Source organism: Cohnella yongneupensis (genome assembly GCF_042655785.1).
GTDB lineage: Bacteria > Bacillota > Bacilli > Paenibacillales > Paenibacillaceae > Cohnella > Cohnella yongneupensis.
The window spans coordinates 57,672-115,342 of record NZ_JBHSNC010000043.1 but is presented as its reverse complement, the minus strand read 5'-3'; the positions used below and the strand labels follow the sequence as shown (position 1 = coordinate 115,342).

General features: G+C 55.4%; 46 protein-coding genes (2 of these 46 cut by a window edge). 8 read left to right on the top strand and 38 right to left on the bottom strand.

Translation table 11 applies throughout. The features are described from left to right. From ACFPQ4_RS14320 to ACFPQ4_RS14300, 5 genes are all read right to left on the bottom strand, one after another. Positions 1–388: the 5' end (the start) of a GH116 family glycosyl-hydrolase gene (locus ACFPQ4_RS14320; RefSeq protein ID WP_378112554.1), read on the bottom strand. The gene continues 2,222 nt to the left of window position 1, outside the view; the window shows 388 of its 2,610 coding nt (coding positions 1–388); its start codon is at positions 386–388; its stop codon lies beyond the left edge, outside the window. 254 nt (positions 389–642) lie between these two features. Then, positions 643–840, bottom strand: coding sequence for a Rossmann-fold NAD(P)-binding domain-containing protein (locus tag ACFPQ4_RS14315; RefSeq protein WP_378112553.1), 198 nt, complete (start codon positions 838–840; stop codon positions 643–645). Beyond that, the gene (locus tag ACFPQ4_RS14310; protein WP_378112552.1) at positions 837–1,010 is read right to left on the bottom strand and encodes an SDR family NAD(P)-dependent oxidoreductase; all 174 of its coding nucleotides are present in this window, start codon (positions 1,008–1,010) and stop codon (positions 837–839) included. The genes ACFPQ4_RS14315 and ACFPQ4_RS14310 overlap by 4 nt, the downstream gene beginning before the upstream one ends. 183 nt (positions 1,011–1,193) lie before the next feature. Then, positions 1,194–2,093 (bottom strand): alpha/beta hydrolase, encoded by a 900-nt coding sequence (locus ACFPQ4_RS14305; RefSeq protein ID WP_378112551.1) that lies wholly within the window; start codon positions 2,091–2,093, stop codon positions 1,194–1,196. A gap of 100 nt (positions 2,094–2,193) precedes the next feature. After that, the gene (locus ACFPQ4_RS14300; RefSeq protein ID WP_378112550.1) at positions 2,194–2,667 is read right to left on the bottom strand and encodes a hypothetical protein; all 474 of its coding nucleotides are present in this window, start codon (positions 2,665–2,667) and stop codon (positions 2,194–2,196) included. 204 nt (positions 2,668–2,871) lie between these two features. Here ACFPQ4_RS14300 and ACFPQ4_RS14295 point away from each other — a divergent pair, with 204 nt between their 5' ends. Beyond that, positions 2,872–3,495 carry a hypothetical protein gene (locus ACFPQ4_RS14295; protein WP_378112549.1) on the top strand — a complete coding sequence of 208 codons (624 nt, stop codon included), beginning with the start codon at positions 2,872–2,874 and terminating at the stop codon, positions 3,493–3,495. Here ACFPQ4_RS14295 and ACFPQ4_RS14290 read toward each other — a convergent pair. Beyond that, complete coding sequence (locus ACFPQ4_RS14290) at positions 3,466–4,179, bottom strand: TVP38/TMEM64 family protein (RefSeq protein WP_378112548.1); 714 nt, start codon at positions 4,177–4,179, stop codon at positions 3,466–3,468. The two genes, ACFPQ4_RS14295 and ACFPQ4_RS14290, sit on opposite strands and share 30 nt — an antisense overlap. 161 nt (positions 4,180–4,340) lie before the next feature. Between ACFPQ4_RS14290 and ACFPQ4_RS14285 the strand changes: the two genes are divergently transcribed. Together ACFPQ4_RS14285 and ACFPQ4_RS14280 are read left to right on the top strand one after the other, a co-directional pair. Then, complete coding sequence (locus ACFPQ4_RS14285) at positions 4,341–4,919, top strand: RNA polymerase sigma factor (RefSeq protein ID WP_378112547.1); 579 nt, start codon at positions 4,341–4,343, stop codon at positions 4,917–4,919. Next, complete coding sequence (locus ACFPQ4_RS14280) at positions 4,912–5,703, top strand: DUF4367 domain-containing protein (RefSeq protein ID WP_378112546.1); 792 nt, start codon at positions 4,912–4,914, stop codon at positions 5,701–5,703. The genes ACFPQ4_RS14285 and ACFPQ4_RS14280 overlap by 8 nt, the downstream gene beginning before the upstream one ends. A gap of 65 nt (positions 5,704–5,768) precedes the next feature. On the opposite strand, the gene ACFPQ4_RS14275 is transcribed toward ACFPQ4_RS14280, so the two are convergent. The 11 genes from ACFPQ4_RS14275 to ACFPQ4_RS14225 all read right to left on the bottom strand — a co-directional run bounded on the left by ACFPQ4_RS14275 (position 5,769) and on the right by ACFPQ4_RS14225 (position 16,799). After that, the gene (locus tag ACFPQ4_RS14275; RefSeq protein ID WP_378112545.1) at positions 5,769–6,116 is read right to left on the bottom strand and encodes an Ig-like domain-containing protein; all 348 of its coding nucleotides are present in this window, start codon (positions 6,114–6,116) and stop codon (positions 5,769–5,771) included. Continuing rightward, on the bottom strand, positions 6,113–6,589 hold the full coding sequence (locus ACFPQ4_RS14270) for a hypothetical protein (protein ID WP_378112544.1): 477 nt from the start codon (positions 6,587–6,589) through the stop codon (positions 6,113–6,115). The genes ACFPQ4_RS14275 and ACFPQ4_RS14270 overlap by 4 nt, the downstream gene beginning before the upstream one ends. Before the next feature lie 160 nt (positions 6,590–6,749). After that, complete coding sequence (locus tag ACFPQ4_RS14265) at positions 6,750–7,475, bottom strand: ThuA domain-containing protein (RefSeq protein ID WP_378112543.1); 726 nt, start codon at positions 7,473–7,475, stop codon at positions 6,750–6,752. Then, the gene (locus ACFPQ4_RS14260) at positions 7,472–8,569 is read right to left on the bottom strand and encodes a Gfo/Idh/MocA family protein (protein ID WP_378112542.1); all 1,098 of its coding nucleotides are present in this window, start codon (positions 8,567–8,569) and stop codon (positions 7,472–7,474) included. The genes ACFPQ4_RS14265 and ACFPQ4_RS14260 overlap by 4 nt, the downstream gene beginning before the upstream one ends. Positions 8,570–8,608: 39 nt before the next feature. Next, positions 8,609–9,439, bottom strand: coding sequence for a carbohydrate ABC transporter permease (locus ACFPQ4_RS14255; protein ID WP_378112541.1), 831 nt, complete (start codon positions 9,437–9,439; stop codon positions 8,609–8,611). Beyond that, positions 9,429–10,328, bottom strand: a complete 900-nt coding sequence (locus tag ACFPQ4_RS14250; protein ID WP_378112540.1) for a carbohydrate ABC transporter permease — start codon at positions 10,326–10,328, stop codon at positions 9,429–9,431. The genes ACFPQ4_RS14255 and ACFPQ4_RS14250 overlap by 11 nt, the downstream gene beginning before the upstream one ends. A gap of 140 nt (positions 10,329–10,468) precedes the next feature. Continuing rightward, complete coding sequence (locus ACFPQ4_RS14245; RefSeq protein ID WP_378112539.1) at positions 10,469–11,818, bottom strand: ABC transporter substrate-binding protein; 1,350 nt, start codon at positions 11,816–11,818, stop codon at positions 10,469–10,471. Between the two features lie 129 nt (positions 11,819–11,947). Next, positions 11,948–12,973: a LacI family DNA-binding transcriptional regulator gene (locus tag ACFPQ4_RS14240; protein ID WP_378112538.1), complete on the bottom strand. Its 1,026-nt coding sequence runs from the start codon at positions 12,971–12,973 to the stop codon at positions 11,948–11,950. A gap of 259 nt (positions 12,974–13,232) precedes the next feature. Next, entirely contained in the window at positions 13,233–14,831 is a 1,599-nt protein-coding gene (locus tag ACFPQ4_RS14235) for a xylulokinase (protein ID WP_378112537.1), read from the bottom strand. Between the two features lie 60 nt (positions 14,832–14,891). Beyond that, positions 14,892–15,599, bottom strand: coding sequence for an L-ribulose-5-phosphate 4-epimerase (gene araD / locus ACFPQ4_RS14230; protein ID WP_378112536.1), 708 nt, complete (start codon positions 15,597–15,599; stop codon positions 14,892–14,894). 96 nt (positions 15,600–15,695) lie between these two features. Beyond that, the gene (locus tag ACFPQ4_RS14225; RefSeq protein WP_378112535.1) at positions 15,696–16,799 is read right to left on the bottom strand and encodes a GntR family transcriptional regulator; all 1,104 of its coding nucleotides are present in this window, start codon (positions 16,797–16,799) and stop codon (positions 15,696–15,698) included. Between the two features lie 157 nt (positions 16,800–16,956). On the opposite strand from ACFPQ4_RS14225, the gene ACFPQ4_RS14220 reads away from it, so the two are divergent. Next, positions 16,957–17,154, top strand: coding sequence for a hypothetical protein (locus ACFPQ4_RS14220; RefSeq protein WP_378112534.1), 198 nt, complete (start codon positions 16,957–16,959; stop codon positions 17,152–17,154). Here the strand turns inward: ACFPQ4_RS14220 and ACFPQ4_RS14215 are convergent. The 3 genes from ACFPQ4_RS14215 to corA form a co-directional block, all read right to left on the bottom strand. Beyond that, positions 17,133–17,798 (bottom strand): HAD family hydrolase, encoded by a 666-nt coding sequence (locus tag ACFPQ4_RS14215; protein WP_378112533.1) that lies wholly within the window; start codon positions 17,796–17,798, stop codon positions 17,133–17,135. The genes ACFPQ4_RS14220 and ACFPQ4_RS14215 overlap by 22 nt on opposite strands. Before the next feature lie 878 nt (positions 17,799–18,676). Next, positions 18,677–20,089: an allantoinase AllB gene (gene allB / locus ACFPQ4_RS14210; RefSeq protein ID WP_378112532.1), complete on the bottom strand. Its 1,413-nt coding sequence runs from the start codon at positions 20,087–20,089 to the stop codon at positions 18,677–18,679. 157 nt (positions 20,090–20,246) lie between these two features. Next, entirely contained in the window at positions 20,247–21,203 is a 957-nt protein-coding gene (corA, locus tag ACFPQ4_RS14205; protein WP_378112582.1) for a magnesium/cobalt transporter CorA, read from the bottom strand. Positions 21,204–21,409: 206 nt separating this feature from the next. On the opposite strand from corA, the gene ACFPQ4_RS14200 reads away from it, so the two are divergent. After that, positions 21,410–22,168: a winged helix-turn-helix domain-containing protein gene (locus ACFPQ4_RS14200; RefSeq protein ID WP_378112531.1), complete on the top strand. Its 759-nt coding sequence runs from the start codon at positions 21,410–21,412 to the stop codon at positions 22,166–22,168. Positions 22,169–22,259: 91 nt separating this feature from the next. Beyond that, positions 22,260–22,421: a hypothetical protein gene (locus ACFPQ4_RS14195; protein WP_378112530.1), complete on the top strand. Its 162-nt coding sequence runs from the start codon at positions 22,260–22,262 to the stop codon at positions 22,419–22,421. 86 nt (positions 22,422–22,507) lie between these two features. Here the strand turns inward: ACFPQ4_RS14195 and trxB are convergent, their stop codons facing one another. The 17 genes from trxB to ACFPQ4_RS14110 all read right to left on the bottom strand — a co-directional run bounded on the left by trxB (position 22,508) and on the right by ACFPQ4_RS14110 (position 51,213). After that, positions 22,508–23,431, bottom strand: a complete 924-nt coding sequence (gene trxB, locus ACFPQ4_RS14190; protein ID WP_378112529.1) for a thioredoxin-disulfide reductase — start codon at positions 23,429–23,431, stop codon at positions 22,508–22,510. A gap of 940 nt (positions 23,432–24,371) precedes the next feature. Further along, complete coding sequence (locus ACFPQ4_RS14185; RefSeq protein ID WP_378112528.1) at positions 24,372–25,622, bottom strand: hypothetical protein; 1,251 nt, start codon at positions 25,620–25,622, stop codon at positions 24,372–24,374. Positions 25,623–25,732: 110 nt separating this feature from the next. Then, positions 25,733–26,956, bottom strand: coding sequence for an enolase C-terminal domain-like protein (locus ACFPQ4_RS14180; RefSeq protein WP_378112527.1), 1,224 nt, complete (start codon positions 26,954–26,956; stop codon positions 25,733–25,735). A gap of 78 nt (positions 26,957–27,034) precedes the next feature. Beyond that, a complete protein-coding gene (locus ACFPQ4_RS14175; RefSeq protein WP_378112526.1) occupies positions 27,035–30,253 on the bottom strand; it encodes a glycosyl hydrolase family 28-related protein in 3,219 nt (1,072 codons plus the stop codon). A gap of 65 nt (positions 30,254–30,318) precedes the next feature. Beyond that, on the bottom strand, positions 30,319–31,884 hold the full coding sequence (locus ACFPQ4_RS14170) for a DUF3502 domain-containing protein (RefSeq protein ID WP_378112525.1): 1,566 nt from the start codon (positions 31,882–31,884) through the stop codon (positions 30,319–30,321). 54 nt (positions 31,885–31,938) lie between these two features. Further along, entirely contained in the window at positions 31,939–33,636 is a 1,698-nt protein-coding gene (locus ACFPQ4_RS14165) for a CocE/NonD family hydrolase (protein WP_378112524.1), read from the bottom strand. Continuing rightward, positions 33,620–35,947: a glycoside hydrolase family 95 protein gene (locus tag ACFPQ4_RS14160; RefSeq protein ID WP_378112523.1), complete on the bottom strand. Its 2,328-nt coding sequence runs from the start codon at positions 35,945–35,947 to the stop codon at positions 33,620–33,622. The genes ACFPQ4_RS14165 and ACFPQ4_RS14160 overlap by 17 nt, the downstream gene beginning before the upstream one ends. An 89-nt stretch (positions 35,948–36,036) precedes the next feature. After that, positions 36,037–37,425 carry an ABC transporter substrate-binding protein gene (locus tag ACFPQ4_RS14155; protein WP_378112522.1) on the bottom strand — a complete coding sequence of 463 codons (1,389 nt, stop codon included), beginning with the start codon at positions 37,423–37,425 and terminating at the stop codon, positions 36,037–36,039. 143 nt (positions 37,426–37,568) lie between these two features. Continuing rightward, positions 37,569–38,558, bottom strand: coding sequence for a carbohydrate ABC transporter permease (locus ACFPQ4_RS14150; protein ID WP_378112521.1), 990 nt, complete (start codon positions 38,556–38,558; stop codon positions 37,569–37,571). Further along, entirely contained in the window at positions 38,555–39,451 is an 897-nt protein-coding gene (locus ACFPQ4_RS14145; RefSeq protein ID WP_378112520.1) for a carbohydrate ABC transporter permease, read from the bottom strand. The genes ACFPQ4_RS14150 and ACFPQ4_RS14145 overlap by 4 nt, the downstream gene beginning before the upstream one ends. After that, complete coding sequence (locus ACFPQ4_RS14140) at positions 39,448–41,619, bottom strand: DUF5696 domain-containing protein (protein WP_378112519.1); 2,172 nt, start codon at positions 41,617–41,619, stop codon at positions 39,448–39,450. The genes ACFPQ4_RS14145 and ACFPQ4_RS14140 overlap by 4 nt, the downstream gene beginning before the upstream one ends. Positions 41,620–41,668: 49 nt before the next feature. Then, a complete protein-coding gene (locus tag ACFPQ4_RS14135) occupies positions 41,669–43,684 on the bottom strand; it encodes a YIP1 family protein (protein WP_378112518.1) in 2,016 nt (671 codons plus the stop codon). 28 nt (positions 43,685–43,712) lie between these two features. After that, positions 43,713–44,582, bottom strand: a complete 870-nt coding sequence (locus ACFPQ4_RS14130) for a carbohydrate ABC transporter permease (protein ID WP_378112517.1) — start codon at positions 44,580–44,582, stop codon at positions 43,713–43,715. A 4-nt stretch (positions 44,583–44,586) separates the two neighbouring features. Continuing rightward, positions 44,587–45,561 (bottom strand): carbohydrate ABC transporter permease, encoded by a 975-nt coding sequence (locus ACFPQ4_RS14125; protein WP_378112516.1) that lies wholly within the window; start codon positions 45,559–45,561, stop codon positions 44,587–44,589. Further along, on the bottom strand, positions 45,558–48,500 hold the full coding sequence (locus ACFPQ4_RS14120) for an extracellular solute-binding protein (RefSeq protein WP_378112515.1): 2,943 nt from the start codon (positions 48,498–48,500) through the stop codon (positions 45,558–45,560). Before ACFPQ4_RS14120 ends, ACFPQ4_RS14125 begins: the two co-directional genes overlap by 4 nt. Beyond that, positions 48,497–49,627: an ABC transporter ATP-binding protein gene (locus ACFPQ4_RS14115; protein WP_378112514.1), complete on the bottom strand. Its 1,131-nt coding sequence runs from the start codon at positions 49,625–49,627 to the stop codon at positions 48,497–48,499. Before ACFPQ4_RS14115 ends, ACFPQ4_RS14120 begins: the two co-directional genes overlap by 4 nt. A gap of 182 nt (positions 49,628–49,809) precedes the next feature. Continuing rightward, complete coding sequence (locus ACFPQ4_RS14110; RefSeq protein ID WP_378112513.1) at positions 49,810–51,213, bottom strand: extracellular solute-binding protein; 1,404 nt, start codon at positions 51,211–51,213, stop codon at positions 49,810–49,812. Positions 51,214–51,492: 279 nt separating this feature from the next. On the opposite strand from ACFPQ4_RS14110, the gene ACFPQ4_RS14105 reads away from it, so the two are divergent. Both ACFPQ4_RS14105 and ACFPQ4_RS14100 read left to right on the top strand, forming a co-directional pair. Next, positions 51,493–52,344 carry a helix-turn-helix domain-containing protein gene (locus tag ACFPQ4_RS14105; protein WP_378112512.1) on the top strand — a complete coding sequence of 284 codons (852 nt, stop codon included), beginning with the start codon at positions 51,493–51,495 and terminating at the stop codon, positions 52,342–52,344. A gap of 100 nt (positions 52,345–52,444) precedes the next feature. Further along, positions 52,445–55,090 carry a glycoside hydrolase family 3 N-terminal domain-containing protein gene (locus tag ACFPQ4_RS14100; protein ID WP_378112511.1) on the top strand — a complete coding sequence of 882 codons (2,646 nt, stop codon included), beginning with the start codon at positions 52,445–52,447 and terminating at the stop codon, positions 55,088–55,090. A gap of 788 nt (positions 55,091–55,878) precedes the next feature. Here ACFPQ4_RS14100 and ACFPQ4_RS14095 read toward each other — a convergent pair. Beyond that, positions 55,879–57,671, bottom strand: partial view of a methyl-accepting chemotaxis protein gene (locus ACFPQ4_RS14095; protein WP_378112510.1) — the 3' portion only. Its footprint extends 268 nt past the window's final position; only the last 1,793 of its 2,061 coding nucleotides appear in the window; its start codon lies off the right edge, out of view; its stop codon occupies positions 55,879–55,881.

The window sequence follows — 57,671 nt, the reverse complement described above, 5'->3', positions numbered from 1 at the left end:
GGCCCGGAAACTTGTCGTCTTCGAACGCCATATTCGCTAGCGGAAACGCGCCATCGAACGAATGCCGGCGGAAATGCGGCATGCCCGCCATCGTATTGTTCTCGGGTCCGTAGCCGTAACCGCTGTGCAAAGGACCTCCCCTTACGGGCTCTCCCATGTACGGCGAAGGAAAGTCGCCGTTTAACACCCTAGCGTCGATCAGTTGCCCGTTCGCCTCTGCTTTGACGGCGAAATGACTATATCCGTTAAAGCTCCGTTTGTTAGGCGCATTGAAAATTTCCCAATCGATGAGGCGGCCGTTACCCGCAAGACCGACGCTGCCCGTGCCGATGCCGCCGAGCGGGAACGAGATCGCCCTCGTCTTGTTGCTTAAGTAGACTTTGCTCAAGCCTATTCCTCCTTAGCGATACTCAAAAGTGAGATTTTAGTCGAATGTCATAGTATTACGCTTTCGCTCTAGCCGACTCCTGCTTGCTTTCGTTTTTTCTATCCCGGGGCGAGCGCCTTGATCGCACGGAAGTGTATGACTGAAAGTGTAACCAGTTCGGCGAGCAAGGCTTGCGGGGATAGGATTTTGCCTAAAAAATCGAAAGGGTTGTCCGACTATGAAAGTCAGACAACCCTTTGGTTCATACTAAACGCTTATTTTTTAAAGTCAGCGTTAATTGTGGTTTCTTTCCACTCTTCTATACTTGCAAGCAAGTTCTTTACCACTTTAATAACCGCTTCTGCAGCCTTGGCTGGATCGCCAGCCTCTTGCCCGCTTCCTTGCTGGACAGCATTTAACATGTGGCCCACAACCGATTCCTTCAATTCAGAAATGGCTGTGTCCGTTTTCACTGAAGAACGACCGCCCCAGTCTTTGTCGCGTGATAATAACCAAGTGTAGGGAATGAGGTCAAGCCGCCAATTGATGAGAAGTTAATGTTATGGCCGTTTTTCTGGCTTCTCATATGCGGCAGTACAGCGTTGGTCACATGCATGAGACCCCAAAAGTTAATTTCAAACATTTTACGAGTTTCTTCTTCGACGCTTTCTTCAACCGAACCGAAATAACCGATACGCTTCCGCTTTTGTAATCGAACCGTAATATAGCGTTCATGTTCTCTTCATCTTCGGGGGGTATGATACATACATGACCCCCCTTTTCAATAATATATATCTTGAGGCTTGCGACAATCGTTGTCGCAAGCCTACTTTTTTAGTTGCTCCTTAAAAAACCGTTTCACCGCCGGCCAAAATGCCGGATCGCTTTCGGATGCGCTATGACCTTCGACATCGACGAACAAATGCGGCAGGCTAGGCGTTCCGGTCAGCACGTAGTTAAGTTCCGAAGCCGGGATGAACAAGTCCTTGCGGGAATGGACGAGCAGCACCGGAGTGCCATGTTTGTCCGCGTTGTCCTTTAAAATCTTCACCGGATTCGCGCGGCGCATCATCGCGCGCGGTATCCGGCTGCGCCACATCATGAAGAGGGGGATCAGATGCGCGAGCGGGAATTGCGGCAGCCTTCTGCGACGCAGCTCCGCGCCGATCATCGTCGCGAAACGGACCGGCATCGAATCGGTGACGAGCGCCGCGATCTTGGCCCCCGCATCCAGCGCCAGTACCGCGCCGAACGCTCCGAGCGAGTGGCCGATTACCCCGATGCGCTTCGAATCGATGTCGGGCCGCTTCTCGAGCCAAGCCAGCGCCGCGAGCAGATCGTCCCGGAACTGCAAGCCTGACGGGGCGCGATAATCGTCGCTGTCCCCGTGGCTTCGCGCGTCGTACATAACGATCGCGAAGCCTTCTTCGTGAAGCGGCAACGCATAACGAAGTACGCGGGAGCGGTTCGAATTCCAGCCGTGCGCGACGACGATGACGGCGGGCTTGGCGCCCAGTCCGCGCTGCGTATCGATCGGAGGTAAAAACCAGCCTTTCACCGACTTGCCTTGGCTTTGCCACGAAACGTCTTCGTAAGGAACGGGCGGCACGATCGTATTCGGAATATGCCGGGGCTTCTGCGCTTTGACCGTCAAGCCGTAAATCGCCGCGGCCAAACTTCCTGTAACCGCTCCTAAGCCGCCAAGCATCCAGCCGAGCATCGACATATCCCGATCCCCTTCCTTCATACCCCTTTTCTTTAATATGAGCCGACGCAAAAACTCCAATCCGGCGAAGCGGACTGGAGTCGCGAAAGCATGCATGTAATTATTGCATATCCGTCGCGAATCGCTTGACGATCGTGACGGCTTCATTCGGCGTCATATAGTGCTTCGGCTTGATCTCTTGCTTCGGACAACCCATCCACGCCTGACGAACCGCCGTCGCGAGCGCGGGCATCGCCCATGCGGCTACAAGCTTCGCATCCTTGAACCTCGAGATCGTCTGCACCGCCTCCAGGCTGCTAAGCTTCGGCGCTTGATCGCCGATCAGCTCCGACGCGATAGCCATTAAGGCCGCAGCCTCCTCGCGACTGATTTCCCGCCTATTACGGAAAGCATCGTCCATATAATATGCATAAGTAGCCGATGGCACCTTCCAGTGAATATCCGCATTGAATATCGCTTCAGCGCGGCCGGCGAACTCCACCTGCTCTTCCCAGGTGAAATCCAGCTCCTCCGCGACAAGCTTGGCAAATTCGCTTACGGTTATGGCTTGCGATTGCGAGTCCTTATCGGTCATCTCGGTTCACGCTCCGGCATCTCGTCGGCTTATGTCATTCCCTGTCGGAATAAGCCCCATATTAAAACCTATTATAGGCCCCGGTTCTGAACAATATCTGATCAAAGTTGAGCGCCCAGCCCATGCGGTAGCTCGCACCTCGTGCTCTTTAGGCGCATATCCTGCATGTATCGACATTCGCCTATAGGCAAAGGAGGAACAACGATGCCGAAAAACCGATCGTCAGGCGTTCAGCCGCTCGTACGCAAGCCCGCGGGCGATCCGAAAGCCAAGCTATCGGCCCGTCAGCCCCAATTGCGCGCGGCCGCGGCTCCGCCGAAAAATAAAAAAAAGCCGGCTAGAGCCGACGTCGTATATCTGCACCAAAACGGATCGGCGCCTTCCTACTTGACCCGTCCGATCCCTTGGTGGGTCGCTCCCGATGAGCGCGGTATGTTCCCGGGAGGAATGCTACCCGGACCGGGACCTGGACCATTCCCACCCGGACCTGGACCGTTCCCTATCCCGATTCCCGGCCCTAGCTTCATTACCGTTACTATTCTCGGCGGCACTTCGTTCCCGCGCGTGAATTACAGAAATTTCATTCCGTGGTACCCGGGCATTACGATTCGGCAAGCGCTGCAATCGACCGGCCTTGTCGGCTTCGGCCCGGCCGGATTCATCAGAACCGTTGCCGGCATCCCGATCTCGGGCGGCGTGAACGTCCGTCTGCGCTACAACGGCCGCGTAATTCCGCAAACTTTGCTGTCATTCCCTGCCGAATTCGGAAGCACGATCAGTCTCGAGCTGTACTACTCTTCAACTGACGCGATTCCCATTCCGCTTTGATTCCGACGTCTTGTATACCCTTTCGGTTTGCGGCGCCTGCGACTCCTCGACTTCCCGTTCCACTTTGCGCTTGAACAGAAGAGGTACGACTAACGCGACCGCGAAGACGATGCCCGAAATGACAAAGTCGCGCCAGCTTCCCGACGTAAAGCTAGCCCCGAGGAAGTTATAGGCGAACGTGCCCGGAAGCGTTCCGATAATCGTCGCGATCAAATACGCCCGCAATGGCACCCGCGCAACGCCAGCGGAGTAACTGACCAGGTCGAACGGAATGAACGGCGCGATTCTAAGCATAAGCACCATCATAAATCCCCGTTTTTCCATGGCTCGTTCGAGCTTGGCGAAGCGGGGATCTTCTTTGCCTCCGAACAATCCCATTCCTACTTTGCGTGCAAGCAAGAACGATAACACCGCGCCGATCACTTCGCCGATTAACGTATATAGCATGCCGTACCACGTGCCGAACGCGAGCCCTCCCGCCATCGCAAGCACGGAAGCCGGGAATAGAACGAACGGGCGCACGATGTACATCACCATATAGATAACCGGAGCGATCCAACCGAAAGACAATATCCACGTGCGGATCGATTCCGGATTCACTTTCAAATAGTTGAAGTCGAACCAAAGCAGCGCGGCGACGATCGCCACCACGATCGCGATTTTCACTAACGTAGAACGACGCAAGAACAAGCCCCTTCCTTTGTTGCCATTCTCATTCTGTAATCATACAGGAATAGACAAAAGATCACAAAACGATTTATTAATCTGTTCGATTGGCACGTTTTCCCTTAGAATAGAAGGACAAGCCTTGTTTTCATCCGAAACGAAATTAGGTGACCCTCCTCATGCAGACGAGCCTGCTTCTATTGCTCGGTTCTAACTTCCATCGTCTGTCCAGCACGGCGCAGGAGCAAATCTACAGGGAGTTTTACCATTTTCTCTACGCCCCTATTATGTACATGATCAACGATCATTCCGCGACGGAAGACATTATTCACGACACGTTCCTCATGACGCTGCGCAAAACGCCGACCGTCGAGAGCGAGGAGCATCTGAAAGCGTGGATCAGAGTCGTCAGCCGCAACTTTACGTTCACCTACATGCGCAAACGCAAACGCACCCGTAGTGACGTGAGTTTGGACGACGAGCAATCCGGAATGCACGGCTATCATGCTCAAGTCGCGACCTCGGTAGAGCAGGAAGTCGAGGTTAAATCGTTAGAGGAACAAATCGGCGAGCATCTCAAGGCGCTCAAGGACGATCAACGGGCAGTCATAGAACTCAAGTGGAAAAAAGGACTGTCCTACAAAGAAATCGCTACGGAAATACAAGATACGGAAAATGGAGTGCGACGTAAATTGCATCGCGCGCGCGTTTTTTTGAAAAAGAAGCTTCGCATGGATTGGGGGGAGCGTCATGAATAGCGCGGAATTCAACCAACGCTTCGACGCCGCGTTCGAGGCGGCAACCGGGGACCGGGCTCCCGCGTATCCAAGCGCAGATCATCGCCCGTCGTGGGAACGGCTCCAGAAAAAATTGTCCGCGCAGCGGCGGGCAAAGCTCACACGCTCCAGGCTGAGTAAGCTTGCCGTGCTCGCCGCGGCGTTAATGCTCGGCGCGTTTATTTTCGGTAACACGATGAAAGTTCGGGCAATCGAACCCTTTTACTCGACGTTAGTCGAAACTTCTTCGGGGATGCTCACTTACTTTTTCGGACGCGCGGAAGACCAAGATCCGTCCAAAGCCAAAACCGCGCCTCCTCCGGACTTCGGACAAAGCGACTCGTACGGTTTACCGATGTCCCGCACGGTACAGACGAACGCGAAAGAAGTCGGCAAGCTCGTAGCCTTCGCTCCTCCCGATTTCCGTTATGTGCCGGAAGGATATTCGCTCGACCAAGTCCAGGTGTCGTATTACGGCGATCATGAACGCGCAAATTCCGCCACCTATATATACGCCAACGATACGGGCAACACGATTATATTCGACTTCTTCAAGCTATTCGGGAATACCGGCTTGGCGGAGAACCAAGGCTCGGAAGGCATTAAAGTAGAACGGATAGCGTTGAAGGACGGCTCGGGCATTTTATATACGGCCAGCAACGGATCGACTCGGCTCGAGACCGTCGTGGACGGCGTTCGAATTTCGTTGTCCGGCATCTTGCCGAAGGAGCAATTCCTGGAAGTTTATGAAGAGATGAAGCGTTAAACGCGAACGGAGCAGCCTTGCCTAGTCGGCATGGACTGCTCCGTTGTTCGTTGTAGCCGTTATCGTTAAATCGTAGTGAATCTTATATGATAAGGTACGTCCATTCTTTCGTTGCGGTGATTCGCGATTCGACCCGTCAGTATGACTTCGACGCGATTGCGGGGGCCAAGCCTCTCCGCGTCTTCCTTTAAGTATATGAACAACGTGCGCCGATCGCTATCGTAATTAAACAGGAATCTTTCCGAAATCAGCTTACCGCCTTGGTTGCCGTCCAAAATCAAGATGTTCCGGGCGTTCAACGTATAGCGGTTGATTTCTTGGTTGAACGAAATCGAGATTAGCGTATCCTCAGGGACCCCAGCGGCGTCAGGATGAGGGTGGGTGTCCTTGATCCAGTACCCGATATCGATCATGATACGAGCACGGATGCTGAGAATTTCTCGCCCTCTTCATAGACGCCGTTTTCTATGACCCAATGAATCGACCTGGTGCGATAATAATAGCCTGGCGTTACGGATTTCAGGACGGAATTGGAGTAATAGGCCAAGTTATTGCCGCCAAGCGTGCTGCCGGAACCGTATGTTTCCCATGCGGAGCCGTTCCACTTTTGCACGTACACTGTTATTCCGATCGAGTCTACCACGGTGTTCGCGCTAGTACTAGCCGACAAGATTACGCTACCGCTTTGGGCTGCAATCCCACATGTTCCGCTGTCCAAGTAAAGATGAGCAGGGTTGAAAATGCTGTTAGGCGCAACGTCTTCCGGCACCGCGACGCTGACCGACTCCGCCCGCGCGTCGCGCGGCGTTACCCCGACGACTCCTCCTATCAAAAAAGCAGGTACGATCAAACCTACGGTCATTCTGTACATCCAACGACGTTTCATGCTGATCAACCTTCCTCTTCTCGAAGTTTTACACTTATATAAAACATTCGAGAACGGAAAACGTTCCAACAGTTTTCGACAAATTTCAAAATTATTTTGAGACGCAACAAAACCGCGGCACAATACCGCGGTTTCATGTCCAAACCTCTTGGTTGAAGCATTATCGTTTAACGCCAATCGCCTCGAGCGGTCTCGCATTGCCATACGTCGGTGCCGCACCGCGCTCCTCGGCCGCCCAACGGACGGCATTGGCGATGACCCGCAGCACGTGAGGCCGGTAATAGGTCGGATACGTTTCATGGCCAGGCCTGAAGTAGAAGATGCGTCCGTTGCCGCGTGAATAGGTCACACCGCTTCGAAACACTTCTCCGCCCTCGAACCAGCTGACAAGGATTAGCTCCTCCGGGTCAGGGATATCGAAATGCTCTCCGTACATCTCTTCCTGCTCGAGCTCGAAATGCTCGGGCAGCCCCGCCGCGATCGGATGCGATGGCTTCACGATCCACAGGCGCTCCTTCTCGTCCGCTTCGCGCCATTTGAGCGCGCAGCTCGTACCCATAAGCTTGCGGAATATTTTCGAATAATGCCCTGAGTGCAGCACGATAAGGCCCATGCCCTGCAGGACGCGCTCCTGCACCTTGGCTACGATGGAGTCGTCGACTTCGTCGTGCGCCATATGCCCCCACCAAATGAGAACGTCGGTGCTAGCCAACACGTCGTCGGTCAAGCCGTGCTCGGGTTCATCCAGCGTTGCGGTTCCGACGTCGAATCCGTACGCCGACAGTCCGGTTTGCAGCGCGCGATGGATGCCTTCCGGGTAAATCTCCTTCACCTCAGTCATTCTTTTCTCGTGGCGAAACTCGTTCCATACCGTGACCTTGATCATGCGCGAGCCTCCCCGTTCCCGGTTCCGATGTCGGACACGTTAACCGTTCCACCAGTCGCGTGAGACAGAACGACCGCTTCGAGCACGCGCTGATTCAAATAACCGTCGATGAGCATCCCCGTTTCCTCGCGGACCGTTCCGCGCAGCAAGTCGACGAAGTCCTGCATTTGCTTCAGCTTGTACCGGTCAGGAACGGCAATCTGCTCCTTGACCTGCTCGCCTTTCTCGTTCGGATGAATCCAGTGAAGCGTATCCCCGAATTCCCAGCCCATATGAAGCGTTCCCGAATCCCCGAACACCGTAATTTCGAATTGATTCTGCGAGCCGTAGGCGTTGCGCGACGTCTGGAACGTCGACGGCACGGCATGCCCGCCTTGGTCGAGAACGGCCAAGAACGCCGCGAAATCGTCGATGTCTACCGGAACGGGCTTGCCCGTCGCCGGATCCTCCCGCTCGGAAATCAAATTGCTCATGAGCGAGGAAATTCGCGTCGGTTCGCCGACCAGGAACCTCGCGGCGTCGATCATATGCGAGCCGAGGTCGCCGAGCGTTCCCGTTCCCGTAATCGCTGGATCGAGACGCCAGTTCATTTTCGTATCGAACAACGGGCCGCCCCATTGCTGCAAATATTGGATCGACACGTGGCGGACGGTACCGATTTTACCGGATCGAATCATTTCCCTCGCCATCCGGTAAGAAGGCGTGTACCGGTAAGAAAACCCGACCATGACCGGCGTAGGATGCTCCTTCTCGAGCGCCAGCAGCGCTTCGGCTTCCTCGAACGTCCGCGTGAAAGGCTTCTCCGTCATGATCGGTTTCCCGTGAACCATGCAAAGTCGGATAATGTCGTAATGAACATGATTCGGCGTAATGGAGAGCACTCCATCGATTGCGGCATCGCGGATCAACGTTTCCGGATCTACATATCGCGCGGATGCCGGAAGTCCGAGCCGGTCTCCCCACTCCGCAACGCGCGCGGCGTCGCTATCGCACACCGCGGCGATGGCCGCGCCTTCGATGAGAGCCAATGTCTTGTAATGCTCGTTCGCCATCCCGCCTAACCCGATCAAACCTAAACGTAACTGTTTTAGCATGATTTCCTCCTCCGGGGCGACCCCGTCCTGCGTGATCTGTTACTTAATGCCCGTCATCGTCATCCCTTTGATGAAGTAGCGTTGCGCGAACAAATAGACGGCGAATATCGGGATAAAGCTGACGACGTTGCCTGCCATCAGAACGTTCCATTCCGTCGACCATTTGCCTTGTAGCTTGCTGAGACCGAGCGGCAGCGTCATCAGTTCTTTACTGTTGACCGCGATCAGCGGCCACAAGAAGTTGTTCCACGAGCTCATGAAGGCGAATATCGTCAGCGCGGCGAGCGTCGGTTTGACGAGCGGCATGATCACGCTGCCGAATACCCGGTAATACGAGGCCCCGTCCATGAAAGCCGCTTCCAGCAAATCGTTCGGAATCGTCATGATGTTCTGCCGCATAAGGAACGTCCCGTAAGCGCTGAATATACCCGGCAAAATCAATCCCGCGTACGTGTCGATCAAGTCCGTCTTCGAGAACAGGATGAACAACGGCACGAGCGTTACTTGCGCGGGAATCATCATCGTCGCGAGGAACAGCATGAAGATCGCTCCGCGGCCTCTGAACGGGATTTTGGCGAACACGTAAGCCGACATCGTGCATACGAGCAGCTGCAGCACGGTCGTCGCGGCGGCTACGGCGATGCTATTGAAGAGAAACCGATCGAGCGGAAAAAACTTCTCGATCTTCTCGAAGTTATCGAAATTCCAGTGGGACGGCAGCAGCTGCGGCGGCATCTTCACGACCTCGAGCGGGCCCTTGAACGCGCCGGACAGCATCCAAACGAACGGAAATACAAGAACGATCGAAGCCGCAAGCAGGACGACGTGCGTCATAACGTTGACAGCCTTGTGCATTTTCTTATCTGTCATAGACGACCCACCTCCGCTGCAGCACTTGCATCAACATCGTAACCGCGAAAATAATGACGAACAGCACCCAGGATTGCGCGGCGGCGAATCCCATTTTGTTGAACTGGAACGCGTTCTTGTACACTTGCTCGACGATCGTGCTCGTGGCCCCCGCCGGGCCGCCGTTCGTCATGATCAACACTTGGTCGAACAACTGGAACGAATTGATGAGCGAGATGGAAACGACGAAGAACAGCGTAGGGGACAACATCGGAACGGTAATCCCCGTCAGCTTGCGCCAAGCCGACGCTCCGTCCAGATCAGCAGCCTCATAATAGTCGTCCGCGATATCTTGCAAGCCCGCGAGAAGGATGATCGAGACGAAGCCGATATCTTTCCAGATCGTAACCGCTATGATCGCGACCATCGCCCAGAAGTCGTCCTGCAACCAGATCGGGCCATGAATGCCTACTTTCGAGAGCAGGAAGTTGATTAGGCCGCTCTGGCCGTTGAGCAGCCAGCGCCAGACGATCGATACCGCAACCCAGGACGTGATGACCGGCACGAAGAGCGCTGCCCGGTAAAAACGGATGCCGCGAAGCTTCCGGTTAAGCAGCACCGCGAACAACGTACCAAGCACCGCAATCAGAGGCATATATCCGATTAGGAACAGAAAGACGTTTTTGAACGACGTGTACGATTTATCGTCCTTGAACACTTCCGAATAATTGTCCCAACCGATAAAGTTGATATCGGTCCATTTGCTCAGAAGATCCCAATCGGAGAAGCTTATGACGACGGACGCCGCCATCGGGAGCAATTGAAAAACGAGCAATCCGATCAGCGCCGGCAGCAAAAAGACGAGGGCGGCCTTTCGGCGATTCCACTTGCGCTGTCCAACCATTTCCATGTTCCTTTCGGCTTTCGGCATTTAAAGAGGCTTAAGCGATTAACTCGCGTCTAGTCGAAATTTCGCCACTGTTATACAATGATAGGGATGGGAATACGACTCCCATCCCTATGCAGAGCTGGAAATGCGATAACAATCGGTTACTTGGCGAGCAACTCTTCGACCTTCTTCTGGGCGGCGTCGAGCGCTTCTTGCACGCTGGAGCGTCCGAGCTTCGCTTTATCCAGCTCTTCTCCTACCGCGGCGGTCAATTCTCCCCATTTCTCGGGTTGAGGACCGACCGGAGGAAGCACTAACGAATCAAGCGCTTCGACGACGACTTTCTTGGAAGCCGGCGGTGTCACTTTGAAATATTCGTTCATGACCGCATCGTCGGCGACGGCCGGTACGCTCCAGCCCGCAGCGACCCGTTTGCTTACGGACGCCGCGTCGCTGGTGAAAAACTTCAGGAAGCTCCACACCGCTTCGGCATGCTTCGTGTCTTTGGACGCCACGAGGCCGTCGGCGAAGAAATGGTGCGCTTTTTGCGTATTGCCGGGCTCGAGCGCGATATCCCAATTGAACTTCGCGTCGGTCGCGAATCTGCTGAAGTTCCAGATGCCGAAGCGAGCCATGGCGATTTTGCCGGCCGCGAACGCGTTAAGATCGGCGTCCGGTTGATTGAACGTGTCATCGTTCAGCGCCGGAGATACTTTATACTTGCTCGCTTTGTCGATCATCCATTGTAGCGCGTCGACGTTCGCTTTGCTGTTGATCGTCGGCTTGCCGCTAGCGTCGAACAGTCCGCCGCCGTTCTGGGCGACCGTCTTATAGAACTCGTAAAATTGGATCGGCGCGTAAGTGCCCCATACGCCCGCGTCGGCGTCGGTAAGCTTCTGCGCGGCGTCCAGCTCTTCTTTCCACGTCCACGAGGCGTCCGGATACGCCAAGCCTTTGGCATCGAACAAGTCTTTGTTGTAGAACAGTACGACGTCGGAGAAGCTTTCCGTTACGCCCATTTGCTTGCCTTCGTAATTGAACGCGTCGTACGCCAGCTTTTTGTAAATCGCAGGATTGAAGGAAGAGTCCGCTTGAATAGATGGCGTCAAGTCCAATAGCAAGTCTTTGGCCGCGTATTTGCGGAAGTTTTCGTAGCCGACCTCGAAGACGTCCGGCGCGCTGTTGCTTGCTATAAGCGTATTCAGCTTCGTGTCGTAATCTGCGTAAGGGACGACCTCGTAATCTACCGTCACGTTCTGGTTGGCCGCTTGATAGGCCTCGACCATCGCTTTCAGCGTATCTTCTTGCCCGTTGGCCGTATACGTAAGCAGCTTGATCGTGACCGGCTCCGCGTTCGGCGAATCTGACGGGGATGCGGACGGGGAGGCCGACTGGGAGGCCGGCTGGGAAGCTTTCGGAGTATTGCCCGCGTTGTTATTGTCGTTCGAACCGCATGCGCTTAGCAAAGCCATCGCGGCGACGAGCAGCAGTGTTCCGCTTTGTTTCAACATTCTAACCCTCTCCTTTTGTTATCAAGCTTCAGGTGATGCAGTCGTGCGATTCGCCGGGCTTCAGGCGACTTTCACTGTCCAGCCCGACACCACCTCCCCGAAATGGATTCGTTTGCTTGCGGTTCCTCGTCAGCCGATCGTCCGGACGGATTCCCGTTCCGCGATCGAGAGCGGCATGATCGTCCGCTCCTCCGGCTGGTAACGATCTCCCGCTACGATCGCCGAGAGCAGCCGCTCCGCCGCCGTCACGCCTCTTTCGACGATGTTCTGCACGATCGTCGTCAACGGTGGTGTGCTCATCCTGGCGACCGGAATATCGTCGAAGCCAATGACCGAGACGTCGTCCGGCACTTTTTTCCCCGCGTCCCGAAGGCCTTTGATGACGCCCATCGCGACCATGTCGCTCGTCGCGAACACCGCCGTGATTCCAGGCTGCGCCGCTATCGCTTTCGCCGCCTCTTGGCCGTATTCGTAGGACACCGAATGCTCGAACACGTGGTCCGGATCGTAGAACAGCCCCGCTTCCTTGAGCGCCCGTTTATACCCGAGAAATCTTTTTTCCACGACCCCGTCTTTGCGGATTAGCCCCGTCACGAGCGCGATATTCGTATGACCGTTATCGATCAGATGCTTGGTAGCCATGTACCCGCCTAGCTCGTCGTCGATGCCGACGACGTGGAACTGGCTGTCGTTCACGTAGCTGTCGATCAGAACGATCGGGATGCGCGCTTTTTTCAAATCCTCGTAGAAGCTTTCCTGGTAAATCCCCATAATGATCGCCCCGTCGAGGTTGCGCTGCATTGACGTATCAAGGTAACCTTCCCCTTTGTCGACGCCGGACAATATCATGTGGTACCCGGATTGCCGCAGCCGCCCTTCGATGCCGCATACGAGCTCGGAATAGAACGGATTCTGCAGCAGCAACTGCTTGCGTTCTTCCGTCTGCGGGATGACGACGCCGATCAGCTTCGACTTGTTGTTCGCAAGGCTCCTCGCCGAATAGTCGGGGATGTAGTTAAGCTCCTCGGCCGCCCGTCGAACCTTCTCCACCGTCTCCAGGGACACCTTGCCTTCCCGTCCGTTCAGTACGTAAGATACGGCTGCCGTCGACACGCCCGCCCGCTCGGACACGTCGCGAATCGTAATTCGTTTCAAGTTCGTCACCTACTCCGTTGGTCTGATGGAACTATTATCGTTTACGTTTAATTAAACGCTTAACCTTTTAAGGCGATTATATGACGGAAATAAAGCGATTACAAGCACATTTTTTTAAAAAAACGCGGCCAAGTCGTTTAACCGGTTAACTAACGATGGAACAGTAAATCCTTTGTCTAGCGTTCCCGTATACATAAAAATAGACCCGGAACCGAGAGAATTCGGTCCGAGTCTATGCCCTTATAACGCGATATTAAGCCTATTTAAGATAATCTACAGCTGCTCTTTCGATCGCAAGTCCCTTAACGTAGCGCTTCATAAATTGCTCGAAGCCCTCCACGTCCTTGGCATCCGGAGAAATCTTCGAACCGGCTTTCCCCGCGAATACTTTACGGTTAAGGTAATCTTCCAACGTCTCGTCGTCCGACTTATTGATCATATAGGATGCGAGAATAGCAATTCCCCAAGCTCCTCCCTCACCCGCCGTATCCATAACGGACACCGGGACGTTAAGAGCGGCAGCCATTATTTTCTGGCCAACGCCTTCGGTCTTGAATAACCCGCCGTGACCCAAAATTTCGTCCAGCTTAACGGCCTCTTGCTTGAGAAGAATATCCATCCCGATTTTCAATGCGCCCAGTGCCGTGAACAAATGAACCCGCATGAAGTTAGCCAAATTAAAGTTGCTGTCCGGGGAACGCACGAACAATGGACGGCCTTCTTCGAAATGGGTCATATGCTCGCCGGACAGATACCCGTAAGCCAACAATCCGCCGCCGTCGGGATCGCCTTGAAGCGCCAAATTATATAACGTTCCGTATAATTTATTCGCGTCAAGATCCAGCCCCATCGCTCTTGCGAATTCATCGAACAATCCGACCCATGCGTTCAAGTCCGAGGAGCAGTTATTGGAATGCGCCATCGCGACCAGGCTTCCCGTAGGTGTCGTGACTAGATCGATTTCGTCATACGCCTTGGACAGTTCTCCTTCGAGGACGACCATCGCGAACACCGAAGTACCCGCGGATACGTTGCCGGTACGCTTCGCGATGCTGTTGGTCGCGACCATGCCGGTTCCCGCGTCGCCTTCCGGCGGGCAGAACGGAATACCAGGCTGCAGTTCACCGGAAACGTCCAGCAGCTTAGCGCCTTCCTCCGTGAGCATGCCGGCGCTTTCGCCCGCAACTAGAACGGTTGGAAGGATCTCCTCAAGCTTCCACGAAAGGTTCTTGGATGCGATCAAAGCATTGAATTGATTCACCATCGTAGCGTTATACGTCTTCGTATGAATGTCGATCGGGAATACGCCGGAGGCTTCGCCTACGCCAAGTACCTTTTGCCCCGTCAGCTTCCAATGGATGTACCCCGCCAAAGTGGTCTGGAAGTGAATATCGTCGACATGAGCTTCACCGTTTAAGATCGCTTGATAGAGGTGAGCGATGCTCCAGCGTTGAGGAATATGGAAGTTGAACGATTCGCTCAATGCTGCCGCGGCTTGTTCGGTAATATTGTTTCTCCACGTGCGGAAAGGAACCAGCAGCTGTCCTTCTTGGTCGAACGCCATGTAGCCGTGCATCATGCCGCTAAAGCCGATGGCGCCGACGGTTTGCAAAGTTACGCCGTATTGCCGCTTCACGTCTTCGGCCATTTTACGGTAGCTGTCTTGAATGCCGTTCCAAATCTCTTCTAGGCAATAAGTCCAAATATTGTCGACATAGCTATTTTCCCAGTCGTGGCTGCCGGAAGCGATCGGCGCGTTGTCTTCGCCGATGAGAACCGCTTTGATACGAGTCGAACCCAGTTCGATACCGAGTACGGTTTTGCCGCTCTGTATGGCATGTTTCACGTCAAATCCCATGAATGTTCCTCCTTATTCGGTACGGGCCTAACAACCAGTCCGTGCCGGTGTTCCAATGGATTAGGAGTGCTTCGGATCTCCCGGCTGACCGTAGTACGCATTCGCGCCATGCTTGCGGAGATAATGACGATCTAGCAACGTCTGCGACATCGACGGAATGCCCGTGTTCAACTGACGCGTATGATAGGCCATCTTCGCCACTTCCTCTAGTACGACAGCGTTATGAAGCGCGTCCATCGCGTCTTTGCCCCAAGCGAACGGCGCATGGCTGTTAACTAGCACGCCGGGCACTTGAGCGGGATTTACGTTGCGGAACGTCTCGACGATCACGTTGCCCGTCTCCGCTTCGTAAGCGCCGTTGATTTCCGCGTCGGTCATCGGGCGCGTGCAAGGAATCGTGCCGTAAAAATAGTCCGCCTGCGTCGTTCCTAGCGCCGGAATACCTTGGCCTGCTTGCGACCAAATCGTCGCCCACGGGGAATGCGTATGCACGACGCCTCCGATGCCGGGAAACTCGCGATAAAGCACGAGATGAGTCGGCGTATCCGAAGACGGGCGCATCGTCCCTTCGACGACTCGGCCGTCCGGTCCGACGACGACCATATGCTCGGGCTGAAGCTCTTCGTAAGGCACGCCGCTCGGCTTAATAACCATCAATCCGCTGTCTCTATCGAATCCGCTGACGTTACCCCATGTGAATGTAACAAGTCCGTAATGTGGCAACTCCCGGTTCGCTTTGCAGACGACTTCCTTCAGTTGTTCTAACAAGCAAAACACTCCTCTCGCAAGTCCTACAGCACTTATTGACGCTTGCTTATGCCACCCATTATACACTTGTACGTACATGTGTGTCGAGAGAAAAACTTACCTAGGTCCGGCCGTCGATTGACGGACGACCAGCTTCGGCGCGTACAGTTTGTCTCCTCCGGAGCTATCGGTCCCCGTCTCTAGACGGTCGATCAGCAGCTTCGCGGCAAGTTCCCCTAACGCGGATTTCGGATGCTCGATCGTCGTCAGCTTAATCTCGGATGCGGTCGCCAAAAACGAATCGTCGTAACCGACGATCGATAGATCTTCCGGGACGCGTAACTCCAGCTCCCTAACCAAATCAAGCAGCCCTACCGCCAATTGGTCGTTATAGCAGACGATAGCCGTTGGCGGCTCCTCCGTCTTTAGCAACTCGCGCAACGCTTCTTGCGGCCGAGCGTCCTTGTCCTCGGTCGCGTATCTTACGATCAGGTCGTTATCGGCCGATGTTCCATGTTCCCGATGCGCGCGAATGAACCCCTTCATGCGTCGAACGCCCTGCAGATCGTCCGTCTTGAAGAAACCGGCGATGCGAGTATGTCCGAGCGACAGGAGATGGTCGGCCGCCATGAATCCGCCCGCTTCGTCATCCATGCGGACGCTAGTGCATTCAAGATCGGGATAGCGCTCGTTAATCATAATAAGCGGTATGCCGTGGTCCTCCAGCGCCAAGTAGTTATCGAAGTTCGGATTGCCTTCCGCGCTCTTCGTCGGCTCTACGATCAAACCACAGACCGAATGGCCGAGCATACTCTCGAGGCTCTCCCTCTCCCGGTCCTTGCGGTTGTCCGTGCTCGAAAGAAGCAGCCTATATCCGCGATCTTTGAGCGTCGCTTCGACCCCCCGTACGATCGACGGGAAAATATAGTCCGAAATATAAGTCGTTATGATGCCGATCGTCCGGTTGTCCGAATTGCTTCTGCGTTCGGCCGACAGCCTGCTGACGAACGTCCCTTTGCCTTGTTCCCGCGCCAGCCAGCCTTCCTGCACGAGCGCGCCGATCGACTGGCGCACCGTCTGGCGGCTCAGTCCGAATTGTTCCGCCAGCTCGTTCTCGGACGGCAGCTTATCTCCGGGACGGAACCGCCCCCCGGTAATCCAAGACAAAATCTGCGTCTTAAGCTGCAAATATTTCGGAGTCTGGTTATTCGTATCGGACATTTCTGGCACCTCTGAACGGATTAGTGAACCTATTATAGCACAATCACAAACTTGTACGTACCACTGCGCGGCGCTCTATCCCCATATGGTTATATTGCCGACATTTTCCAACCTGTGATATGGTAATGAGACATATCCTCCTGGAGGTCTTCATTCTATGTCGAACAGCATTCTCTATCATACCGATAACATTCTTATCGTCGCCAATAAGGACAAGCAGCACGTGCAGCTCGAATTATCGAGCAGCGGCTACCGTCCGAAATTCGTCACGCATTATATCGAGAGCCGCTCCGAGCTCGATGAGCTGATCGCGGCGCTCGAACAGGCGAGAGCTCACTTGGACGCGGTGGAGTAGACTTGTGCTAGTTCAGCGAACGTAACGTCCGTTAGGCTGTCGACAATGAGGTCCGCGCCCGTGAAATCCATGTGGGATGTCACCGGGTTCGGCGTAACGAGCGCAACGAGGCCTGCCGCTTTGGCGGCGCGAAGCCCGTTCATCGAATCCTCGATCGCGATCGCTTCCGCGCCGGTCACTCCAAGCGCTTCTACGGCGAGCAAGTACAGAGCCGGATCCGGCTTCACGCGCTCGACGTCGTCAGCCGAGCAGATAACCTCGAAATAGTCGCGAATGCCGAGCATTTTCGTATTGTTCTCGATCCACTCGCGGTCGGAGCTTGAGGCGAGCCCGATCCTGAGTCCCAGCCGCCTCGCTTCTTCGAGACGGTCCAACACGCCCGGTCTCAGCACAAGTTGCCCTACGCGCTCCTTGTGTAAATCGTGAAATTGCTTGCGGATTTCCGCGTGGTCCAGCTTTTTCCCCGACTTCTCCTCCAAGTACGCGTAAGGATCGAATCCCCCGTGCGTCCCGATCGCCAGCGCCCACGTAGCCAGCGGCAGCTCCTGCCCATGCTCCGCATAAATGTCGCAAATCGCCTCGTACGCGCAAGTTTCCGTATCTAACAACGTCCCATCTAAATCAAACACGACCGCTTTAATCATCTTCCGATCTCTCCCCGTTATCTATATAGAAAGTATAGAGTCGATTATAACACGAGGAAAACCGCTTCTATCTGGAAATATTCGGTTGGTTGGGATTGAAGACCGTTTGAGAGCGCAATGGCGGATTGGTGGTGAGTTGGTCGCAAAATGATGATGGTAGATTGGTGATTCAACGGTTTGGGAGACCGTTTGGAGGGAGCGGTGGCGGGGATTCGATGATTCAGCGGTTTGGGAGAACGTTGGTATGGTGCGGTAGCGGGGGTTCGGCGATTCAACGGTCCAGGAGACCGTTGGGATGGTGCGGTAGCGGTGATTCGGTGATTCAGCGGTCTGGGAGAACGTTGGGATGGCGCAGTGGCGGAGCTTCGGTACTTCAGCGGCCTATGAAACCGTTGAGATGGTGATGTGTAGAAGTTCGGCACTGCAACCTCGTGTGGCAACGTTAGACGAATCAATTGCCGGAGTTCGGCGCTGTAACCTCGTGTGGCAACGCTAGAGCGAGCATTAGCGGAGTTTCGGCGCTGCAACCTCGTGTGGCAACGTTAGACGAATCAATTGCCGGAGTTCGTCTATGCAACCTCGCGTGGCAACGTTAGAGTGAGCAATTGCCGGAGTTCGTCGATGCAACCACGCGTGGCAACGTTAGACGAATCAATTGCCGGAGTTCGGCGCTGTAACTTCGTGTGGCAACGCTAGAACGAGCATTAGCGGAGTTTCGGCGCTGCAACCTCGTGTGGCAACGTTAGACGAATCAATTACCGGAGTTCGGCGCTGTAACCTCGCGTGGCAACGTTAGACGAATCAATTACCGGAGTTCGGCGCTGCAACCTCATTCTACACAAAGACGGGGAAGCATCACCGCTCCCCCACCCGAACACTCAATAGGCCTGCCTACGCCGCTGCGTATCGGGCGCGGCGCGGAGCCATTCGCCCGAAGCGCGTCCGACGATGCCGAGCTCCTTCGTATACACGACGTTGCCGCGGCTCATCGTCATCCCGATGTCGGAGCTGAAGGTCCTTCCCGCGTACACGCTGATTTTGTGGCGATAGCGCAACCGCTCCGGCGTTAGCACGTTCGGCGAATCGGGATGGACGAGCACGAGGTCCGCGTCCGCACCGATCGCGATTCGCCCTTTGCGCGGGAACAACCCGAAGCGCTTGGCCGGCGCCTCCGACAATGCCTTGGACAGCACGTGCAGCGGAATACCCCGTTTCAAATGTCCTTCGTCGAACACGAGCTGCAACGTGCTTTGCGCTCCCGCGATTCCGCCCCATATCGCAAAATAATCGCTGGTAGGCCCGAGCTTCATCTCCGGCGGACATGGCGAGTGGTCGGACGCGATCAGGTCGATTTTGCCGTCGGCCAGCCGCTCCCAAAGCCCTTCCCTCTCCCTTGGCCCCCGGAACGGCGGCGCGCATTTGCCCAGCGGCCCGAGCCGTTCCAGCTCCTCGTCGGTGAATACCAGGTAGTGCGGACACGTCTCTACCGTAACGTCCACGCCGCTCATCCGCGCTTCCCAGATGACATCGACCGCTTGCGGACTGCTGATGTGAACAATATGAAGCGGACATTCGGTTCGTTCCGCGAACAATAGCACCCGTCTTACCGCATCCAACTCCGCCGCCAACGGCCGCGTCTCCAGAAAGTCTCGCGCCGTATTGCCGCCTCTTTTGCGAACTTTATCCGATAATGCCTGAATAATCTCCTCGCTCTCCGCATGAACGGCCAGCACCTTGTTCCGTCTCGCGATCCGCTTCATGCCTTCGAACAAGGCGACATCGTCCACTTCCTTGAAACAGCCTTCGCCGGTGTCCCCGGGGGAGGACATAAACGCTTTAAAACCGATGACGCCTTCGTCCGCCAACGCGTCAAGCTCGTCGACGTTACCGGGCACGAGTCCGCCCCACAGGGCATAGTCGACGCGCGAGCCTGCCGCATTCGCCGCGGCAAGCTTCTTCCCCAACGCTGCCGGCGTAACCGTAGGAGGCAATCCGTTAAGCGGCATATCGAAGTAAGTCGTACATCCGCCCGCCGCCAATGCGGCCGAACCGGTCGCGAAGCCTTCCCAATACCCCATTCCAGGTTCATTGAGATGCACGTGCGCGTCGACGACGCCGGCCATTACGAATAGTCCGCTGGCATCGATCGTCTCCCGCGCCGATAACGCCACGTGGGGAGCGAGCGCGACGATAACGCCATCCTTAATGCCGATATCGGCCAAATGCACGCCATCTGGAAGCACGACATTTCCGCCGCGGATAAGCGTATCCAACATTTCCCCGTCTCGCATATCGATCCCTCCACCTCAACAACCTAAAAACACCCGTTATGTGTAATATAATATAACACATATCAAGTGTTTTTCTTTGATTTTTACGGTGAATAGATTAATTTATGTTAATAAACATAACACGAGTGTGCGAATTGTCATAAGCAACAACTATTTTTTAATCGAACCAGCCTTTGCGTTTGAACCAGACGAACATCGCTCCTCCGAGCAAAGCCATGAATCCGATCACCCCGAAGTACCCATGCTGCCACTCCAGCTCCGGCATATGCACGAAGTTCATTCCGTAGATGCCCGCGATGAACGTAAGCGGCATGAAAATCGTCGTAATGACGGTGAGCGTCTTCATGATACCGTTCATTCGATTGGAGCGTAGCGAATCGTAGCTATCCCGCAAATCCGCCGTTACCTCGCGATTGGAGTCGATCATCTCAGCGAGCTTCAGCAGGTGGTCGTAAATGTCGGTGAAATAAGCGAGTTGCTCCTTTACGACGGGAATTTTGTCCGCGCTTATGATGCGATAGAGCATATCCCGCATCGGGATCACCGTTCGGCGAAGCCTGAGCAGATCCGCGCGAATCCGGTACACTTGCTCCGTCAGCGCCTGAATGTTCCGTTCGGTCTCCTCGCGGTCCTCCAGCTCGTTGAGCTCGTCTTCGATTTGGAACAAGCTCGGAAAATAATTATCAACCAGCGCGTCGATTAACATATAAGCGATGAAATTGTGGTTTTTGCCTTCTTCGACATACGCCGGTTCAAGCACCCGCCGCCGAACGTCTTCGATCTCCTGCGACGGCGACAGATGGAACGTCACGATTCCTTTGGGGCTTAGAAAGAAATCAACTTCCTCCGCCTCTCGCGTCAACGGATGAAGGGAGTGAATGACGAAAAAGTGCGTGTCGTCGTACTGGTCGATTTTCGGGCGTTGCAAAAAATGCATGCAATCTTCGATCGCCAGCGGGTGAAACCGAAAATGGCTGCCGAGCAGCCCTACTTCTTGTTCGGTCGGGCAAGCGAAATCGACCCAGTACCACTCGATCTCTTCGTCCGACAGCCTCTCCAGAGGAACATCCTCCAATAGGCGCGCATCCTGCGTAACCGCGATCGTTCGCAACAACCGTATCACCTCTACGGTTATTATGCGCCGAATCGCCCGCTTATGGCAATAGATGACAAACCCGCGCGGCAAGGCGCCGCCGCTGTTGACAGACCTAGGGATAATGATTACATTAATACTCATTCAAGCTTTCCGTGATTACATAAAATAACGTCCGACAATCCATAAAAATTAGATGATGCGTCGGAAAAGGAGGGGAAGAGGAGATGGCGGAATTCACACGGCTTAACGCGGACGAAGAGGAATTTGTCCACGAGAGCGATCCGTTCGATTCGGACGTCGTCGAATTGTGCGAGATTACGAATCGCGTGCTCGTGATCAGCCCTCGCCCCGCTTCCCTCCGCTCGCTCGTCGCCGATCTGGCCGTTCGATGCTACGACGTGCTGCTGCTCCACCACGCGGACGATCCATTGCTCGATCTAATGAAGGGCAACGTCATCATCCTCGACCGCACCGCCGAGACCGCCCCTTCTACGCCTTCCGAGTCGAGCATTTCGCCGGTTATCTCGCTCGTTAGAACCGCGCCGGAAGACGACCATGCCTACGGCGGCCATTGGGTACTGTGGCCAAGCCCGATCGGCCATGTCATTCAGCGGATCAAAACGTTAGCCGCCCTGCTTCCGACGCCGACTACCGCCGAACACGAGCGTTCCGGTTCGTTGCTAACGTTCAAAGATATCGCGCTCGACGCGGAGCGGATGACCGTCACGCGCGGCGGCGCCAAGATCGACTTAACGCGGACGGAGTTCGATCTGCTTCGCGCGCTGCTTGCTGCCGAAGGCCGAGTGAAGTCGCGAGACGAGCTGATCGGCGATGCGCGAGGTGAATCGTCCGCGTCGGAATGGGGCAGCAACACGATCGACGTCCACATTCGCAGCTTGCGCAGCAAATTAAACGACGACCCCCGCTCCCCGCGCTACATCGCGACCGTGCGAGGTAGCGGCTATCGCTTGGCTGACTTATAGGTTTGGCAGAATCGATATTCTGCCGAACCTTTTTTGTTTTTTGGCGCATCCTAATGACGCAACCATTCTATCGCAGAGGAGAGATTGCGCTATGTCGGGTCGAAACAATAAGCCGGACAACGACGGACCGGCAAGCAAGCCGGGAAGTCTGGATCAATTCGGAGACAAGCTGGGTTCGTCCAACGAGGAAGAGTTCCAAGCGGCGGCGGATGCGGCTTGCAACGTCTGCGCGGTAGAGGAGCCGGATCACTAAGCGATCCGGCGAAGTTGCGAATATACGAAAGAAGAAGGGCAGGGATCACTCCCATGCCCTTCTTCCGCTACGTATAGCGCGACAGCTTAGTGCGCGCCTTCCAAATACCGCTCGCAATCGAGCGCCGCCATACAGCCCGTTCCCGCCGCGCTGATCGCTTGACGGTAGCGTTGATCCTGCACGTCCCCGCAAGCGAATACGCCTGGCACGTTCGTCTCCGTCGTTCCCGGAGTGACGAGCAAGTAACCCGCTTCGTCGGTCGTCAGTTGGCCGCCGAGGAACTTCGTGTTCGGCGTATGGCCGATCGCGACGAAGACGCCGCTAGCTTCGATGATTTCTTCTTCGCCGGTCTCGTTGTTTTTCACTTTAAGTCCGGTTACACCTAGCGGTCCGCTCACGACTTCAAGCGGCGTACGATTGAGGTTCCAGCTGATTTTTTCGTTGCCGCGCGCGCGGTCTTGCATGATTTTCGAAGCGCGAAGCTCGTTGCGGCGGTTAACCAAGACGACTTCAGATGCGAAGCGAGTCAAGAAGTGCGCTTCTTCCATCGCGGAGTCGCCGCCGCCGATGACGATGATTTTTTTGCCTCTGAAGAAGAAGCCGTCGCAAGTCGCGCACGTGCTCACGCCGCGGCCTACGTTGTCTTTCTCGCCCGGGATGCCCAAGTACTTGGCCGAAGCGCCGGTCGAAATGATGAGCGTCTCCGCGACCAGCTCGCCGAGACCTTCGACTTGCAGCTTGAACGGACGCTGGGACATATCGACCGAGTTGACCCATCCGGAGAGGAATTTCGCGCCGAAGCGCTCCGCTTGCTTGCGCATGTTCGCCATGAGCTCAGGTCCCATGATGCCTTCTGGGAAGCCCGGGAAGTTTTCTACCTCGGTCGTCGTCGTAAGCTGTCCACCAGGTTCCGGTCCTTCGATGACGAGCGGGTTCAAATTCGCCCTCGCCAAATATATAGCCACAGTCAAGCCCGCAGGGCCCGTACCGATAATAATCGTCTTGTACATGTTCATGCACTTCCTTCATCGTCTAGTATATGAACAATGATACCACCCAAGCTCCGAAGCTTCATGAAGGGTTGATGAACGTTAAATGAAGATTTCATGAAGAAAAGCCGAGGTGCGACTTCCACGCGACCTGCGGCTCCTTGTTGGTGATTACTTGGGCTCGACTGGCCGCCGTAGCACGAAAAAATCGGGTTACTACACAAACTTAGGCTCGACGGTCTCCCATAGAACGAAAAAATCGGGTTACTGCACAAACATGGGCTCGACGGCTTCCCATAGCACGAAAAAACGGGTTACTGCACAAACTTGGGCTCGACGGCCTCCAATAGCACGAAAAAATCGAGTTACTGCACACACTTGGGCTCAACTTCCTCCAATAGCACGAAAAAATCGAGTTACTGCACCAGCATGGGCTCGACTGGCCGCCGTAGCACGAAAAAATCGGGTTACTGCACAAACTTAGGCTCGACGGCTTCCCATAGCACGAAAAAGTCGGGTTACTGCACATACTCGGGCTCGACAGCCTTCAATTGCACGAAAAAAACGGGTTACTGCACATACTTGGGCTCGACGGCTTCCCATAGCACGAAAAAATCGGGTTACTGCACACACTTGGGCTCGACGGCTTCCCATAGCACGAAAAAATCGGGTTACTGCACACACTTGGGCTCGACTTCCTCCAATAGCACGAAAAAATCGAGTTACTGCACCAGCATGGGCTCGACTGGCCGCCGTAGCTCGAAAAATTTGGGTTACTGCACCAGCATGGGCTCGACGGCCTCCAATAGCACGAAAAAATCGGGTTACTGCACACACTTGGGCTCGACGGACTGCTGTATTGCGAAAAACATAAAAAGAACGCCCCAATCCCCGCAGTACGCGGAAGATCGGGACGTTCTAAATCTCTAAACTACCTTATGTTTACCGCACACATGGCCCCTTACTTCTTAAACCAAATCCGAGGAACCCCGTATCCCGCTCCCGGCGCGGAGAACGGAGCCCCGTTCGTGCTCCGGATCAGCTCCAGCCCGCCCCACTTGGATTCGATCACGGTCGGGTTGCCGCTGGCATCCCAAGCTCGGACTCTAGCGAAATGAAAGCCCTGATAGTAGATCGCGTCCGGGAACGCGATCGGCGTCTCCGACGAGGACGCGTAGGCGATTCCCGGCCTGCCGGCGTAAGCTCCCGTCTTCATCATGAACGCCTTAATGTCGGCGAAGTTCCCTTGCTGCGGCGAGCCGGTATAGGAAGCGTCCGAGATTTCCGTCACGAAGCTGTAGCACGTGAACGGATTCGTCGCGCCGCCGATGAAGCTATTGTCCGTCGGCGAGTTATAGTACCACGTCGAGTCGTTTTGTAAGTAATAGGCCCGATTCATCTCGGTCACGTAAATTGTCTTCGAATCGGAGGCGGTCGATACGCCTTTGATGCTGTTCGGATACGTCGCGGTCACTTTAAGCGTAGGCTTCTGCGCGCTGCGGGAGTCGTAATGCGTATTGAAGGTGTACGGTAGCGTGTACCGCCCTAACGACGAGTTGTACGTCAGCGTCCCGAGCGTGGATGTGCCGCCGCTCGTCGTGATCGTAGCGACGACGGACGTCGGCGCTCCTTCTACGAAAGCTTCGATCGTGTACGTCTCGCCGAGTAACAAATACGAGGAAGATGAATTATAGTACGTGTTGTTGAAGTTCGTCTGCGTATTGTAATTGAAGCTGCCAGGACCGTACAGGCTGACGATGCCCGGCGATACCGCCGATACTTCCAACGTGGACGCGTTCAGATTCGTGTTCGTCCCGCTGTAGTCGTACATGTAAATATAGTAATCCCCGTCCAAGTAGTTGTTGTAGGAGCTATACGAATTCAGTTGCTGTTCGTACATCGTGACCCCGTCCGGATATTGCGCCGATATTTTCGCGATCGCGAAGTTGAACGTCGTGCTGCCCGAGCTTCTAAAGTTGTACCGGTACTTGTCAAAATGCATCTTGATCCGCACTTCGTTGTTCATATACCGGACCGGCGAGTGATACGTCCACAGCGATCCGCTGAACGTCTCGAGACCGGTATAGCGCGTGAACAGAAACGTCCCGCTATAATACGAGATTTCGCCGGGCAGCGCGAACGCGATCGTCGGAATCGAGCCTATGCCCATCATCAGCGCCAGAAACAATAAGCCCTTTCTCCACATTTTCATCGTCATCTTCCCCCTTTGGAATTAAACGAGAAAAAAACTGCCACCACTTGCTCGCGACAGTTTCTCTCGTTGAGTTATGCGATTGGCAACACTCTAGCTTTAGCTCTAGTTTACGGGCGCACGATCGTGCCGTCCGCCTTGCGGTCGAGCGGATACGGCCGGTGATAGGCGGTTTTGCTCCAGCCCTCTTCCAGCAGTCCCTCGGCTAACGCTTCGTCGATATCTATGCCGAGACCCGGCTTGTCGTTCGTATACAAGTAGCCGCCCCTGCGCTCGATAATACCCGGAAACGCTTCCCGCTCCTGCGGACGAAAATGATTAATTTCCTGGATCCCGAAGTTCCAGATGGACATGTCCAGATGAACCGCGGCCGCTTGATTGACGGGATCGTTCTCACCGCCCTCCTGCCATGCGGTCCGCACGCCGTACATCTCGGCGAACGCGGCGATTTTCCGGCAAGCCGTAATGCCGCCCGCCTTCGACACGCGCATCCGCACGAAATCGATGAGCCTCTCTTGTACGAGCTGCTGCCATTCCTGCGGATTGACGAACAGCTCGCCGACCGCCTGCGCTGTCGCGCTCTGCTGGCGAAGCTGACGATACCAGCCGATATGCTCGGGCGGCAGCACGTCTTCGAGATAGAACAGTCCGTACGGCTCAAGCCGCTTGGACAGCTGAATCGCGATGATCGGCGACAGATGCTCGTGCACGTCGTGCGTGAACTGAACCTCGGGGCCGAACGTCATCCGGAGCTGGTCGAACATCTTTGGAATCGCTGCTAAGTACGCATGCTCGTCGAACACCGAATCCTTCTTCCAAGCGTTGTCCGGAATGCGTGCCTCGCTCCCCTTCAGGAAGCCGCCTCCGCCGTACCCGCCCAGTTGGGCCCGTACAACCGTGTAGCCTTCCTGCACGAACCGGTGCACGTCCTCCGTCAGCTCGGCGATATCGCGTCCACCCGCATGTCCGTAGCAGGCGACGGCCGAACGGCTCGCTCCTCCGAGCAACTGGTACACCGGCATGTTCGCTTCCTTACCCTTGATGTCCCACAGCGCCATGTCGATGCCGCCGATCGCCGTCTGCAGCAGCGCGCCGTTGCGCCAGTAGCCGCTCAAGTTCATCGTGTTCCACAAATCTTCGATTTGGGAAGCATCCCGGCCGATGATCACCGGCGCGAGCAGCTGCTCGATGATTTGCACGACCGCTTCCGGATTGTACATATCGGATGCCGAACCGATGCCGTACAAGCCGTCTTGGTCCGTCATTACCTTCACGATCGTCCAGCAGCCGTCCCGCCTCGTCCTGATGCATTTAACGCCAGTAATTTTCGCCATAAGCGGCTCACTCCAACTCTCCTGGATTACTTCCGTCACACCCCTCGCGAGATGTGACGGCACATGATGGTTATCAAGCTACTGTTTCTTAGGAAGATCGGTCCCGATCAACGCGCCCGGCTTTGAAGAGTCGTCTATAACGATTCCGTTCTTGGACAAATTGTTCGATACCGTCGCTTTGCCGACACCATCGCCCGCATAGAAGTGCGTGCCCGGATTCAGGAAGTACGAATCGTACAAGCTCGCCTCGCCACCGATGGCGTTAACGCCCCGGATGCCGATCGCGACGAAGTTGCCTTGCTGCATCGTGAACTTGCCCGCCTTGACGTCGATGCCTCGCGAAGGATCGCCCCACATCGAAGTGTTGAACATCGTCGCTTCCGAGTTGAACTGATCGCCGACGGTAATGTATACCTTGTCCGTAGAGCTCATGGAGACGAGCTCGGTGTTAATGAAGTTCAATCCCGCCGGGCCGGCGCCGTCGATCGAAACGCTCTTCTTGCTTCCGTCCGTGCCATGACCGATGATGATCGCTTCCGGCGCTTGCCCGTCTTTCCCGGCCGCAAAATGAATGCCGTACAGCGAGCCATACACGAACGTGTTGAAAATCGTCTCGTTTTTCACGTTTTCGATGCGGAAGGCGTCGAGGTTTTCCTTCTGGTACGCCCAAATCCGCTCGAAATCGCCGTCTCCCGGATGGTTCGGATAGTTGTTGCGCGCCGCGTAATGCGGATTGAACTGCACGTTGCGCATAAATCCGCCGTTCGCGCCTCCGCCTAGATAGATCCCTTCCTTAAGCGGGGATCCCGCCACGTAGTCGATATAGTGGCCGCTCGTATCGTTCGTCCCGAAGTCGATGCCTTGGTACGAATTGACGAGCGTCGTATCGATCGCGTATACGCCGTGTCCCATGCCCCGGATCGTCCAAGCGAAAGGCTTGATCGTCTTCCAGTCCTGCTTGTCGTAATAGACGTTAATGCCGCGAATGCCCGCGCCGGCTTCAAGCGTTATGAACGGAGTGCCCGCCGCGTCGTTTTCCCCGACGTTCGTGAAGAGGACGCTGCCTCCGCCGATCGTATGATGGGGAACGTCCCACGAGCCTCTGATCTCTACGCCGCTCGGCACCGTGATCGGTTGCTCGATTCTGTATTTCCCCGCCGGAAAATAAACCGTGCCCCCGCCCGCGACGCCCGCATCCTCGAGCGCCTTCTTCACGGCCGCGGAGACGTCGGCATTGCCGCTCTTGTCCGCGCTATACGGCGCTTCGGCTACGTTGAACAGCAGATCGTTCGCCGGTCTAGGCCGCTTGGCGATGTCCGTCTCTCCGACCTTCGGCAGCTGCTTCAATGCATATGCCGCATCTTGAACGACGTCCAGCTTCGCCGCCGCGCTTTGATCGTCCACGTCAAGCTTGCCGCCGTTGCCGGAATTGAGCGCCTTCAAGTTTTTAAGCGCGATGCCGAGCTTGACTTGCCCGGTCGGCTTCGCGAACGTCGTGCCGCCGAGAATGAGCGAGCCGTTGTTCACCAACATGCCTTTGCCGCCGGCCGCGTCATTCCAATTGCTGATCGTGCTGTTCTCGAACGAGAACACGCCGGAACCTTCGTTCACGACGGCGTTCATCGGATTGCCGCCGACTTCGACCGAATTAAACTGGACGATCGACCGGAAAGTGAGCGCGCCATAGATCGCCGTCGGATTGTCGCCGACGTCGGCTTTGAAGCTGCTGTCCGAAATAAGCAGGCCGAAATCGTTAACGCCTTCTACCTTAAGCGCGATATTGGACTTATCGATATGAATGCGATAGAACTGCGCGTTCGCCGTTTCGCCTTTGCCCGTCCGCATCGTGACCCGCATGCCGGTCTTGAAGCCCGACAATCGAATGTCCGACATGTACTCCCAGTCGGAACGGCCCATGACGACTCCTTCGGTATTCGCCGTCGTGTACGCGAATACGGCTTCCTGCGCGGGAGCGCCCGGCAACCCGGAATTCGCCCAATAATCCGGCGACAGGTCGATGCCTTCCAGCCGTCCGATATCGGTCGTGAAGTCAAGGAATACGCCTGTCTTCAGCACCGTACCGTACAAATTCTTAACGTAATGGAGCTCGTTCCAGTCCGGGCCGATCTTAACGCCGCTATAGGCGTTGACCAACGTAACGTTCTCGACGGTCATGCTATCGCCCGACATCTGCTCGAAACTCCACGGATAAGGGATCGGCTGATCGATCTTTTGTTCCGGATACCAGATCGAGAGATTCGTGACGCCGCTCGCCTGTTGCATCATAAGCAAGCTGTCCGCGTCTTCTTCGCCCTTGTTCGCGTAAGCGGCGAGAATCGTCCCTTCGACTTTGCCGCCGGTCCATCCGTAATCGCGGTCGCCGCGCAGCGTTACGCCCGTCGGAACGAATAGGCTGGCGGTAATTTTGTACGTGCCCGACGGCAGGAAGACGACTCCGCCCCCGTTGCCGCGCGCCGCGTCCAGCGCTTTTTGCACCGCTTCTGTATCGTCCGCGACGCCATCGCCTACCGCGCCGAAGTCGGTAACGTTAAAGTCCGCGATAACGACGTCCTCGGTTGGATAATCCGCCTTGACCACTTTCATCTGCGCTTCGGAATTGATCTTAGGCAGCTTCCTTACCGTTACCGAAGCGATTTTGATCTCCGGATTGTCCGCCGCCGCTCCTGCGCCTTCCACGCCTAGACGGAAGTCGTCCCCGTTCGCCCGATTGGCGAACTTCGCGTCGGAGAGCAGGAACGTCGTCGTCTTCCACTTTCCGCTATCCTTGTAAGGGAACAGCGCCGCGTCCTTGAACGCCGCCGCTTCCTCCTGGGAGTCGTACTGCAGCGTAATCGTGCCGTTTCCTTGGTCGAAATATTCGACTTCGATCTCGACGTCCAAGTCTTTGTTGTCGAACAAAAACTTGTCGTCGACGTTCATGTACAAATACAGCGTCCGGTCTCCGTCCGCCTGCTTGTTCGTCTGCCAATACGTCTTGCCGTCCTGCTCTCCCGTAACGAGCCCGTCCGGGTTGTCGCCGGCTCTTGCGGTTATGTTGCGGCCTTCGGGTTTCTTGCCGAGCGTGATGCTTGCCTCGTTCGCCGGAGCCGGAACCGGCGTCGGCATATCGACCGCCAAAGTCGCTTCCGGAGAAGCCGAAGCATCCGCCGGTATTGCCCCTTTCGAATCGCCGCCGCTCGTCGCCGCGTAAATAATCGCGCCGGCCACGAGCAACACGACCACGCCTAAATAAACCGACAGCATGCGCTTGCCGAACCAATTCCCACGTCTATTCATCGCTTTCGTCCTTTTCGGTTGGCTTTAGTCGAGGCCAGCCTCCAAGAATACGACGGCTGCCCCCGCTAGGACTTCTTGTTTGCGAGGTACTGATCGACCTGTCTTTGAACGTCCGCGATCACTTTGTCGATGCCGCTTTCCCGTTGCTTGGCGATATACACCGCCACGGCTTGCTCGACGTTATCCACGTTGCCGAACTCGATCTTTTTCCCGTATCCTTCGTACGTGTCGTCCCGCTTAGCGACTTCCGCCTTGATGTTATCCTCCGTGATGAACAGCCCCTCCACGGGCGAATCCACGTTAACCGGCAAGCTGGCGAACTTCGCCTCTTCCAGCCAGAAGTTCTTCGAATACGTTTGGGTCGGCCGCATGAATTGCGACTTCCAGAACGCCCACTGTCCGCCCCACTCCATATAGTTGCTCGTCATGTACTGCATGTCGCCCGGATATTCGACGGTCTCTCCGTTCAGCACGTACGTTTTGCCCTCGATTCCGTAGAGGACGAGATCGTAGAGCTCGCGGTCCGTCTCGAGCATATCCAGGAAACGAAGCACGCGGTCCGCATGCTCGGAGTTTCGGTTAATGGCCAGCACGTTCGCTAGCTGCGAACGGTTTACGAATCTTTTGTCCGGATATACCCACGACATCTGTTGTCTGAACGAGGGATCCGAGAACCCGGGGTTGGCATACGCCCACTCATGGGACGTCAGCGTAAACATCGTCTTGCCGTTTCTCCACTGGTCCGCCCCGCTCTCGCTATCGATCATCGCGTCGCGGTTGAGAATTTTATCGTCGAACCACTTTTTGGCAAGGTTCCCCGACTCGACATAGAACGGCTGCTGCTCGATCGCGCGAACCGTATGCTTCGGATCGTCCATGTAGAAGCCCAAACCGTGGAAAGCCAGATCGACCCACTCGTCGCGTACGATGAATAGCGCTTGCGGCGGAGTGCGGGAAATCTTGGCGTTCGGATACGCGGCCTTAAGCTCGTGAAGAAGCTTATCGATGTCTTCGATCGTCTTGACCGAATCCGGCTTGCGGACGATGCCGGCCTTCTCGGCGAGATCGACGCGCCATCCCGCGTAAGGGCGTTGATTCATCTTCATAGCCCATGGCAAGCCGACGATTTTGCCGTTCACCGTCGCCGTCGCGAGCGTGCCTTGCTCTTTGTATTTATCGTTCAAGTGCGGCGCGTATTTCGGCAGCAGCTCGTTAAGCGGCATGTAAGAATCTTTGGCCGCCATCTGATTGAACGAAGTATCGGTATCGAAGTTCAAGTCCCATTTATCGCCGGATGCCGCCATAATAAGCAGTCTGCCGGAGAAATCGTTCCATGGAATGAAGTTGATGTTGAATTTGACGTTGAGGCCTTTCGCCTTCACGTAGTCGCTGACTTTAGCCCACACTTCGTCCGTGGCCGCGGGCTTCTCGCCGCCGAAATAGAACTTGAGCGTCACTTCTTGATCGTTGTTCGCCGGCTTTACCTCGTCCGCGTTCCCGTTGGGGCCGGTATCCGAAGTTCCCGGCTTATCGCCGCTGCCGTTGCCGCTGCATGCTGCGAGCAGGAGCACCAAGATGATAGCTAGCGTGCTAGCGATGGCTTTGAAAAGACCGAACGGTTTTCTTATCATTGAACCCACTCCCCTTGTCCCGATATCTCAACGATACCGCCGGGGCAACCATTGTCAAGAAAAATCGGTCGGCAGCTCGATGAACGACGGGAAATTCGTGCCCCAATATACGGTTTGCCATGCTTCGCGAACGTTTTCCTGCCGCGCCCAATCCCCCGCGACGTTCGGATGAGCATGATAGGCAGGATAATTGGACGAGGAGACGTCCAATCGGATGCGCGAGCCGCTGCTTATGCGCCAAGCGATCGGCCATAGCTCGATCCGAATGCGCTCGATCGCGCCCGGCGCATAGCCTAGAGGCGCGGCGGCTCCATTGCGGTAGGCGAGACTCGCGATGCCGTCGACGATGTTGTATGCCTCGCCGTTCGGCAGCACTTCGATCAGCTTAACGGTAAACGCGGTGTCTTCGGCCGTCGATGCGACGTGCAGCGTAACGCTGACGTTACCCGCGATGCGGATCGAACGTTCCAGCGGCTCGGAGACGAACGATAGCAAGTCTTGCCGATAGCCCGGCTCCGGTTGCTTGACGCTGGCGTTCTTCGGCCAATAAGGCTCGCGGCCATAGACGTTCAGCAAGCAACTGCTGCCTACGGTCACGACGGGATCGTTAGGATCGTACTTATAGGACGCCGATTTAGCTATGCCTGGAACCGCCGTCGCTAAGCTTAAACCGGACTCGCCGCTCAGGAAGTATTGCTGCTTTAGGCTGCTAAGCGGCCACTCCCGCCAGTCTTGCCACTCGCCTTCGCCGATCGTATACGCATGAACGACGCCAAGCTCTTCAGCGTAAGGCATTCCCTTCAACGTATGGTCGAACCACGCTAGCACCGCCTTCGTTCCGCCGTTAGTACCGTCTACCCAACCGTTCGGATAGTCGAGATCGCCGTCCGGCGCGATGGCGTGCGTCCACGGGCCGACGACGAACCGGCTCTTCTCGCGAACGTCCTCGCGAAGTGCCCGGTACGATTCGAACATCGTATCGAGCGCGATGTCGAACCAGCCCCCGACAAGGCATATCGGCACATCCACCTTCCCCGGCATCGCCTTTAGCAAGCCGCGAACGCCATCCTCCCAATACGGATCCGCCGGCGAGGGATGCGTGACGACGCCTTCGTACCAATCGAGCTTCCTTCCAAACAACGCCTGATCCATCTCCGCATGCGGGCGATAGCCGTACGCCTCGTAAGCTACCTCGCCCATATCGCGACTAGACCAATCTACGCCCGCGTTCGTGAGCGACCAGGACGTATAGATGTCGTGCCGGAACATGCCGTTCATGTAGGCGAATCGCTGCAAATCCGTGCCCATGACGCACGCGTACATCGTCTTCACTTCAGGCGGCAAAATATCCGCGACGATCCACTGCGTGAATCCAAGGTACGAGCCGCCGTACAAGCCGATGTTCCCGTCCTGCCACGGCTGCGAGACCAGCCAGCGCAGCGCGTCGATGCCGTCTTGCCGTTCGTTCGCGTACGGCTCCCATACGCCTTCGGATGCTCCTCTGCCCCTGCACTCCTGCAAAACGACCGCATAGCCATAGCGCACGAATTGCAGTAAGGACGGATCGCCCGAATCGCTGCCGTCAACGTAGGGATTGCGAACGAACAGCGTCGGCCAAGGCCCCGCGCCGTCCGGCAGCCAGACGTGCGTCTTGAGACGCACGCCGTCGCTCATGCCGACGTACATATGCTTGCTTTCACCCAGCTCGTGCCCAGGCTCGCGCATGGCGAGGCGCTCAGGCATGGAGGACATAAGCGCAGCCTTCTACCGTCTGCCAGCTAAACGCGCCGCCTGGCTCGACCGTTACCGCGATTTCGCGTCCGCCCACGGTTACCGCTAACACTTGGCCTCCCGCGAGAACGACGCAGCGACCGCCTTTCGTCGAGCGAATCGTCGCTCCAGCAAATTGCCCACTGCGCCAGCTTACGTCGACCTCGAACCCGTTCCTCGCGCGAATGCCCGCGATCGATCCTTCCTGCCACGCCGATGGTAACGCCGGCAACAGATGAATCGCGCCCGCATGACTTTGCACGAGCATCTCCGCGATGCCAGCCGCTCCTCCGAAATTGCCGTCGATCTGGAAAGGCGGATGATTGTCGAGCATATTCGGCAGCGTAGAGTGCGAGAGTAGAGCGACCACGTTCTCATACGCTTTCTCGCCGTCTTCTAGTCGCGCCCACATATTAATGATCCACGCGCGGCTCCAGCCGGTATGCCCGCCGCCATGCGCGAGCCGCCGCTCCAGCGTAACGCGCGCCGCATCCGTCCATTCCGGCGTTTCCCTAACGGTAAACCTCGTTCCCGGATGCAGGGCGAACAAATGCGAGATATGTCGATGGCCGGGTTCGGCTTCCTCGTACTCTTCCAGCCACTCCAGTAGCTGTCCATGCTTGCCGATAACCGGCTGAGGCAGCTTGCTTCTGAGCGTTGCCATCGTATCCGCGAAGTCGTCGTCCACGCCAAGCGTCTTCGCCGCTTCGATACAAGCGGTGAACAATTCGTGCAGAATTTGGCTGTCCATGGAAGGTCCCATACACACTTGGCCGGACTCACCGTTCGGTAGAATGTACGTGTTTTCCGGCGATACGGACGGCGACGTGACGAGCAAACCGTCCTTCGTCTCGATCAGGAAGTCTATGTAAAACTCGGCGGCTTCCTTCATCGTCGGATAAGCTCTTTCCAGGAATTCGCGATCCGTCCCGTATACGTAATGCTCCCACAGATGGAGGCTCAGCCACGCGGCACCCTGCGTCCAGAAAGTCGCGGGAATATATATATCCTGCGGCGCCGTATCGCCCCAAATATCCGTGTTATGGTGCGACATAAAGCCGCGGCAGCCGTACATAACTCTCGCCGTTCGTCTGCCGGGCTCGCGCATCCGCTCGAGCATATCGAACAAAGGCTCATGGCATTCCGCCAAGTTGCCGGATTCCGCAGGCCAATAATTCATCTCCGTATTAATGTTGATCGTATATTTGCTATCCCACGGCGGCAGCATGATGTCGTTCCATTTGCCCTGCAAAGTGAGGGGCAACGATCCGGGACGACTGCCGGAGACGAGCAGATAGCGGCCGAATTGGTAATAAAGCGGAACGAGACCGATATCGCTCGCACCGTTATGCACCCTCTTCAGCCTCAAATCAATCGATAACGAGTCGCATTCGCGCCCCGAAGCGGCATCGACCGCCAAATTGAAATCGACCCGATCCATAAGCGAACGAAAATCCGAAATGTGCCGAGCTTTGAGCGTCTCATAGCTCTGTGCAGCCGCGAGACTTATAACGCGCAGCGAATCCGCCTCCGGATCTTCATGGCGGAACGAAGTGGCCGCGGCGACTAGCAGCGTGACGCTATCCGCTTGCTCGATCAGCATGTACTCGCCGATAATCTTTACGCTTCCGCCGTCGGCGACGGCGTTCACGATGCCGCGGAAGTCCAATCCGCCTTTACCGCCGGTGTTGCCCCGCATGACGAGCGTCGAAGCGTCCGCCTTTACGATTTCGTCGTAATAACGATTCGAGCCTCGCGTCAACCGCGCCCGCAGCGAAATCCCGCCTGGGCTCGAGCTTGTTAACCGGACGACGATGACGTTATCCGGAAAGCTGGCGAAAGTCTCGCGCGCGTAGGTCGTATTTCCGACGCGGTACTCCACTCTCGCAATCCCTTCCGACAAATCCAGCTCTCTCGAATAATTCGTAACCTCGCCGGGAGGAAGCTTTAGATTCAGCCCCAAATCGCCAAGCGGCTGGTAATGTCGCTGGGATTCCGGAACGCCGGTGAACGCCATTACGGCTAAGTCCTGCGCTTCTCTTATGCGACCCTCCGCGATTAGCTGTCTCAAAGTTCCCAGATGCGCCAACGCGTCGGGATTGTTGCGGTCTGAAGGACCTCCGTACCATACGCTGTCTTCGTTTAACGCCAACCGTTCGCGGCGCGGATCGCCGAATACCATAGCCGCCAACTTGCCGTTGCCGATCGGGTAAGCCTCTTCCCATGCGGCGGACGGACGGTCGAATCGGATCACGCCTGCATGCCGTTGCCCCGAAGTCCTTTGTTCGTTCATGATGATCATCTCCACCCTTTCTTCTCCGAGCAGACCAAAGGGAGCGGAATCGTTCCTCTCCGCCCCCTCCGTCCTTCTCTACGAACCTATTATTTCAACGCGGCCCGCAGCTCAAGCGTACGCTTGTTCCACTTTTCAATTGCCGGCGCAATCTCGCTGAAGTCCGGTTCGTCGCCCGTAATCAATCGGTTACCAATGCCGTTGGCATCATACTCCGACCAGCCTGGAATCATTACGCCTGGCATGATCATTGCGTTCTTCTTAGCAATTTGCACGGCCTCGAAGTTTTTGCCTTGCCACATTGGCGTCTTTTGATAGTAAGCGTCGATATCCCCATCGACGATCGAAGCGTTCGCGCCTTGGTCGATTTTCCACATTTGCGCTTCTTTCGTGAATTGGAAGCTCAGCCACAGGAACGCTTCTTTCTTGTGCTTCGAACCAGCAAGCAACGCGAGCGGTCCGTAGATCGTGTAGCCCGGTTGCTTAACTTTTCCTTTAGGGAACGGCAATACGTCCCACTCGAACTTAGCGTCGGATTTCAACTTAGGCAGTACCCAGTCTCCGCCGATCGCGAAGCCGGTTTTGCCGTTGATGAATTCGTTCACGAGGCCGCCTTGCTCGGATGCTTTCGTATTGTTGAGCATGGAGCCGTCTTTCGTTACGAACTCGGACAGCCATTTGATATCGTTGATAACGTCAGGCTCTGCCATTCTGGATTGCGTCAAGTCCGCATTCATGTACCAGAGGTTGTCGGCATGTCCGTCCGCTACCGCTTTCGTGCTCAAGAGGCGCATTTGCCATTCAGGCTGCGTCGTCAAACCGTATTCGCCCGCATCCGGGTTCGTCATCTTCTTCGCGTATTCGCGGAAGTCGTCGTACGTCCAGTCGTTCGGCGGCATTTCCAGACCGTTTTTAGCGAGCAGGTCTTTGTTGACGAGAATCCACATCGGTACGTCTACCATCGGTACGGCATACTTCTTGCCACCGATCGCCATCGTGTCGAAGAATCCGTTAGGCAATGTTACGCTTTGCATGGTTGGGTCGCTGTCGATATAAGGCGTCAACTCTTCGACCAAGCCGTTTTGTTGGAACGCGATCAGGTCTTGATCGATTTCCGTTACGTCGGCAGGCGTACCTGCTGCTTCGAGCGCGGCGATGATTTCCATAATCGGCTGGCTGTTGACCGGAGTTTGCTTGATCGTAATCCATGGATATTTTTTGTGGAACAAGTCGTAAAGCGGGTTGTACGTGTCTTTCCAAGAGATGAAATTCAGCTCGACCGGCGTTTGGTCTTCCGGAGCCGCGCTTGGCGATGCGGACGGATCAGCCGATGCGGACGGATCCGCGCTCGTGCTCGGGCTAGCGCTCGGGCTAGCGTTGCCGTTGTTATTGTTGTTGCCTCCGCCGCAAGCGGAAAGTACGAGTGTCATAATTAATACGATGCTGAGTACCCAAGCGAATGAACGTTTGTTTTTCACTGTATTGCCTCCCCTAATAATTTAATTTCGTTTTTGTACTGCCGAATGAATGAATCCATATTGAACCTTCAAGCAGAAAATCAGGCTCGGTGCTTCTTTTCTGCCATCACCCCCCTCACGGAATGTCATGCTCCTCAAGATGGCTACTCTACGATTCCCGTTCTCTCGATTCCGGTTATGAACCAACGTTGCAAGAACATGAAGACGATTATCGGCGGCAGGATGATCAGGAATGCCGCGCCCATCTTGGCGCTCTCGGTCGTCGGGTTAATGTCGTTCAGGTTCTTCTGCCCGAGCAATGACGGATTCAATACCTCTTCCAACCGGTCAAGCCGAATCGATAGCGGCGTGAAGTCGTTGGCAAGGAACATGGAAGGTTCGTAATACAGGTTCCAATACCAGATGAACGAGAACAAGAAAACGACAAGGCAAGCGGATCTGGCGAGCGGCAGCATAATGCGGAAGAACAAGCGGAAGGACGACGCACCGTCGAGCTTCGCCGCCTCTTCCAGACTGATCGGCTGCGCTTTGAAAAATTGCCTGAAAATCAAGATGAAGAGCGCGCTCTTCACGCCTTGACCGAAAATAGCCGGCACGAGGAATACCCAAATCGTGTTCAGAATGTGCAGCTTGCTGTAGATAATGTAGAGCGGGATGACGATTATTTGCGGAGGCAACAGGAACGTCAGGATGACGAGCGCCGTTATGACCCCTTTGAACGGAACCGCCAGCTTGGCTAGCGCATATCCGGTAACCGCGCATATCATCACTTGGATGAGCGAGCAAGATACGGATAAGAGCGCCGTATTGCCGAGCGCTTCCTTATACTTCAACCCTCTGATCGCCTCGGACAGGTTGTGCCAAGTTACTTCGCGCGGGATTAGACCGACGGTCGGATCCAACAGGTCGCTTAGCGGCTTGAGCATCGTGCTTATCATGTAGAACAAAGGCTGCAAATACAGATAACCTACGATCGACAGCAACACGTAAAGGATGAGTTTGGCGATGATGCCGTCCGATATATTGCGACCGAGCAAAACCACTTTAATCCGTTGAGCGGTACGGCTCCAGAGCACGCTCTTGATTTGCCGTCCGACCCTTTCGACTTTCTCGGTCCATACTCCGCTACTCATGCGCGAGCCCTCCTCTTATTCATGCTCCGGCTGAAGAACCACATGACGATCGCGATCAGGACGAAGATGAATCCGAAGTAAATCCAGGCAAGGGCATTCGAATAGCCGTAACCGGTTTCCAGCAAAATCATGTTCTTCTTGATATGCGCGAGCACCGGGTTGTACGGGAACGTGAACAGATCGACGATCGTATACAGCACGTTCAAGCTAATGAACGGGATGCTGGCCGGCAACGTGATCTTCCAGAAGCTATCCCACGGCGACGCGCCGTCGATGCGAACCGCCTCGTAGATCGACGGGGATATCGTCTGGAAGCCTGCGATGAAGATCAGAATCTGTACCCCTGAGTACCAGAGAATCAGAACGGCTTTGCCGAGAACGGCCATGACGGTCGAAGCGGCCTCGCGACCGACGTATTGCTGGATCAAAGGTCCTAGATCGTATTGCTCTAAGAACGGAATATCGCCCGCACCCTGATTGAACAGCTCCGAAAGCACCTGTCCGGTAGCGAAAATAACCGGTAGGAAGAACATCGCACGATAGAGGAAGCGACCGGGAAACTTCTGATTGAGCATCAAAGAGATCAATAGCGCGAAGATGACGATAATCGGCACCATGAGCAGCATTTGCTGGAAGAACGTAATAAGCTCGATCGGGAAAACGTTGTCGACGACGAAAGCGTCTTTATAATTTTTGAGCCCGATCCAGTCGTACTTGAACCCGCCCGGTACGATCGTGACGTGGTGGAACGACATGTAGAGCGACCAGCCGACCGGATAAGCGACGAACGCGCAGAACCCGATCAGCCAAGGGAGCATGAACAGCATGCCGACCCCGTATTGCTTGCCGAAGAACAGGAGTCTTTGGCGTTTAGCGTTTAGCGGCTTGTTCAAGCGCCTCCACCTCCTTCAACGGCGAACGTCTCTTTGTTGTAATCGACGACGACTCGGGTGCCGTCTTCGTAGGTCGTGGCGAATACGTTTTCCGAAAGCTTCTCGTGATTCACGATTTTTTGGTTGTACAATTTGGCGAGCTTATCGAACTCTTTGTACTCCGCGCCTATGCGGTCCGCCCACTTGGCGTACTGGCTGCTGACCAGTGCGTCCCACGTGAATTTCATCTTGCGAGCCTCGTCGTAGGTCAAGTAGTACGCCGGCATCGCGCCGTATTCGATGGCCTTAAGGAACTCAGGCTTGACGTCGTTGCGCAAGTTGCCATCTTGGAACTTGTACGGCACGAAGCCGTGGACGACGATTGGATAGAAAGGCACGGTCTCGTCGACCAGGAAGTCGTAGCTCGAATCGTACGGGAAGTAGTCGATGTTGGTGAGGTTTGCTAGCGAATACGCATTGCCCCTCCATACGCTCGCTCTGCCCAACGTCTCTCGCGTATATTTCAGTAAGCCTTGGTAGATATCGATCGTATCCTGACGCGTAGCGATTGCCCCGGGATCATAGTCGTTGAAGAGCATTTCGCCGACCCAATCGAATTGCAAGCCGGAAACGCCGATTTCCTTCAGCTTCTGGATCTCGTCGTAAGCCATGTCGACCGTTCTGGCCGGCTTGCTTAGGAACCAGCCATCCGGGTCTACGAAGGTGATCCCTTCGACGCCCCTAATGCCGCTCGTCTTCGGCGACAAGCTGGTATTATCTTTGTTTAACCAAATGAAGTTGTCGTAGAAAGAGACCGGGATATCGCGGGATTTCATCTCGTCGATGAACTTCTTGGCCCCGGAAGTGCCGCCGAGCGACGATTCGATAGGGAACTTCTTATCCATATTGAAGCCGCCCATGTTCTGCCAGCCGAAGTAAACGACCTCCATGTTGGCGACGCCTCTCTCTTGCATGTCCTTAACGATTTCGGTCGCTTGCGCGAACGTCGTGGCCGGGATGTATTTCACCTTGTTGTATGCCTCTGTGATGCTGCCCCCCAAAATTTTCAAATATAGGGGAACGTGCTGGACTGGCGCAAGCTGCTTGCCGATGCCGTCAGTCTCCGTCAAATAGTCGCGGTAGGCATTCGCCATGCCTACGTAACCGGCATCCTTACCGCTAATAAAGCGGAATTCGACCTCGCGGTCCGTGTCCAGCCTCTCTTTTTGTACTTGTTTGATCGGAACCGACTTTAAGCTTCGGAAGTACAAATAGTCCTCGCGGTAAATTTGGTTCGAATACGCGTTGTAAAGACTGGAATTTTTCCCCGGAGGCATCGCCGCGATTCTCGCGGTAGCCGCTCCCTTCGTCAGTACGGCGACGTAAGCCTCGTCGCCCTTCTTCACGCCGTATACCGGATAAGAAATGTCTTCGCGCCGCTCCCCTGATTTGGTGAAGTTGTTTATGTTCGTCGGCTCGAGCCCGTATACTTGGTGCAAATAGCCTTTCGAAATATTGGAACGGTTCGCGTCGAACTTCACGATGCCTCCCGGTCCGTCCGGCACGAAAATGTATCCGTCTTCGCCCGGCTCCGCCGCGCCGAAGTAAGGCAACAAGTCAAGTTCGAAGACGACGAATTCCTTCTCTTCCTTAATGCCGTCGGTCGGCACGCGAACCTTAAGCCCGCTTGGCGTCAGCTCGTACTGGATCGCGAGGCCGAGGCCGAGGTCCGGGTAGCCGTAAGTCACCTGAAGCCCGGTATCGTTCTTGATCATCGATACCGTTAACTTCTTATCGATCGAGTTGACGGTTTTGCGGATCGTCTGGTCTCTGCCCGACGTCGTTACGTACGTCAGCACGAACGGGGATTGCAAGTTCGCGAGAGGGAGCCCTTTGACCGTCTGTTTCGCCAACTGCTCCTGCGTCGGGTTACTCGTCCAGCGATATCCCGTCTGCTTATTGACCAAAGCGATTTGCGTATTGTCGGGACGAACGAAGAGCGCGAATCGATCGTTCTCGAGCGCTTTGGCGAAGCCGTCCGCCTCCGCGGCCGGAGACCAAGCGGCCCCCGTATACAGAGGCGCGTGCTCATTGACCGGTTGGGCGATTCCGGCTTCCGCCAGAGCTTGCGCAAGCGGCGTTTCGCCGCCGCGCAGGAAGAACGTCAGCACGAAAGCGGCAAGGATCACGACGGCAACGGCGATCAGCTTTACGCGAAGGGATAGGCGCTTGATGAAGTTAACGATAGAGACTCACCTCTTTGTAAAGCTGATAGATAAAGTCGTACAGGTTGTAAGATAATCCGAAAATAATGAAGCCGAACAGCCAGATCGTGGCGATCGTGAACACGGTGATGAGCGAGTTTTTGATCGTCTCCACGAATTCGAAATTATGAATGACTTGAGTCATGACGAAGAACATAACGGCCATCCAGAGGTACATAAGCGACGTTAGCGAGCCGATCAGTACTTTCTCGTCCAGCGACAGAACGTTGGACAGGATCAAAATCGGCACGGAGAAGACCAAATACGGCGCCAGCGCGTACGTGCTGCCCTGAATGACCTCCCTGAACTTCCCTTCTCCGTCTTTGATGCTGCATACGAGATAGTTGGCGATAATCCAAGTAACCCATGGGAGGACGAACAACTCTAGCTCCCTGTAGATGTCGATGAACTGCAGGAGAACCGGGTGGAACAGGAAGCCGGTCCAATAGACCGTCATGATTTTCATGATCAAGACGGAGACAAGCAGCAGCGCCATAATCCACGGCGAGACTCTCGCTTCCTTCAAGCGGTAGAACCCTTCGTACGGATGGAACATGACGTAGAAGAAGTTGCGCAGCTCTGCGAGCGGCCGATTTAACTTTTCCGGCACCGGCCTGCGTTGCGTCAGCTTGCGAACGCCTCTCGGGATATATCGCAAGAGAAGATAGAGGGCGACGAGACCGCCGATCAAGCCGAGGAAGTTGTTTTGCAACCAATCCAGCCGGATTTCCCAGAACGCCTGCGAATACCCTTTCGTATCGAACGCTTCCTTCATGAAGTCGAGCGCTTTATCGTTGTTCTGCTCCTCGAGGTACACTTTGCCGAGCCCTTCGTAGGTGCCGTTAAACAGCTCGTTGCGGGAGTATACGTGTTCCCAGTAAGGCTTGCTCTCTTCGTACTTGCCGTCGTAGTAAAGCGTGAGCGCATTCATGACGTCGTTGCCGAATTCGGTGCGATAGAACTTGTGCACCGTCTTCGTGCCGCTGTCCGCGACCCAAATGTTGTTCTTCGAGTCGATTCCGACGCTAGTCGGGAAGCCGAATACGCCTTTCTGCTGCGTACCGACGTCGGTGAAGCCGAAGGCGAACAGCACGTCTCCCGTCCGATCGAAAATATTGACGCGCCCGAAGTCCTGGTCGACGTTGTACATAAAACCGTTCGAGTCGATCGCCACGTCCACGATTCCTTGGCTGTGCTGGAAGTCGCGACCCTTGAAGCCGTCGATGCCTCCGGCGTTCAGCTTTCGGATCGCCGCTTTGCCGAAGTCTCCGCCCGTCGACGTGTAGATGAAGCCGTCGTCGTCTATGGAGACGTTAGCGATCGGTCTCGGCAGGTTGGCGTCTTCCTTCGCGAGTTGTTGTTTGTTCAAAATCAGCTTCTTGAGCCAGTTAAGCAGCGACTGCGGCGCCTTGTTCGCCCCGAAGTAACCCATGAATTCGCCTTCGGGGCTAATGCGGACCAGCCCTTGGTAAGACGAGTTCATATCGATGTACATAACGCCGCGCCGGTCGACGACTAACTTGATCGGAACGAAGTGCTCCGTCGCCAAGAGATCCGTCTCAGGCTTCTTGTATTCCCTTGCGAACGTGCCGTCCGCAGCGAATACCGCGATCCGCTGGTTGCCGGAATCCGCGACGTAGATTTGGCCTTCCGGCGTAACGAACACGCCTTCCGGCGAACTCAGAGATCCCGGGCCTTCCTCGTCGCCGATCGTCTTGATCAGGTTGCCGTCGTTGTCGAGCACGTAGATCGCGTCGTTGCCTTTGTCGGCGACGTACACTTTGTCGTCGGAACCGACCGTCAAGTCGACGGGCTCGCCGAACATGCCCCCGTATGCGGCTTTAGGCTTGTAAAGCTCCTGAATTTTGATCCATACAGACTGGTTCTTATCAAAATAAGTGGTTTGGTAAGGGAGCCTTGCGGAAGCCGTACCCGGCAAGGTCAACCCAATTACCGCTGCAAGAAGCAGGAAAGCAAGCAATCTCTTCATGGTTCCGACTTCCTTTTGCTGGAGTGAATTACTTGATTCCGGAATGGACCATCGTCTCGAGCACGCGCCGTTGGAAGAACAGGAAGATGATCAAGTTCGGGATGAACATCAAGAGTCCGGCCGCGGCCGCCACGTTCTGACCGGCTACGTTGTTCTGAAGGCCGGTGACCAAAGTGTTGACATAGAACGCGAGCGTGCGCATCGTCTCGTCTTGCATGAACAAGGTCGACGTCTCCACGTCTCCCCACACGCCCTGGAACGTGAAGATCGAGATCGTCGCGATCGCGGGTACCGATAGCGGCAACACGATTTTCCTGAATATGCCCAGCTGGCTCGCTCCGTCGATCTTCGCCGCCTCCAACAGTTCGTTAGGGATTTGGGAGATGAAGCCGATCAGCATGAACACGGCGAGAGGCGAAGCCAACGCGGGCAAGATGTGCCCGAAATAAGTGTCGTTGATATGCAAACCGCTGATGATCAAGTACCTCGGAATGCTTACCGTCTCGGGTGCGAACATCAGAGACAGCGTGATGAGCGATAGGATAAGTCCTTTAAAATGAAACCGGAATTTCGCGAGCACGTAACCGGCCATCGTACTGACAATGATGACGGTGAACACCGTCATTCCGGCTACGATAATGCTGTTGAATAAATACCGGGTGAATGGCACCGTCGCGTTGTTCGCATGCAGGAAAAGCAGTTCGAAGTTGCGCCAGGACGGATTTTGCACCCAGAACCGCGGCGGGAATAAGAACAGCTCGTTCTGCGGCTTGAAAGCATGGTTGAAGATGAAGATGATCGGAAGCGCCATGAAGGCCGCGAGTCCGGTGAACAACGTAACCAATATGACTTGGAACGCCGATAGTCGGCTAAGCTTACGCTTGAGTGTCACAATCATCGTTCTATAGCTCCTCCTTCGATCCGAACAACCGATAGGCGAACCTCATCGCGAAATAGCTGACGATGAGCAGCATGACGGATATCGCAGAGGCGTAACCGAGCTCGAAGCGGATGAACGCGTAATCGTCGATATGGTTGATGACCAGATGTCCCGCGTATTGCGGCGTTACGGGCAAACCCGTCAATTGGGTGGAGATACTGCCCGCCTTAAGCGTCGTCACGATCGTCATGACCGCGCTGAACAGCATTTGCGGCTTCATTGACGGAAGCGTAATGTAAAACACTTCTTGCAAGCGATTCGAGATGCCGTCGATGCGACCCGCTTCGTACAGCTCGCGGTTTACGGTCTGCAGACCGGCGAGCATGGCGAGGAAGCCGACGCTGAAGCTAATCCATAGCGAGACGAGAATCATGACTTTCATGAGGTAATCCGGATTTTGCAGCCAGATGATCGGGTTGTCTATTAATCCCATCTTAAGCAGGAAGTTGTTGACATACCCGACGCGGTCGCCGCTGAACGCCGCGATCCATACTACCGATAAGGCAACGGCGCCCGCCATCGACGGAGCGTAGAACGCAAGCGTGTAGTAGTCGCGCACGCGAACCGGAAGCTGATGGATGAGCCAGGCGAACAGGAATGCCAGCACATATCCGCCGGGTCCGACGATGAGCGCGAACTTGAACGTATTCGGCAGCGCCTTAGTAAGAAAGACGATATCCTGCGTGAACAACATGAGATAGTTGTCGAAGCCGATGAATCTAAGCGAGCTGAAGCCGTCATAAGAAGTGAAGCCGAGCGTCGCCGCCATGATGACGGGAACGACGATGAAGATGCTGAAGCAGATTAAGAACGGCGCGAGGAACAGGTAGCAGAACGTATCGCGCTTAATCTCTCGGACAAATTGCAATAGCTTCTTGCCAAGGTTGGACTTGCGTCCAACCTTGGGCAATGCGGGAGAAAGCTCCGTATTCGTCATCGAGTTTCCTCCCATTCGTAAGGTTGCGTAATTTGCGGAATGTGCAAGTCGTCGTCAGCAGTAATGCCGAAGTCCGTCTGCCTGCGGTTCATCTCGCGCTGGATGGAAGTTTGCGCTTTCTCTAGCGATTCTTGCGCAGGCATCCGGTCGAACACGGTTCTGTTCCAAGCGAAATCCATTTCCCGCGAGACGAAGTAGTAGCCCGGAACGTACGGCATGTTCTTCGCCCATCTAGCTTGCTCGCGCAGCGCAGCGGCCTCATCGTTCGTCCAAGGGAGCGTCTTCATCGCATTGACGTTAGCCGTGTTCCAACGGAACTCGGGGCCGTAGAACGATTCGATGTCTTTGGCGTATTGCGACTGCACTTCGTCGGACGTCCACCATTTCAGGAATTCCCATGCGTCGTCCTTATGTTCGCTCTTCTTCATGATCATGCCGGCCGAGATCCCTTGCGGAGACCATCTGGCGACTGTACCGTCCGCTTGCTTGTTTCCAGGGAGCGGAGCCATCTTCCAATGACCCGTAATCTCCGGAGCAGCGACGGTTAACTGCACGTAAGTGTTGAAGTCCGCGATTCCGATCGGAATATCGCCATCGCGGAAATGCTGGAAGAACGCTGGTATATCGATTGGCAAGTTAAACTTCGCGTACAAATCGGTATAACGCTTGAACGCGGCCATTCCTTCGTTCGTCATGAGCGTGCTCTTCAGGCCGTCCGCCGAGTAAAGCTCGGCGCCGCTTTGGAAGAACATCGTCGCGAAATCCGCCTTCGGATAGCTCATCGTCATGCCGTTCTCTTGCAGCGTCGGCAATATCGTGAACAAGTCGTCCCACGTGTCCGGCACTTTCAGATTCAAGCTGTCGAAGATATCCGTGCGATAGAACATCATCTGGAAGTTCTGGACTTCCGGCAGCCCGTAAACGCCGCCGTTATAATCCATCGCTCTTCGCGTTCCCGGAATGAACCGGTTGAACACGTCTTCAAAGCCTGGGTACTTCGACAAATCTTCAACCGCGTTCCGCATCGCGTAATCGGCAGGCGTCGCTTCGCCGATTCCGAGCGCGACGTCCGGCACTTCGCCGGCCGCGTTACCGAGCACGAGCTGGTTCGGGTTCGGCATCAAGCTGATGTTGACTTCGATGCCCGTCTTCGGCGTAAAGTCCGTGGCTACCATCTCGCGCAGCAGATCGACGTAGTCGCGTCCGCGGGACACCCAAATCGTGAGCGATTTGTCGTTATGCTTCTTCACGTCGTAATCCATATAGAAGGAACGGGCAAAATCTTTCAACGCATACGGGACGCGGGATATTCCGGTCGGCTCTTTGAAACCCGGATCCGTGCCCGGCGTGCGTACCGTAATGAAATCCAGCAGCAACGGTTGCTGCGTGAGCGTCGTCATCCATGTCCCGATGTTGCTCTGGATCGTCGAGAAGGTGTCCAGTTTGTTCGGGATTTCGTCGACGTCGGATCGAAGCTTCTTCAGAATGTCGATGGAATTAAGAATGCCTTCCGCAAGATCCGAGTCGATGCCGTTCACGCCGTTAATATAGTCGCGAATGTCCGACAACCGCTTAATGAAACCGTCCAGCGTCGCCTCGACTTGCGGATCGTACTTCTTCATATCCCACGTTCTTTGCGCGTCCGTGTTCGCGTCGTACGACTTGACGCTGTAGTTACCCGTCAATAACCGCACATGGCGGTCGTAATCGGCCAGCTGCTGCAAAATATCCCTAAGCGCGAGCGTGATCGGCTGAAGCTCGGAGGAATCCGCCGTCATGCGCAACGTGTGATCGCCTTTCGTTAGATAGAACCGATATGGCTGAGCTTGGTCGCCGCCAATCGAATCGATCGTGAACTCCCGATTGAACTTCAAAGAATAATGCAGCATTTCCTGGAAAGGCACCGCGCCGTCAAGCTCGATCGTGCGGTACGCCTTAAAGCCGTTGCGGTAATTCTGGTAATCCTTCAGATCGATCTCGTACCAACCGTCTTCGGGAACGCTAAGTTTCCATTCGACCCATTCGCCCGGATTGCGCCATCTGCCGCCTCCGAGCACGTTGTACGTAATGCGGCCCTTAGGTTGCGGAGATACGTACGGCTCCGACCAATGGTCCGTCTGAATCAATAGGCTTGATTTCTGTTGGAAATTTTCCGCCTCTACGGAGGCATACCAATTCGGCTTCTGCACGAACGCCGGATGCGCCGCTTGGTATTCGGCGTAAGTTTGCAGCTTGGCTTTCGGCTTGAACGTCAACGAACGAATGTCCACCGATTCCTTGATGCCGATCAGCCGCACCGTGTGCTTGCCTGGCTCAAGTCGATACAAGAGCGGTTCGGACGATACGCTGAAATCGTTCACCGGCTTAACCGTCCACCCTACGATCTCTGTTTGTTGCGGGCGGATCTGCTGTCCGATTTCATTACGCTCGTAAGGATATTTGGCGTCTTTCCAATGACGCTCGAATTCGACGCCTTGCGATTCTAGGAATGGATACTTACCATCGATCTGAATGCCGCGGGTAACGGGGCCGTTACCGCCTTCCATCGGCTTATAGTCGAGATACAGCTCATACCATCCCGCGCTCGGTGCGTCGAAGCTCCATTCGACCCAGCCGAGATCGTTGCTCCACGTCAGCGAAGCGCCGTCCGCGTCGTTCGCCTTCGCTAGCTTAGCCGCCGGATCTGCACCGGTGTAGTCGACCGCGTTCAACGCGATCGGCTCGCCGTCGGTAGCCGTTCCCGACGCAGCGTTGTCCGCCATTAACTTCGCGTATGGCAGTATGGCGTCGGTCTCCTTGTACGCGAGCATGTCCGCAGCGGTAAGGGTAGAGGCGTAAGTGACCGGTTCCCCGCCGTAAGCCCAACGATACCCGCCGAAGATAACGACGATGATCAAGGCGAGCCGTATGGCGATGCGAGTCCACTTCTGCTTCCTCATCCTTCATCTCCTCCGACCGCGAGCGATAAGCCCGTATTCTCGTCGAAGAAATGAACCTTATCCATATTGAAAGCGATTGCGGGTTTATCCTCGCTGACATAGGAAATGCTCGGGTCGACTCTGGTGATGATCTTGTAATCGCCCACCGTCGCATAGACGTAACTATCCGCCCCGGTCACTTCGGAGAATTGAACTTCTCCCTGCATGAAGATGTCGTCTTGTTCCGCAGGCATGTGCGGTTGCATGATGACATGCTCCGGTCTGACGCCGAACACTACGTTGCGCAACGTTTTGTTCAATTGATTCAGTTGCTGGTCGTATTTGCGCGGAATGAGCAATTTCATCCGCTTGTTGTTGAAGTAATATCTACCTTCTTCGAGCGTCACGTTGCCGGGAATGAAGTTCATTTGCGGTGAACCGATGAATCCGGCAACGAACAGATTCGCCGGCTCGTCGTACAGCTTCTTCGGCGGCGCGACTTGCTGGATGACGCCGTCCTTCATAACGACGATACGCGTACCCATCGTCATCGCCTCGACTTGGTCGTGGGTGACGTAGACGGTCGTACGCTTCAGGTCGTTCTGAATTTTAATGAGCTCCGCGCGGGTTTGCGCTCTTAGCTTCGCGTCCAAGTTGGAAAGCGGTTCGTCCATCAGGAACACTTGCGGTTCCCGGGCGATCGCCCGACCTAGCGCCACGCGCTGCTTCTGACCGCCGGACAGTTGGTTCGGCTTCCGGTCCAGCAGATGCGCGATTTCGAGAATGCGCGCGACGCGGTTGACCCTCAGCTCGATATCGAACTTCGGCGTTTTACGCAACTTCAGGCCTAGCGCGATATTTTCATAAACCGTCAGATTCGGATATAACGCGTAGTTTTGGAATACCATCGCGATATCTCGGTCTTTCGGCGACGTGTAGTTGATGAACTTGCCGTCAAGGTACAAATCTCCGCTCGTGATCTCTTCCAGTCCGGCTAGCATGCGCAACGTCGTCGATTTGCCGCAACCTGACGGACCGACCAGCACGAGAAACTCACCATCTTCGATCGTCAGGTGGAAATCGTTAACGGCCGGGCGCGCTTCTCCTTTGTAGTGTTTGAACACGTGGTTGAATGTAATGCTTCCCACCCATACTCACCTCTCGTAATATCTGTTCTGCCAGCTTGCATTCATGTTACCGCAATGCCTTTGGAGCAAGTAGGAGTGAAAGTTGGCTTTTACAGTCTAAAATTAGCCTCTTCGACAAGGCGCGAAATAAAAGGAAAAACCGCCCAAAACGGGCGGTTTTTCTGGTGTTGTTATATTAAATTCTACGGCTTCAAAAACGCGTCGACCTGACTTTGGGCTTCCGCCAAAATACGCTTCAACGCGTCGTTATCCTGCATCGCGACGTACTCTTGAACCGCCTGAGCGGTGTTCGGCGCCGTGCCGAGTTCGAGCGGTCCTCCGTATTGTTCGATCAGCTCGTCGCGCGCGAGAAGCTCGCTTCTGATCTTGTCTTCGGCTATGAACAAGCCCGCGATCGGCGAATCCACGTTGCGCGGTTCAAGCGCGAAATCGCTCTCCCGATCCCAGAAGCCTTCATTGTAAGTCGGACTCGGTCGCATGAACTGCAACCGCCACAGTCCCCATTGCCCGCCCCACTCCATATAGTTGCTCGTAGGCGTGCTCATGCCTTGCGGATAATCCACGGAGCCGTCTTCGCGCAGCACGTATGTCTTACCCTCGATACCGTATTGAACCAAATCGTACAGAACTCGGTCCGTCTCCAGCATGTCAAGGAATCTTAGCACGCGGTCCGGATGTTCGGAGTTGCGATTGATCGCGATAACGTTCGCGAGAGGGCTGCGATTGACCGTCTTTTTGTCCGGATAGAGTAACGAGCTTTCCTGCTCGAACGACGGATCGATGAACCCTTGGTTCGCGTTCACCCATTCGTGGGAAGCCAGCGTGAACACCATGTTCCCGCGTTTCCATAGCGAAGCTCCATCCTCGGAATCCAGACCGGTGTCCTTATTCAAAATGCCGTCCGCATACCATTTTCTAGCCATGATCGCCGACTCCATATAGAAAGGTTGCTGCTCGACAGGCTTGAGCGTGACTTTCGGGTCGTTCAAATAGAACCCTATGCCATGGAAGCCGATATCTACCCATTCGTCGCGTAGCATATAGACATCTCTCGGGAGCGACCTTGTCAGCTTCGCGTTCGGATACGCCTTCTTCAGCTCGTGAAGGAAGGCGTCGAGATCCTCGATCGTCCGAATCGAATTCGGTTCAGGATTAATGTCGGCCTGCTTCGCCAGATCCGAGCGCCACTGCGCATAGTTGCGCTGGTTCATCTTGATCGTCCACGGCAGTCCGATAATTTGACCGTTCACTTCCGCCGCCCGAATCACGTTTAAATCTTTATACTTGGCATATAGATGAGGCGCGTAGGTCGGCAACAGCTCGTTCAGTGGCATATATGCCCCGTTAGACGCCATCTCCCGATAGGACTGCCATTCCGTGTCGAAGTTCATGTCCCACTTGCTTCCGCTGGCGGCCAGGACCAGCATTTCTTTCTTAAAGTCGTTCACCGGAATGAACTTGATAGAGAACCGCACGTTAAGCCCTTTGGCTTTCACATAGTCGCTGATTCGCGCCCAAACTTCGTCCGTTGCGGACTTTTTGTCGCCGAGAAAATAAAAGGTAAGCGTCGCTTCCTCCTCGGGCAACGTATATGAGGGCGTCTCGCCTGACTTCTCCGTACCGTTTCCGGAATCACAAGAGGCAAGCAGGGAGCATCCGATTAAGAGCAACAACAGTAGCGCATAACGTCCGAGCCTAATCGTTCCTATCGTAATCGCTTCCTTCCGACGGGTCGTTTGTACCCCCTATTATCTACAAGCCATCCTCTATTGTCTACTTCTCTTTCTAGCGCCCTTATCCCTTGTTGGTTCCCGCGGAATGCGCTACACTTACGCTAAACGTCTGCCCAAGCGGGAGTAGAGCCTATGAACCCCTGGCATGAGAAAATCGCGTTAAAAACGAATCAACCGCTCAAAATTATCGTCAGCGACGAAGAAAACGGATTTCCCACGCACTGGCACCAGGAGATCGAGATCGTTTACGTCCTGGGCGGAAACATGCAGATCGGCATTAATAAGGAGATTTACTCCCTGCATCCAGGCGACCTATTGTTCATCAGCTCCTGTGAGCTGCACTACTATTACCCAAACCCGCTAGGCTGCCATAAAATCATACTTCAGCTCGGAAAATCGGTATTCGACGAGTACGCTGACCACGTGTTCGGTCATAAGTTCGCGCATCCTTTGCTTAGGGCACGCGACAAGACCGGCGAGTTAGGCGATGTATCTCGCAAGCTTGAGCAGACGATTCAGGCCATTCTCGGAGAATGGGAGGCTGGCACGGTCGGCCATGAGTTGGCCATTAAAGCGAGAATGAACGATCTGGCCGCCACGATCGTCCGCGATTTGCCGCTCGAGGCCGTCCCCCTTCAAGAAAGAACGAAGCGGCTCGAGCAACTGGATCGGTTGGACAAAGTGCTCAAGCATATCGAGCGCGAGTACGCGAGCGATATTCCGTTGCAACGCGCGGCCGATATCGCGGGCTTCAGTCCGACTTACTTTTCTCGCTTCTTCAAGGAGGCGACCGGCAGCAGCTTCGTGGATTACGTCAATACGTTCCGGGCAAACATCGCCATGCAGCTGCTGGCGGGCGATGAGCATTCCGTCACGGAGATCGCTTATCAAGCCGGATTCAACAGCATCGAGACGTTCAACCGGGTATTTAAGCGCGTGAACGGAGAGCCGCCAACGAGGTTCCGGAGCAAACACAGCAAATAATGACTACTCATTCTCAACCCCTGACAAGAATTGTCTGGGGTTTTTCTTTATATTTAAGCTAATGCAAGCGCAACCAGCGTGCGTATCGGGAGGTACATTGATGATCCAATCGCAAAAAGAGACGGTTTATCGGAATCCCCGCGCTCCAGTGGAAGAACGGGTGGCCGACCTGCTCTCTCTTATGACGCTTAAGGAAAAAGTGCGTCAGCTTGACCAATATTTCGGTACTTCGTTCGTAAGCAGCTCTCATCCGCATATGGATACGGTCATGGGCAAGGACGCTAAGATCTTATGGGAGAAAGTGCTGGAGATCATCGGCGAAGACGGCGTCGGATGTATTCATGACCTATATGGCACGACAAAAGTAAACAATCAACTGCAACGCTACGCGGTCGAACAGACGCGGCTCGGCATTCCGATTCTGTTCAGCGAGGAAGCGCTGCACGGCTTGCTTCGTCCCGGCTGCACGATCTATCCGCACATGATTACGATGGCCTCGACGTTCAACACCGACATCGTAAAAGAAATTGGCCGCGGCATCGCCGCCGAGACGCGAAGCTTCGGTATCCACGAATCGTTCGGTCCGGTGCTCGATCTCGCCCGCGAGCCTCGTTGGGGACGCGTCGAGGAGACGTTCGGCGAAGATACGTACTTGGCCAGCCGGATGGGCGTCGCGATGGTTCGCGGGCTGCAGGGCGATAGCTTGGCATCGAACGATAGCATTATCGCCGAGCCGAAGCATTTCGCAGTGCACGGCATTCCCGAGAGCGGCTTGAACCATTCCGCCAGCTCGATCGGCATGAACGAGATCGAGACGTATTATATGCCGGTATTCGAGGCAGCCTTCATCGAAGGAGGCGCGGTGAACGCGATGTGTTCGTATAACTCCATCGACGGCGTGCCTTGCGCTTCGGACGCCGCCCTGCTTACCGACACATTGCGCGGACAATGGGATATGCCGGGTTTCGTGCGCTCGGATCTGGGCGCGATCGCGCGGCTTAAACACGCCCATCGCACGGCGGATACCGACAAAGAAGCGATTCGTCAAGCGCTCGAAGCCGGAACCGATATGCAATATTACGACTTCCCTCACGAGACGTACCAGAACGCCATCGTCGGGATGGTGGAGAGCGGCGAGATCGCCATGGCTACCGTAGATGCTGCCGTAAGCCGCGTGTTGAAGGTGAAGTTCATGCTAGGGTTGTTCGAGCGGCCTTACGCGGATCCGGATTTATATAAAAGCGTCGTCCGAAGCGAGAAGCACACCGCGGCCGCGCTGCAGGCGGCAAGGGAAGGCATCGTCCTGCTCAAGAACGAGAGCAATCTGCTGCCGCTGAGCAAGCACGTCGCGCGCATCGCCGTTATCGGCCCGAGCGCGGACGTCGCCAGACTCGGCGACTATTCGCCGCACGTGGAAGGCTTCGATCCGATCACGATTTTGCAAGGCGTCAGCGAGATCGTCTCACCGCAGACGACGATCCTGTTCGCTAAGGGCACCGGCATCCTGGAGGATGAGCTTGAGCCGATTCCGGCAGATTGCTTGACGGACGGCCGCGGCAATACCGGCCTGCTGGGCGAGTATTTCGCGAACTCTTCGTTCGATGGCGCTCCGGCGCTGTCGAGAATAGACGCGGGAATCAACTTCAACTGGGTCATCACGAAGCCGCACCCTGCGTTCGAGCCGTTCAACTATTCCGTCCGCTGGACGGGAAAGCTCGTGCCGAAGCATAGCGTATCCGGCTTCGTCGGGACGGTGAGCCAGGACAGCATGAGGCTGTGGCTGGACGGCAAGCTGATCGTGGACGGTTGGGGCAGGGATCGTTCGGCGACGGCCAGCGTACCCATGGAGCTTAAAGCCGGTTGCGAATACGATTTACGCATCGAATATTGCAAAGATACGAACGGCGTGTCGGCGATGCTCGGCTGGAGCCATGACCCCGAGGGCATACAGGAAGCCGTGGCGATCGCGCGCCAATCCGACGTCGCTATCGTCGCGCTCGGCGACTCTCGACGGACGTGCGGCGAAGGCGTAGACCGCTCGAACCTTGACTTGCCCGGCGGGCAGTTGAAGCTGCTGAAAGCCGTCTACGAGACGGGAACTCCCGTCGTACTCATCCTTCAGAACGGAAGGCCGATTACGATGGGCTGGGAAGCGGATCATATTCCGGCGATTCTTGAAGCTTGGTACCCGGGGGAGAGCGGCGGTCACGCGATCGCGGAAATTTTGTTCGGCGAGTACAATCCGGCCGGCCGGCTTCCGATCTCGTTCCCGCGCACGATTGGGCAAATTCCGGTCTATTACAACCGCCGCCGGGGCGGCTCCCGCCACTACGTGGAAGGCGACAACCGACCGCTCTACGCGTTCGGCCACGGGCTCAGCTACACGACTTTCGGCTATAGCAACTTGCGACTTAGCGCCGAACGGATCGTGCCCGCAGGCTCTGTGACCGTTACGGTAGACGTGACGAACACCGGCGACCGCGCCGGCGACGAGGTCGTGCAGTTGTACGTGAGCGACGTCGTCAGCTCGATCGCGAAGCCGGATAAGGAGCTGAAGCGGTTCAAGCGGATTCATCTGCAGCCGCGGGAGACCGCCACGCTAAGCTTCACTTTGGACGCCAAGGACCTGCGGCTACTGACAAAGGAATTGACTTGGATCGTCGAGCCCGGCGCGTTCGAAGTGCTGATCGGTCCGAGCTCAGACCGAATCGCCGTCAACACCTCTTTCGAGGTCGTGAAAGCGTAGGATGCTGTCGATTAAAGTGTGATGAGTCCTCCAATGAGGGTAAAGGTAAGGGACGAAGCAGCAGCTTCGTCCCTTTGTTGTTGCGCGTAACTTAATGCCCCTAGACCGTTTCTCCTCAGTAACCCGAAATCGTCGCGCTAATGCGTGCCTTTGAGCTCATATCCACTTAGTAACTCGATGTCGTCGTGCTATTGCGTGCCGTCTAGCCCAATTCGCTTCAATAACTCGATGTCGTCGTGCTATTGCGTGCCACTAAAGCCCAATTCGCTCAGTAACTCGATGTTGTCGTGCTATTGCGTGCCGTCTAGCCCATTTCTCTTCAGTAACCCGATATTGTCGAGCTAATTCGTGCCTTCGAGCTCATTTTCGCTCAGTAACTCGATGTCGTCGTGCTATTGCGTGCCACAAGGCCCAATTCGCTTCAATAACTCGATATCGTCGCGTTAATTCGTGCCTTAGAGCTCATTTCCGCTCAGTAACTCGATGTCGTCGTGCTAATTCGTGCCACCCAGCCCAATTCGCTTCAGTAACTCGATGTCGTCGTGCTATTGCGTGCCACCCAGCCCATTTCGCTTCAGTAACTCGATGTCGTCGTGCTATTGCGTGCCGTCTAGCCCATTTCTCTTGAGTAACCCGATATTGTCGAGCTAATTCGTGCCTTTGAGCTCATATCCACTCAATAACTCGACGCCTCCGCGTTACAGTTTTTGGGTTAGTCAAACTACATGCGCGTTTTCGGGTGTGCGACGCGTTACAGTTCGAGCTAGTCGAACTACGCCCCCCTTACATCACCCGATCTTGAACCTCGCTATCGCCTCCGACAACTGACCCGCCGTCTGATTGAGCGATCTGGCGAGCGCCGACAGCTCCTCGGCATTCGCGGACTGCTCTTCCGTGCTGGCGTACGTCTCTTCCATCTTCGACGCGGTATCTTCCGCCACGCCGGATATCGTCCGGATTAGCGCGACCGTCTTCTCTTTTTCCGCTACGACTTCTTGTACCGAATCGCTGACTCGTTCCATGTTGCTGGCGATCTGATCCATGTTGCCCGAGATATCCTGGAACGTTCGATCGGTATTCGAAACCGCCTCCTGCTGCTCCTTCAAGGCGAATGCGGCATCGTCGGCCATCTTGGCCATACGGTCGGCTCTGCCGCCGACTTCCCGAACGATTCCGCCTACCGACAAGGATGCCTCCTTCACCTGCTCCGCCAATCGCCTTACCTCTTCCGCTACGACCGCGAATCCTTTGCCCGCGGCTCCTGCCCTTGCGGCTTCGATCGCCGCGTTAATCGATAACACGTGCGTGCTCTGCGCGATATCCATGATGACGCCGACGATCGAAGTTACTTGCTTCATGCTGCCGTTCAATTCCGTCGTATCCGCGATTACGTTCCTCATCGCTTCGTTCGCATGCTGCGCTCTTTCATGCAGCATAAGGACGGCGTGGCCGGCCTTCTCGCTCATGGCTCTCGTATTGGCTACCGTGCCGGTGACGATTCCGATATCCTCGCTCGCCGCATTAATCTTGTCCGATAGCCGATCCATATAACGCGCGCTCTCGCCGGCATCCGCCGCTTGCGAAGCCGCGCCGGCCGCGATCTGCCCGCTTACGACCACGTACTGGGCAGCCGTCTGTCTGGATTGCTCCGCCGAGGACTCGACTAAAGTCGAACGAGCCGCCAAGTCACGAGAAGCTTGATCGACTTGCCGCAGCAAGACGCGAACATGACTAAGCATTTCGTTGAAGTTACCGGCGATCATGCCGATCTCGTCTTTGCCTCCATCCGATGCTTCGACGCTGAAATTACCCGCTTTGGCCTCGGCCATGACCGCGACGATGCGTTTGGAAGGTACGGAAATACTTAGCGAGATTACGTATGCCGCAGCCGCGGACAAGAGCAAGCATAGGAGTCCGATCGCTAGCGTCGTCCAATTCAACTCGCTGATTTCCTGCTGGAGGAACGTGTTCGGAATAATCGAAGCGATCGCCCACGGGGTGCCCGGGATCGGCGAGTATGCGATCAAAGAACCCGTCCCTTCGAATTTGTGCGAGAACGTTCCCGCATCGCCGCTTGTCGCGCGCTCGATAAAGGCGGCATCGCCGAGCGAGGCGCGGGGATGGAACCGTTCATCGTTCTGGCTATAGACGACGGCGCCCTGCTTGTCCATGATGACGATATCCGCGTGATTGCCCAGATCGACGTTCCGGTAAGTTTCCGCCAGGTGATTGCCTTTAATGGTAAGGACGAGCACGCCCCACACTTGCCCGGATTCCGCGGATTTGATCGTCTTGTCGATGGAGATCGACGTCTCGCCGCTCTCGCTATCTATGAGCGAATAGTGGACACCCGGCGTGCCGAGCGAGGCTTGAACGATGCTCCCGTATTGTTGCTGATTCAAATAATTCGCGGAGTTGCCGAAGCTCGTCCCATCCTTGGTCGCGATGCTGACGCTAGTCATATAAGGCATGAGCGACTGCTTGCGCGAAAATAGCTTCTTAATCTCGGCCTCGATCGCGCTTCTGTCCGATGCCGCGGCGGCATCGTATCCCGATAAGCCAACCTGGATGGACTCCGAGG

Bases quoted from the DNA above. Each gene is read 5' to 3' on its own strand.
- ACFPQ4_RS14130 (WP_378112517.1), bottom strand. From the start codon at position 44,582: ATGATTGTGACACTCAAGCGTAAGCTTAGCCGACTATCGGCGTTCCAA.
- ACFPQ4_RS14165 (WP_378112524.1), bottom strand. From the start codon at position 33,636: ATGTCCTCCATGCCTGAGCGCCTCGCCATGCGCGAGCCTGGGCACGAG.
- ACFPQ4_RS14160 (WP_378112523.1), bottom strand. From the start codon at position 35,947: ATGAACGAACAAAGGACTTCGGGGCAACGGCATGCAGGCGTGATCCGA.
- ACFPQ4_RS14280 (WP_378112546.1), top strand. From the start codon at position 4,912: ATGAATAGCGCGGAATTCAACCAACGCTTCGACGCCGCGTTCGAGGCG.
- ACFPQ4_RS14270 (WP_378112544.1), bottom strand. From the start codon at position 6,589: ATGAAACGTCGTTGGATGTACAGAATGACCGTAGGTTTGATCGTACCT.
- ACFPQ4_RS14175 (WP_378112526.1), bottom strand. From the start codon at position 30,253: ATGAATAGACGTGGGAATTGGTTCGGCAAGCGCATGCTGTCGGTTTAT.
- ACFPQ4_RS14220 (WP_378112534.1), top strand. From the start codon at position 16,957: ATGTCGAACAGCATTCTCTATCATACCGATAACATTCTTATCGTCGCC.
- ACFPQ4_RS14200 (WP_378112531.1), top strand. From the start codon at position 21,410: ATGGCGGAATTCACACGGCTTAACGCGGACGAAGAGGAATTTGTCCAC.
- ACFPQ4_RS14135 (WP_378112518.1), bottom strand. From the start codon at position 43,684: ATGAAGAGATTGCTTGCTTTCCTGCTTCTTGCAGCGGTAATTGGGTTG.
- ACFPQ4_RS14185 (WP_378112528.1), bottom strand. From the start codon at position 25,622: ATGAAAATGTGGAGAAAGGGCTTATTGTTTCTGGCGCTGATGATGGGC.
- ACFPQ4_RS14255 (WP_378112541.1), bottom strand. From the start codon at position 9,439: ATGACAGATAAGAAAATGCACAAGGCTGTCAACGTTATGACGCACGTC.
- ACFPQ4_RS14215 (WP_378112533.1), bottom strand. From the start codon at position 17,798: ATGATTAAAGCGGTCGTGTTTGATTTAGATGGGACGTTGTTAGATACG.
- ACFPQ4_RS14170 (WP_378112525.1), bottom strand. From the start codon at position 31,884: ATGATAAGAAAACCGTTCGGTCTTTTCAAAGCCATCGCTAGCACGCTA.
- ACFPQ4_RS14310 (WP_378112552.1), bottom strand. From the start codon at position 1,010: ATGTTTGAAATTAACTTTTGGGGTCTCATGCATGTGACCAACGCTGTA.
- ACFPQ4_RS14245 (WP_378112539.1), bottom strand. From the start codon at position 11,818: ATGTTGAAACAAAGCGGAACACTGCTGCTCGTCGCCGCGATGGCTTTG.
- ACFPQ4_RS14235 (WP_378112537.1), bottom strand. From the start codon at position 14,831: ATGGGATTTGACGTGAAACATGCCATACAGAGCGGCAAAACCGTACTC.
- ACFPQ4_RS14180 (WP_378112527.1), bottom strand. From the start codon at position 26,956: ATGGCGAAAATTACTGGCGTTAAATGCATCAGGACGAGGCGGGACGGC.
- ACFPQ4_RS14300 (WP_378112550.1), bottom strand. From the start codon at position 2,667: ATGACCGATAAGGACTCGCAATCGCAAGCCATAACCGTAAGCGAATTT.
- ACFPQ4_RS14250 (WP_378112540.1), bottom strand. From the start codon at position 10,328: ATGGAAATGGTTGGACAGCGCAAGTGGAATCGCCGAAAGGCCGCCCTC.
- ACFPQ4_RS14100 (WP_378112511.1), top strand. From the start codon at position 52,445: ATGATCCAATCGCAAAAAGAGACGGTTTATCGGAATCCCCGCGCTCCA.
- ACFPQ4_RS14120 (WP_378112515.1), bottom strand. From the start codon at position 48,500: ATGAGGAAGCAGAAGTGGACTCGCATCGCCATACGGCTCGCCTTGATC.
- allB (WP_378112532.1), bottom strand. From the start codon at position 20,089: ATGCGAGACGGGGAAATGTTGGATACGCTTATCCGCGGCGGAAATGTC.
- ACFPQ4_RS14125 (WP_378112516.1), bottom strand. From the start codon at position 45,561: ATGACGAATACGGAGCTTTCTCCCGCATTGCCCAAGGTTGGACGCAAG.
- ACFPQ4_RS14275 (WP_378112545.1), bottom strand. From the start codon at position 6,116: ATGATCGATATCGGGTACTGGATCAAGGACACCCACCCTCATCCTGAC.
- ACFPQ4_RS14265 (WP_378112543.1), bottom strand. From the start codon at position 7,475: ATGATCAAGGTCACGGTATGGAACGAGTTTCGCCACGAGAAAAGAATG.
- ACFPQ4_RS14295 (WP_378112549.1), top strand. From the start codon at position 2,872: ATGCCGAAAAACCGATCGTCAGGCGTTCAGCCGCTCGTACGCAAGCCC.
- ACFPQ4_RS14305 (WP_378112551.1), bottom strand. From the start codon at position 2,093: ATGTCGATGCTCGGCTGGATGCTTGGCGGCTTAGGAGCGGTTACAGGA.
- ACFPQ4_RS14260 (WP_378112542.1), bottom strand. From the start codon at position 8,569: ATGCTAAAACAGTTACGTTTAGGTTTGATCGGGTTAGGCGGGATGGCG.
- ACFPQ4_RS14150 (WP_378112521.1), bottom strand. From the start codon at position 38,558: ATGAGTAGCGGAGTATGGACCGAGAAAGTCGAAAGGGTCGGACGGCAA.
- trxB (WP_378112529.1), bottom strand. From the start codon at position 23,431: ATGTACAAGACGATTATTATCGGTACGGGCCCTGCGGGCTTGACTGTG.
- ACFPQ4_RS14195 (WP_378112530.1), top strand. From the start codon at position 22,260: ATGTCGGGTCGAAACAATAAGCCGGACAACGACGGACCGGCAAGCAAG.
- ACFPQ4_RS14225 (WP_378112535.1), bottom strand. From the start codon at position 16,799: ATGTCCGATACGAATAACCAGACTCCGAAATATTTGCAGCTTAAGACG.
- ACFPQ4_RS14285 (WP_378112547.1), top strand. From the start codon at position 4,341: ATGCAGACGAGCCTGCTTCTATTGCTCGGTTCTAACTTCCATCGTCTG.
- ACFPQ4_RS14105 (WP_378112512.1), top strand. From the start codon at position 51,493: ATGAACCCCTGGCATGAGAAAATCGCGTTAAAAACGAATCAACCGCTC.